This is a genomic window from Pseudomonas sp. G5001, from assembly GCF_013385475.1.
Lineage (GTDB): Bacteria > Pseudomonadota > Gammaproteobacteria > Pseudomonadales > Pseudomonadaceae > Aquipseudomonas.
In genome coordinates, this window is the sequence record NZ_JACAPZ010000028.1 from 45,607 (window position 1) to 101,572 (window position 55,966).

The window sequence follows — 55,966 nt, forward strand, 5'->3', positions numbered from 1 at the left end:
GCCCGCTCCCACATTTTGATTGTGCTGTTTTCAGGTTTTTGGCTGCAACAACAGCGCCACCAACGCACTCCACCCTGTCTGATGCGAAGCCCCCAACCCCCGCCCGGTCTCGCCATGAAAATACTCATGGAACAACACCAGGTCGCGGCTCGCCGGGTCCGCCTCCAACTGTGCATACCCCACCATCGACGGCCTTGAACCGTTCTCATCCCTCAGAAACAGGCTCGTCAACCGCTGGCTCAGCCCCTGCGCAACCTCCTCCAGCGACGCCAGATACCCACTCCCCGCCGGATACTCCACCGAGAAATGATCCGCGTAGTAGCGGTGAAACTCCCGCAACGATTCGATCAGCATGTAGTTGACCGGCATCCACAACGGCCCGCGCCAGTTGGAGTTACCGCCGTACAGCCGCGAATCGGACTCCGCCGGTTCATAGCGGGCACACAGGGTATTGCCATTCATCTTCAGCGCCAGCGGTTCCTCGGCGAACGCTTTCGACAGCGACCGCACCCCAAAGGTGGAGAGAAACTCCGACTCATCCAGCATCCGCCGCAGCAAATCCTTGGTCCGCTCCCCCCGCAACAGCGCCAGCAGCAGGCGATTACCCTGCCCCGGCTCGTTCCAGCGCGACACCAGCTTGGCCAGGTCCGGCCGATGCTTCATAAACCCCAGCAACCGCTCGCGCAAACCCTCCAGCCCTTCATGCTCGCGCTGCTCCAGCACCAGCACCGCAAACAGCGGCATCAGGCCGACGATAGAACGCAGCCGCACCGGCTCACTTTCACCGCCCGGACGATGCAGCACGTCATAGAAAAACTGATCCTGCTCATCCCACAAGCCTTCGGCGCCATCGTCAACGCGGTTGATCGCCCCGGCGATATACAGGAAGTGCTCAAAGAACTTCACCGCGATATCCACATACACGACATTGCGCTTGGCCAACTCCAGACCGATACGCATCAGGTCCAGCGCGTACGCCGCTACCCACGCCGTGCCGTCCGCCTGGTCCAACTGATAACCCGGCGGCAAATCAGCCGAGCGATCAAACAGCGCAATGTTGTCCAGCCCAAGAAACCCACCCTGGAACAGGTTGCGGCCCTCGGCGTCCTTGCGGTTGACCCACCAGGAAAAATTCAGCAGCAGCTTGTGGAAGATCCGCTCGAGGAAATCCATGTCGCCCACGCCATTCAGCGCCTTGTCCTGCTGATACACCCGCCAACTGGCCCAGGCATGCACCGGCGGGTTGGCGTCGTCGAAACGCCACTCGTAGGCCGGCAACTGACCGTTGGGGTGCATGAAGCGGTCTTTCACCAACAGCAACAGTTGCTGCTTGGCATAACCGGGGTCGATCAGGGCAACGGCCACCGCCTGGAACCCCTGGTCCCAGGAGGCATACCACGGATATTCCCAAGTGTCGGGCATCGAGAGAATGTCGAAATTCGACAAGTGCCGCCAATGGGTATTGCGGATATGCAAACGCTCGGGCGGCGGCGCGGGCTGGGCCGGGTCGCCGTCGAGCCATTGATTCACGTCGAAGTAGTACAGCTGTTTGGACCACAGCAACCCGGCCAGGGCCTGGCGCTGCACATTGCGTGCGTCTTCATCGGCGATGCCCTGTTGCAGCGCCGCGTAAAAGTCATCGGTCTCCTGGCGGCGCTCTTCGAATAGCTTGCGCGCATTGATCCACGGCGCCTCCACCGGGGCGAAGCGCAGGTACAGGGTTTTGCTTTCCTGGCCCGCCAGTTCGAGGATGAAACGCGCGGCCACCTTGGTCCCCGAATCCCGGCGAATCGCCGATTCCAGGTCCGTAGTCACATAGTCGTTGATCCCGTCCTTGAACGGCCCCGGCGCCGGTTGCCCGTCCAGCCTGGGGTAGTTGGTTTCGTTCTCGCAGAACAGCCATTCCACTCCGTCCTGGCCCCAGGCACTGAGGTGGCGATCGAACAGCTCATGGTGCCGCGCCACCACCTGTTCGCCCTCCAGGCGCAACTCGGGCCTGGGGGCATCGTGGGTCCAACTCCAGTCGTTGCGCGCCCACAGGTGCGGCATCACCTGCAAGCGTGTGGGCTGGTCCGATCGGTTGTGCACGGTGATGCGCATGAACACGTCATCGGGCTGGTGCTTGGCGTATTCCACCGTGACGTCGCAGTAGCGGTTGTCTTCGAAAACCCCGGTATCGAGGATTTCGTATTCGGCATCCCCCAGGCCACGCCGGGCGTTTTCGGCGATCAGGTCGTCATAGGGAAAAGCCGCGTGGGGGTATTTGTAGAGCATGCGCATGTAGGCATGGCTCGGCAAGCCATCGACGAAAAAGTACAGTTCCTTGACGTCTTCGCCGTGGTTGCCCTCGGCGTTGTTCAGGCCGAACAGACGCTCCTTGATGATCGCGTCGTGCTCGTTCCACAGCGCCAGGCCCAGGCACCAGCGCTGGGCCTTGTCGCTGAAGCCCGCCAGGCCATCCTCGCCCCAGCGGTAGGCGCGGCTGCGGGCATGTTCGTGGGGGAAGTAGCGCCAGGCATCGCCGTCGGCGCTGTAGTCTTCGCGCACCGTGCCCCATTGCCGCTCGCTCAGATAGGGGCCCCAGTCACGCCAGCGCTCGCCGTCAGGCTTGGCCAGGCGCTGGCCTTCAATCGTTTCCAGAATGTTCGTCGCAGGCTGTGCCGTCATCGAGTCTTCCGTCGCGTTCAGAGGTGACGGCCAGTGTAGAGCCCTTCGACGGTGAGATGCACGTGAAGCTGACGTCATCCAGCTCATTCATTTGCAGAATGAAGTCCAGAGGAATCTTCGTTTGCAAGGCGCCGGCAGGCCCAACAAAATCAGGCATCCGTGCTTTTCCTCTCTATAGCCGCCAGGAATTTTTCTATGCCCACCGTCAGCCCTGACGAGATTCGCAAAGGCTTCTCCAAAGCCATGTCCGATATGTACCGCGATGAAGTGCCGCTGTACGGCGCACTGATGGAACTGGTGGCCGAGACCAATGCCCGGGTGCTGGAAACCGACACCGCGCTGGCGCAACAACTGAAGCGCACCGGGGAAATCCAGCGCCTGGACAGGGAGCGCCACGGCGCCATCCGACTGGGCACCGCTGAAGAACTGGCGACCATCAGCCGCCTGTTTGCGGTGATGGGCATGCAGCCGGTGGGCTATTACGACCTCACGCCTGCCGGGGTGCCGGTGCATTCCACCGCCTTTCGCGCCGTGCATGAAAGCGCCCTGCAAACCAGCCCCTTCCGGGTGTTCACTTCGCTGCTGCGTCTGGAACTGATCGAAAACCCGGAACTGCGGGCCTTCGCCCAGTCAGCCCTGGCCAAGCGTTCGATCTTCACCCCACGCGCCCTTGAGTTGATCCAGCAAGCTGAAGCCGACGGCGGCCTCGACGCCGCCCATGCCGAAGAGTTTATCCAGCAAGCCCTGGAAACCTTCCGCTGGCACCACACCGCCACCGTCACGGCCGCGCAATACCAGCAACTGAGCGACCAGCACCGGCTGATCGCCGACGTGGTCGCCTTCAAGGGCCCGCACATCAACCACCTGACACCGCGCACCCTGGACATCGACCAGGTGCAGGCCGCGATGCCCGGCAAAGGCATCACCCCCAAGGCCGTGATCGAAGGCCCGCCCCGCCGCCAGTGCCCGATCCTGCTGCGCCAGACCAGCTTCAAGGCCCTCGACGAGGCAATCGCCTTTACCGATGCCAAAGGCAGCCACAGCGCGCGCTTCGGCGAAATCGAACAACGTGGCGTGGCGCTGACGCCCAAGGGTCGCGCGCTGTACGACCAATTGCTGAATGCCGCACGGGATGAATTGGGCGCGTTTCCGAATGAAGCCAATGCCGGGCGCTACACCGAATTGATGGAGCAGCACTTCCAGGCGTTTCCCGATAATTACCAGCAGATGCGTGAGCAGGAGCTGGCGTACTTCCGCTATTTCGTAACCGAGAAAGGCTTGGCCGCCCAGGACAAGTTTAAAACCCTGGACGAACTGATCGCCGCCGGCCACGTGGACGTGGAGCCGTTGGTGTACGAAGATTTTCTGCCGGTGAGTGCGGCGGGGATTTTCCAGTCGAACCTGGGGGATGCGGCGCAGAGTCACTACGCGGCCAACTCCAACCAGGCCGAGTTTGAGAAGTCCCTGGGTCGCCAGACTATCGACGAGTTGAAGTTGTACGGTGAAACCCAGCAGCGCTCGATTGACGAATGCAAGCGCGCGCTGCTGGCTTGAAAGAGAGAGTTCGCCCGGCCACAGCGCATTCCATGCGCCGTCTAAGAGCCCCAGTGCCGGGCGAACGGTTGGCATGATAGGCAGCGGCGGTGCTGCTGTCTTTCGGGCAATTCTGAACAAATCTTCTACTTGGCCGTCGCTTTCTCCAGTTGCTCGACGATCTTGTCTTTGATCAACAGGCGTTTCTTCTTCAGCTTCTCCAGCTCCTCGTCACCGCCGCTTGAGGACTCAAGCTCCAGCACCTCCTTGTCGGCGCTGTCGTATTGGTGGAGCAGCGAATCCAATCGGTTATCGCTCGCCCTGCGTTCATGAATAGCTTCCTTGCTCAAACCCAGGTCCTGATACAGGTCGTGTTTCACTGGCATGGAGTACCTCCGCAAGTTGATCATTGACTGAATACCCCTTGAAGCTAGCCCATCCGGCGGGCTCTTGTCATGTTTGAGATCAACCTGTCGCGTTTGCGTCCCCGTTCGTCGCGGGGCAGACGATTTCATAAAACCTTTGGCGCACGCTGCCCTCCACTGTAGATCGTCACCCGATGGAGAACAGGTTCCATGAATCACGCTGCCAACGCTGTCGACACCCAGTGCATCAACACCATTCGTACCCTCGCCATGGACGCTGTGCAAAAGGCCAACTCCGGCCACCCCGGCACGCCCATGGGCCTGGCGCCCGTCGGTTACACCTTGTGGAGCCGCTTCCTGCGTTATCATCCCGAGCACCCCGACTGGCCTAACCGTGACCGTTTTGTATTGTCCGTGGGCCACGCCTCGATGCTGTTGTATTCGCTGCTGCACCTGGCCGGCGTGGTGGAGATTGATGCCCACGGCAAGCGCTCCGGCCAACCGGCCATCAGCCTGGACGACATCAAGCAGTTCCGGCAGATGAGCTCCAAAACTCCCGGCCACCCCGAATACCGCATGACCACCGGCGTAGAAACCACCACCGGCCCCCTCGGCCAGGGGTGCGCCAACAGCGTCGGCATGGCCATGGCCGAGCGTTGGCTGGCCAAGCGTTTCAACCGTGACGACCAGGTGCTGTTCGACTACAACGTCTACACCCTGTGCGGCGACGGCGACATGATGGAAGGCATCAGCAGCGAAGCCGCGTCCATCGCCGGGCACTTGAAGCTGGAGAACCTGTGCTGGATCTACGACAACAACACCATCAGCATCGAAGGCCACACTGAACTGGCCTTCAGCGAAGACGTGATCAAGCGTTTCCAGGCTTATGGCTGGCACACCTTGCACGTCACCGATGCGAACAACCTGCTGGCCCTGAGCGACGCGCTGAGCACGTTCCAGAAAAACACTGGGGCACCGACGCTGATCGTGGTCGACAGCGTGATCGGCTATGGCTCGCCCCACAAGCACAACACCGCGTCGGCCCATGGCGAGCCTTTGGGCGATGAAGAAATCCGCCTGACCAAAGCCGCGTACGGCTGGCCCGAAGACTCAAGCTTCCTGGTGCCGGATGAAGCGCGCACGGTGCTGCGGGATGCACTGCTCAAGCGCAGCAAGCCGCTGTATGAGCAATGGACTGAGACCCTGTCCCACCTCGAACAGTACGAACCGGAACTGGCCGATGAACTGCGCCGCATGCGTGCCGGCGAGATGCCCGAGCATTGGCAGGAGCAACTGCCGAGCTTCGCCGCGGATGCCAAGGGCGTCGCCAGCCGTGCCGCCGGGGGCGAGGTGTTGAATGCGTTTGCCAAGCAGATCCCGTGGCTGCTGGGGGGCTCGGCAGACTTGTCGCCGTCCACCAAGACCAACCTGACGTTCGACGACGCCGGGCGCTTCAGCGCCGAGAACTACGGCGGGCGCAACCTGCACTTCGGCATTCGTGAACATGCCATGGGCGCGATTGCCAACGGCATGGCGCTGTCATACCTGCGGCCCTACACCTCGACCTTCCTGGTGTTCAGCGACTACATGAAACCGCCGATTCGTCTCGCGGCGATCATGGAACTGCCGGTGGTGTTCGTGTTTACCCATGACTCGATTGGTGTCGGCGAAGACGGCCCCACTCACCAGCCCATCGAACACCTGACCCAACTGCGGGCGACGCCGGGCTTGCTGACCCTGCGCCCGGGCGACGCGAATGAAACCCTGGAAGCCTGGAAGATCGCCCTGGCCCAGACCCATCGGCCAACCTGCGTGGTGCTGTCGCGGCAGAACCTGCCGACCCTGGACCGCACGAAATACGCAGCGGCGACGGGTACATCCCGTGGTGCTTATGTGCTGGCCGGCGCCGATAAGCCCCAGGTGATCCTGATGGCCACCGGCAGTGAAGTCAGCCTGGCGGTGGAAGCCTATGAGCAACTGAAGACTGAAGGCGTGGCGGCGCAAGTGGTGTCGATGCCGAGCTGGGAACTGTTCGAAGAACAGGACCAGGCCTACCGCGACAGCGTGCTGCCACCCGCAGTGAAGGCACGACTGGTGGTGGAACAGGCCGGCCCATTGGGTTGGGATCGCTACGTGGGGCAAACCGGGGCCAAGGTGGTGATGAACAGCTTTGGCGCCTCGGCACCGCTGTCCAAGTTGCAGGCCAAGTTCGGCTTTACCCTGGACAATGTGGTGAAGCTGGCGAAGGAGCAAGTCAGGCTCAACAGCTGACCCAGTGCACGCATGCCGGGCGTGGCCTACCGAGGGAAACCTCGGTGCCACGCCCTGCTGCTCATTTCCCGCCGGTGACGTCCAGGAACGTACCGGTGATGAAGGACGCCTCGGCGCCTGCCAGCCACAGGATCGCCCGAGCCACTTCTTCAGGCTGACCGCCGCGGCCCATGGGGATCGAATCCTTCACGCGATCAACCCGCCCTGGCTCCCCGCCACTGGCGTGAATGTCGGTGTAGATATGCCCGGGGCGGATGCAGTTGACGCGTATTCCCTCCCTGGCCACTTCCTTGGCAAACCCGATGGTGAAGGTCTCGAGAGCACCCTTTGATGCGGCGTAGTCGACATATTCGTTGGGGCTGCCCAGCCGGGCGGATGCCGACGAGATATTGATCACGGCACCACCCCGCCCCTGGTGACGAAACGACATGCGCTTCACCGCTTGCTGGGCACACAGCATCGGCCCGATCGCGTTGACCGCGAAAATCCGCTGCATCCGCTCGAACGGCAAGTCTTCGACCCGGGACTGCAATGCGTTGATCCCGGCGTTGTTAACCAGCACATCGATGCGCCCGAACGTCCGATCTATCGCCGCAAATAACTGGACGACCTGCTCCGGGTCTGCGCTGTCCGCGCGTACAGCCAACGCCCGGCGCCCTGCCGCTTCTACATCCGCCACCACCGCGAGGGCGGCAGACTCATCGGAAACGAAGCTGATCGCCACGTCATAACCTTGTGCGGCGGCCAGCCGCGCGGTGGCGGCGCCAACGCCACGACTTCCACCTGTTATCAGAATCAGCGGTGCCTGCGGGACGGTATCCATTGCGCGAACCTTCATGTGGTGGTGGAAAATGCTTTGCCTGCTGTCAGCCGATCAGGATGGTGCCCGTGGCAATCACCACGCACGCCAGCACCTTGCGGACCGTCAGTGTCTCGCCCAGGAAGAAATAGCCGATCAGTGCCGCAAACAGCACGCTGGTCTCGCGCAAGGCCGAGACCGCGCCCATGGGCGCACCGGCCATGGCATAGATAATGATTCCGTAGGCCAGGAGCGACACCAGCCCACCGGCGAAGGCCGTGAAAAACCCGGGCCGCAGGCTGAACAGACTTTTCGGGCCCCGCAGGCCGATATACACCGCCGGCATCAACACGCCCCACAAGGCGCACATCCACACCGTATAGGCCATCGGCGCACCCGACAGGCGCGCGCCGATGCCGTCTGTCACGCTGTAGGCGGCAATGAAACAGCCGGTGCCCAGGGCGTATGGCAGGCTGGGAACGGCGAGCCGGCGCCCCCTGAACGCCAGGGAAATGATGCCGCCCGACACCAGGGCAATGCCCAGAAGCGAGCTGGCCGAGACACTCTCCCCGGCAAACACGGCGGCACCCAAAGTGATCAGCACCGGCGAGGAGCCCCGTGAAATCGGATAGGTCTGCCCCAGGTCTCCGACTTTGTAGCTGCGCACCAGGAACAGGTTGTAGCCCACGTGCAGCACCGCTGACAGCACCACATAAAACCAGCTGGCTGGCGCCGGAGGGTCCAGTAACACCGCAACGCCGCCACTGGCGATAGCGACCGCCAGGCACATCACCGTCATCGACCAGAGCCGGTCGGCGCCGCCACGCAGCAGCGCATTCCAACTGGCGTGCAGTAAGGCAGCGAAGAGGACCAGGAGAATAATGGGATAAGGCATGCGCCCATCCTAAGCAAACCGGCGCCTTAACTGAAGCGAAGTCTGCTCATTGAAGAATGAGCAAATCCTCATGCTTTATTCGTAAGCCAGTCCGGCGTTTACGGCGTCCTGCATCAGCCAATCACGAAAGCTGACGATATGCGGCTGGGACTCGATGCCTTTGGGGCAGACAAAGTAATAAGCGACCGGTGACGGGAACGGCACATCGAACAGCCTCACCAGGCTGCCATCGCTCAGCTCTGACTCCACATGCCCACTGCGCGCCAATGCAATGCCCTGGCCGAGCAAGGCCGCCTCTATCGTCATGTTGGTATCCGCAAACCTGACACTTTCCTTGAGCGGCGCAATCGCGAGCCCGACGTGCTGGAACCATACTTCCCACTTCGGCACCAGGTCGGCGCCGTCGCGCATCAGCAAGGGATAGCGCAGCAATTCGGCCGGGGTGTTTGGCCGGCCAAAGCGTTTCAACAGATCGGGACTGGCCACCGGAAAAATCTGCTCGCGGAACAGGAACTCCGAATACAGCGCCGGGTAATTCCCGTTGCCCAGGCGGATCGCAACATCAGCCTCCGCACTGGAGAAGTTGATGATCTTGTCGCTGGAGTCCAGGGTGACCAATATTTCAGGGTGCCGTTGGGCCAGGCTCGGCAATCGGGGCAGCAGCCATTTCAGCGCGAAGGAATAGGTGGTACTGACCTTGAGCCGGACCCTGCCCTTTTGCTCGCGCAGGTCCGCGAGTGTCGCCTCAAGGTTCATGAAAAACTCGCGCACGATCGGCGCAAGGGCTGCTCCGGCAGGCGTCAGGCTGAGTGACTTGCCCCGCTGGAACAACTGCAATCCCCAGAGCTCTTCAAGGTGCTTGAGCTGATGGCTGACGGCACTCTGGGTGACATGCAACTCTTCTGAAGCCGAAGTGAAGGTTGCGTGGCGTGTGGCAACCTCAAAGGCGCGCAATGTCGAGGTGGGTGGCAGGTCTCTCATGGCATTGCTTCACCGTTTATGAATAGATGCTCATGATAGAACATCTATCCATTGCGCTGTAGGCCGCCCTCAACCCAGCTGGAACCGCGCCGTGTTGTCGCTCAACGCCCGGCTGCCCTTGCTCAACCTATCCGCCGCCTGATTCACCGCCCGCGCGCCGTCGAGCAAGCGCCCGGCGGCCTGGTCAACCTGCTGGATATTGCCGCTCACTTCATCCGCCGTCGCTGCCTGTTCCTCAACCGCCGTGGCGATCTGCGCCAGGGTGTCAGTAACACTCTGCACCGCGCTGGCGATCTCCCCCAGGCGATGGCCCAGGCCCGTGACGGACTCGGCATCGGTCACCGCCTGCTCACAGGCCACGCCCATCAGGGTGACCGCCTGGCTCACCGTCGCGCGCAAACTGTCCACCGTGCCGGCGATCTGCGCCGTGGAAGCCTGGGTCCGTTGCGAGAGGCTGCGCACCTCATCGGCCACCACCGCAAAACCCCGGCCCTGTTCACCGGCCCGCGCAGCCTCGATGGCAGCGTTCAGCGCCAGCAGGTTGGTCTGCTCGGCGATACCCCGAATGGTGTCAACCACCGACTGGATCTGCTGGCCCTGCTGGCTGACGCGCTCCAATGCATCGGAGGTGTCGGTCAAGCGCTGGTTGAGTTGCTGGATACTCGCGGTGGTGCGCTGGCTGTCGCGGCTGCTGTCCTCGGCAATCTGCCGGGTTTTCTGCGCGCTGCCGGAGGCCTGCTCGCAGCTCTTGGCGACGCCCATGGAGGTCGCGGCCAACTGTGTGGCGGCCGCTGCAATCTGGCTGATCTGCTGTTGCTGGTCTTCCACTTCGGTCAGCGTGCTGCCCGATTGCGAATTGAGTGTCAGCACCGCAGAGCCCAACTGCTGCGTCTCGTGATTGACCCCCAGCAGGCTGGTGCGCAACTGCACCACCGCCACGTTGAGCGCCGTGCTGATGGCCGCCAGTTCATCGCGCCCTTCCACCGCCACTTCAACGCACAGATTACCGTCACGCAGGGATTCGGCCAGGGTGGTGATGCCGCTGGCACTGCGGCGAATCGATGCCTGCAAGCACACGAACAGGTACAGGGCTGCCAGCGCCAGCACGCTGAACGTCACCGCCACCGGGATGAATTGCTTGAGCGAGCTGTCGCGGTAGTAACCCAGGCGCGCGTCCAGCGAGGTCAGCGACTGTTTACGCAACGCGCCGAGGGTACCGAGCATGCCATCCACACTGCGTTCGAAGCCGGTGGTATCGAGCTTGATGGTGCCGCCGAACACGCCTTCGTCCAGGGTCTTCAGCTCGTTGTCCAGCAGTTGCAAGCTGTCGTCGTATTGCGCGATCCAGGTTTGCAGCCCCGGGTATTGCTTGGCCTTGAGGGATGCGGCGGCCTTGACCAACTGGTCCCTTGCATCGCCGATGCGACCGCGCAAATCACGCATCTGCAAACGGCTTTGCAGGGTGAACTGCCCCGATGCGATGGATGACTGCCCGACGCTCGCCATACGCCCGATACGCTCGATCAGGTCGGGGGTTTGCTGGGTGGAAATCTGCATCAGCAAATAGGTTTCAAGCCACGGATCGAGGATCAACCCGGTGTCCATGGTGATCTGTTCGCGCAGGGTTTGCATCGCGCTCAGCGCAGACGTGAAGCGGTCATAACCATCCGGCCACCAGCCCACGGTGCGCAGGGATTGGGAATCCATGCCCGTGACCGAGGCTTGCAATGCCTCAAAACGTGCAAGGGTATCCGGGCGGGCGTTCTGGGCTTTGAGGGCCTCGCCCAGGGCCAGCACGCTTTGCAGGATCAGCGGGAAATTGGTATCGACCGCAGTCATGGCCGCCTTGGCCGCGGGTGTCTGGTCGTGGAGGATGTCGGCGGCTTTCCAGCGCGCCGCCAGGTTGCGCTGGGCGGTCAGTTGGGCGTCCAGGGCATCCAGCGCCAGCAGTTCGCGCACCCCGGATTGCTCATTGGAAATCACCGTCAGCTTGGTGCGGTACTCCTGCGCGATCATCCACAGGCTGCCCGCCAGGGGCAGCATGAACAGGAAAAAAAGGATCTGGAACTTGCGCGCGAATCCAAAACGTCCGAGCAGGCGGATACCTGGCGACAACACACTTTGCATGTCCGACTACTCCTAGAACCACTCGCCTGTGCGGCGAATCAAGCTTTGAAATGATTGACGGCAAAATGCCATGTCATTGATTAAGCTGGCTCTAGCAAGAAACGGACCGCTGTTGTCGGGCCCGCTGGATAGGCGGGACGTCGTGCAAAACACGCTGTACCGTGCGCGAAAATGGGGCGAAAGCACTCAGCGCAGGTGGCAGAACGGTAACCGTCTGACCAATACCGCAAGCGTGAGGGCGGCCGACAACCTGTGGCGAGGGAGCTTGCTCCCGCTGGGCTGCGAAGCGGCCCCAAAACAGGCACTGGTAGTCCGTCAGGTCGATATCGATTGCAGGGTTTAGGGCTGCTTCGAAGCCCAACGGGAACAAGTTCCTTCGCCACAGGATGGGTGCTTGCTGAATCAGGATTGCCGACTGGCAAACACCAACACTTTCTCCAGCATCCGGTCACAGGCCTCAAGCTGCGCAACGCTGATGAACTCGTCAGGCTTGTGCCCCTGGTCCATGCTGCCCGGTCCACATACCACGGTGGGAATGCCCGCCTGATCAAACAGCCCGCCTTCGCTGCCGAACGCCACTGTGCCGTATGCCTGAGAGCCACAGAAGTCGGCAACCCATTCAGCCGCCTGGCTCTGCGCTGATGTCGACAACCCTGGGTAACTCGACAGCTCACTGAAGTGGATTGCACACTGCCCGCTCACCGCCTGCATCGCGGGCAATAAGGTGTGCTCGGCGTAACCCCGCAGTTGGTCCGCGACGTGCCAGAGATTCTGTGCGGGCAGTGAGCGCACTTCGAAGTCGAAGCTGCAGTTTTGCGGGACGATATTCAGGGCGTTGCCACCGGCAATCATGCCGGTTTGCACGGTGGAGAACGGCGGATCAAAACTCCCGTCGTGATGTTGCGGCGCCTTGAGTTCTTCACCGAGCCGGCCCAGTTCGATGATCAACAGCGCGGCATATTCGATGGCGTTCACACCCGACGGCGCATACGCCGAATGGCACGCCGCGCCATGTACCTCGCAACGCATCGCCAGCTTGCCCTTGTGGCCCAGCACCGGCTTGAGTTCGGTCGGTTCGCCGATCACGCACAGTAACGGCTTGACGGTTTTTGCATGGAACGCTTCGATCAGCGATCCCACGCCCAGGCAGCCCACCTCTTCATCGTAAGACAGCGCGATATGCACCGGCATGCGCAGCGGTGCCTGCACCAGCGCCGGTACGCTGGCCAGCACGCAGGCGAGGTAGCCCTTCATGTCGGCGGTGCCACGCCCGTACAGCTTGCCATCCTTCTCGGTCAGTTCAAACGGCGCAACGCTCCAGCACTGACCGTCTACAGGTACGACGTCGGTATGGCCCGAAAGCACGATACCGGGCACCTCCGCCGGACCTATGGTGGCCAACAGATTGGCTTTGCTCTTTTGCTCGTTGAACAACAATTCACAGCTCACGCCATGGTGCTGCAAGTAGTTGCGCACGAAGTCGATCAGGGCGAGGTTGGATTCGCGGCTGGTGGTGTCAAAGCTGACCAGGTGCGCCAGCAGGTCACGGCTGCGGCTCATCGGTCATCTCCCGGCACCGCGTAGCCAGGGGCGCTTTGCGGGTTGATGGCGCGGTCGATATAGTCCTGCATTTGCCCGCGATAGGCCTGCCAGAGTTGGTCCAGGGTGCCGATCGGATCCACGTCGGCCCAGTCCACCCGCAGGTTGACGATGGGCCACAGGTGGTCACCGACCACCACCAGCGCGGCAGAATGTACTGGCCCCGCCTCGCCGCCTCCCGCCGCCCCCGCCTGCATGGAGGCGAGCAACCGGTCGGCGAGATGCCCGGGCGTATCTTCGAAGGCGCGCACCATGGCTTCGATCACACCGGTATTCGCCAGCATGTTCCCTGCCGCCACGCATTGCTCGCCGCTGACCGCGTGGTGGATGCCCAGGGTCTGCGCGCCGCTGAAGTGTGCGGTTCGGCCAGTGCTATCGATCACTGTCACCTGGCGATATTCGCTACGGCTCTGCGGGGTGAGCGCGGTGGCCAGCGCCTCGCTCGGGGCCATGCCCTGGGCCAAAAGGTCCAGGGTTTGCGGGCCGAGGGCCGGCAACGTGATGTTCTGCGACGCCACCGCGCCCACGCCGGGGCGCAGCCACGGGCAACGGGCGCCCACGGCAATGCTCGACGAGCTGATAGCGATACCCAACTGGCCGGTTTCGGCACAGCGGGCGACAACCGAAAAGGTCATGGGGGTTCCTGCCTGTGAGGGGTGAAATCAGTCGAGCAACGAAGGGTCGGCGTCGATCATCAACTGCTTCATTTCTTCAAAATGCCGTTGCGAGAAATCCGTGATGCCTTCCCATCCCCGCGCGGTCTTTTCAGCCACTTCGTCAGACAGTATCCGCAGCGGCTGGCCGGTGGACCACGCCGTGACGAGGATCTGGCAGGCGCGCTCCAGGGTCCAGATATCATCGAATGCCTCGCCGATGGAGGTGGCTGTGACCATCACCCCATGGTTGCCCATCAACAAGCGGCTCTTGCCATCCAGCAAACCGGCGAGGCGCTCGCCCTCGGCCTCGGTGTCGGCCATGCCACCGTACAGCTCGTCCACCGCCACGCGATTGAAATAGCGCGCGGTGTTCTGGTCGATCGCAGGGATATGCGGCTTGGCCAGGCAGGCTACCGCCGTGGTGTACACCGGGTGCAGGTGCAGCACGGCGCGGGTTTGCGGCAACAGCCGGTGAATCTGCCCGTGGATCGACCAGGCGGTAGCGTCTACCTCCGGATGATCGGCACCGCCGGCGTCGTCGGCATTCAACAGCAGCATGTCACTGGCGCGGATACGCGAGAAGTGCTTCCACTTCGGGTTGAGCAGGAACTGTTTGCCGTCGGCCGACACCGCCGCGCTGAAATGGTTGGCCACTGCCTCATGCATGCCAAGGTGCGCAACGATGCGGAAAGTTGCCGCCAGGTCGATGCGGGTTTGCTCTTCAAGTGATAACGCCATGTAGCTTTCTCCGCAGGACAAGTACCCCATAATCTGTAGTGAGCAAGCTCGCTCGTCACAGGTATGGCGTGTTCCTTAAGTGAACAGTTTCCGGTCAGGACTTCGGCATCAGCTCGGCGATGTCGGCATCGGTAGGCGCCTGGAAGTTGTATTTCTTGAGCAAGGCGGCGTATTCAGGGGTGGCGCTGAACTTCTTGATGCCTTCGATCAAGGCGTTCTTGACCTCGTCATTGCCCTTCTTCACACCAAAGCCGTTCAACACCGGGTAGATCAAGGTATCGGAAGAAATCACCACGCGCCCGCCGAGTTTTTCCACTGCGCCACGGGCCACGGCCGCATCGGTGATCTGCGCTTCAACAGCATGAGCCAGCAAGGCCTGGGTGGTTTGCGGGTCGGTACTGTACTCGCCGATCGCGATCGGCTTCAGCCCTTTCTTCACACAGTACTCATCCGACAGCTTGTGCATCTGCGCCAGCCAGGAGGTGGCGCCCATCGAGCCGATCTTGTGGCCGCAGAACTCTTCAGGGGTCTTGGGCTGGAAGTCGCTGCCCTTGAGCGTCAGGATCGACTCACCGCTTTTCAGGTAGGGAATCATATCGATGACTTTCACCCGTTCGGCGGTGATGTACATCGAAGAGTTGGTCACGTCGAATCGCCCCGCCTGCAGGCCGGTGATCAGGTTGGGAAAGCGCGTGTCGAGGGTCTCGACGGTGCGCCCCATGGTCTTGGCCAGGCCATCCATGAATTCGATATCAAAGCCGGCGGGCTTGTTGTTATCCATGTATTCATAGGGAAAGAAGGTCACATCGGAACCTGCGACGATTTTCCCGTCTTTCTGGAAAGCCGAAGCCGCCAACGACGTCATTGCAACCGCAGCGCCCAGCAGGCACACGGCAATAGGGCGAGCAATCATCTGAAACGCTGTCATGGTAATACCCTGCAAGGTGAGAAGAAGGTTAGGCAGTGACTGAATCCTGGCCGGCCTGTTGCACAAAGAAAGAGGCGCCACGGGGCTTCTGCGGCAAGCGCAGGTGGTTTTCCGTGGAACGCACCAGCCCACTTTCTTCACCGGCCACTATCAGGCCGGCGTGCGCGCTGGGCAGCGGGTTTTCGCCGAATGGAAGCGCGTCTTCAGCGGCGTAGACGCTGATGAACAGGGTGCGCGGCAGTTCGGTCTCGTTAGGGCTTGAAGCGTGCAAAAGACGGGTGTGCATGAAGCACACGGAACCGGCCGGGCCATAACAGGCGACCGGGTCGTGGCACAGGTCGTCGACCACCGTGTCGTCCACCGAACCGGTGAAACGCTGGTCGTGCCAGTGGGACCACAACGGGCCTTTGTGGCTGCCGGGAATCACATTCAACGGGCCATTCTGCGGTGTGACTTCACTGACCATCAGCAAGGCCGTGACGATGTCGTCATTGCTGTGGGGCGTGAACAGGAAGTCCTGGTGCCACTTCACCTGCGTGGCGGTGTGGGGCAGTTTCGAGTTGATCTTGCTGTGATGAAAACGCGTGCCGCCGCCCCCGATCAGTTGCGCGGAGATCGCTGCCATCCGCGAATGCAACGCCACACGCTGGTATGCCGGCGAAATTTCGGTGGGCGAACTCACTCGGCGCAGCGAGGGATGATCCGGGCGATGGTCGCCTTCCAGGTCGAAACGCGCACGGCCATCTGCCGTTTCACCCCAGCCCTGTTCGTGGCTGCGGCTGTCTTCTACCCACTGGTCGAAGTCGTGCTGCAACGCGGCGACTTCTTCAGCCGACAGCACGTCTTGCACCACCAGAAAACCGTCCCGGTGAAACTGTTCAATTTGCGCTTGCTCGATCATGTTGTGGCTCTCTTGTCGCTCGAACGTTAAAGGGGTTACGCCAGCGAGACGTCCTTGAGGAACGCCTCCACACGTGGGTTTTCGCCGCTGCGCAGCGCCTGCGGCGTGTCGTCGCACACCACACGGCCTCTCTCCATGAACACGATCCGGTCGGAGACCTTGAACGCGAAATTCATCTCATGGGTGACGATCACCATGGTGATGCCTTCCTGGGCCAGGGCCTCGATGACCTGCAGGACTTCGTTGACTTTTTCCGGGTCCAGGGCCGAGGTGGGCTCGTCAAACAGCATGATTTGCGGGCGCATCATCAGGGCGCGGGCGATGGCCACGCGCTGCTGTTGGCCACCGGAAAGCTGATGCGGGTACTTCCAGGCGTGATCGAGCATGCCGACCTTGTGCAGCAGCGCGTAGGCTTGTTGCTTCAGCTCATCCAGCTTGCCGAGGTGGTGGTACTTCGGCGCCATCAGCAAGTTGTCGAGCACGCTCAGATGCGGGAATAGATTGAAGCTCTGGAACACCATGCCGATGTTCAGGCGATGCTCGGCGTGCTCGACATACTGCGGCTTCTGCGCGCCGACTTTGTTCAGGTGAATAAAGGGTTGGCCGTTGATCTGGATCTCGCCGTTGTCCAGTTGCTCAAGACCGTTGAGCAGGCGAATCAGGGTGGTTTTTCCGGAGCCCGAAGGCCCGATCACCGACACTACTTCGCCGGGCTGGATCTGCAGGTTGACCGAGCCCAGTACCTCTACATCGTTGTAGGCCTTGTGCAGCAGGCTGGCCTGCAGCGCCGGGCCTTCGGTACTGACAGGGCGTTGCAGGGCGACGTGCTGTCGGGTCGCCAGCGCCAGCACCTCGGCATCAGGTACCCGGGACACGTTGCGTTGATTGACGTCGAGAAAACGCTCGAGCCGTTTGAGCAGGAAGTCGAACACCGTGACGATGAACACGTAGAAAAAAGCCACCGCCGCCATCGTCTCGATCACCAGGAAATTCTGCGAATACAGGCGCTGGCCGACCATCAGGATCTCGGTCAGCGAAATCACCGACACCAACGAGGTCAGCTTGACGATGGAGATGTATTCGTTGGCCAGCGACGGCAGCGCCACCCGCAATGCCTGCGGGATCACCACCCGCCACTGGATCCCGAAAAACTTCAGCCCCAGTGCCCGGGCGGCCTCGCTCTGACCTTTGGGAATCGACAGCAGGCCGCCCCGGTGAATCTCAGCGACATAGGCGGTTTCGCAGATCACCAGCGCCAGCAGGCCGGCCCAGAACGGGTCCGCCAGAATCACCGACGTGGCGGGAATCGCCTGTGGCAGGTTGTAGATGAAGATCAGCAGCACCAGCAGCGGCAGGCTGCGGAACAACCAGATATAGCCACGCGCCGGCAGGCTAATCAGCGCGTGCTTTGACTGCTTGGCCAGGGCCAGCAGGAAGCCCAGCGCGATACTCAGGACCCATGTCAACGAACTGAGCTGGATGACCGTCCATGTCGCCCGCCAGAACTCGGCATCGGCCAGCAAACCAAACATGTAATTCCAGTTGAAAGTCATCGTCACTGTGCTCGACAAAAAAAATGAAAATGCCCACCGAATGCTCAACGTGAAGGTCGAACCCTGATCTGCACCGATGGATTGAGATTCGTGGGGAGAGGCCCTTGGGGTCAATTCGTAAAAGCCGGCCTATTGGGTAGGGAGAACCTACGCAGCGTCACCGTTCCCTGGGTGACGACTGGACTGGTAAAACAGCCTGTCTCTTAATGGGGCGACACCTCGCCCATCAGGCAATCAGCGCCACATCTTGGTGCGAAGCAAACGCGATCCCCTGTGGGAGCTGGCTTGCCTGCGATAGCATCGCCCCGGTGTACCTGGAAGACCGAGGTGCCTGCATCGCAGGCAAGCCAGCTCCCACAGAAAAGCAGGAAAGCACGCGGCTCAGCCCGCGCCGTTCAGGGTGCGCACCGCATGGGCATCAAAAAAGCTCGGGGCCGCCATGCCCGGGATGTACTGGTCTGAAACGAACATGCGGCAACGCTCGGCAAACGCCGACACCACGCGGGACAATTGGGTATTGCTCGCCGTGGCATAGCCCAGCTGCATGGGCCGGTGCGGGCCGGACAAGCGCAGGCGGATCAAGCGCTTGCCGTCCTGGGAAAGATTGGCTTTGGGCCGGGCATTCGCGAAGGAATAGCCGATGCCATTGGCAACCATCGAGCGCACGGTTTCAAGGTTGCTGGAGCGCATGATGATGTTCGGTGTGGTACCGGCCTGCATAAAGAAGCTGAGGAAATATTCCCGACTCCAGGGCGTGTCCAGCAGCACCACCGGGTAATCCTCAAGGTCGAGCATGCTCACCGCCGACAGGCTTGCGAGCGGGTGGTACTCACCCACCATCACATACGGCGGTAATTGCGCCAGCGGCTGGAAGTCGATGTCGTCACTGGTCACCAGGTCGTAGGTCAGGGCGATATCGATCTCGGCGCTGCGCAGTTTTTCCAGCATTTCCTCGTGGTTGCCCTCCACTTGCGTGAGGCGTACACCTGGAAACGCGCGGCCAAAACCAAACACCAGCTCAGGGGTGATCATCGGCGCCAGCCACTCCAGGCAACCCACCCGCAGCGGTCCGCGCACGGTGTTCAGCGACTCGGAAGCGATGGTGTAGAGGTTGGTCATCTGCTCCAGGATCAGCTTGGCCTCCTGCATCACCTGGCGCCCCACTGCCGTGAGGGAAATGCCCTGGGCGTGATGCCGCACAAACAGCTGGATGCCCAACTCGGCCTCCATGTGGGTGATCGCAGCCGAGATAGACGGCGACGACACATGAATGCGCTCAGACGCCGCACTGATGCTGCCTGCCTCACCGGAAGCCACGAAATATTCCAGTTGGCGCTGGGTAATACGACTGAGCATCACGCCTCCACATCATCAATAAGCTGACGCCAAGCCGGCGCCGCCTGCCTCAAACACAGCGTTGCATGGTTCATGCCGATTGCTGTTTTAGCCCGACGCTGACGCCGGCGGATGGCGCTTCGGTTTTGCCTAAGCATTACCTCGCGCAAATGCTGGTTTCGCGCGGGCGAGGCCAATGTGAAGCTGGATTTATTCCGCGCCTCATGAGTTGCCAGCAATGCCCACCCATACCCGTATCCGCATGTTCAACACCAAGCAGACCTACCCCAACCAGGCGCTGGACAACGACCTGTGCCAGGCCGTGCGCGCCGGCAATACCATTTATGTACGTGGCCAGATCGGCACGGACTTCGACGGCAACCTGATCGGCCTCGGCGACCCGCGCGCGCAAGCCGAACAGGCAATGAAAAACGTCAAGCAACTGCTGGAGGAAGCCGGTTCCGATTTGTCGCACATCGTGAAGACCACCACCTACCTGATCGACCCGCGCTACCGCGAACCGGTGTACCAGGAGGTCGGCAAATGGCTCAAGGGCGTGTTCCCGATCTCCACCGGCCTGGTGATTTCGGGTCTGGGCCAGCCGGAGTGGTTGATGGAGATCGATGTGATTGCGGTGGTGCCGGATGACTGGAACCCCAACCAGCAACCATGAGCCACCTGGAGCTTGCCATGCCCCGCACTGTGTATTTCCTCAACGGCCCCAACGCCAACCTGTACGGTCTGGACAAGAACGGCACCTACGGCAGCGAAAGCTTCGCCAGCATCGAAGCGTGCTGCCAGCGCCACGCTATCGAACTGGGCCTGACCCTGGATTTTCGCCAGAGCAACCATGAAGGGGTGCTGGTGGACTGGATTCAGGAGGCCCGGCTCAACGCCGACGCGGTGATCATCAACGCCGCCGGCCTGACCTACAGCTCGGTGCCGATTCTCGATGCGCTGCTGGCGTTCGACGGCCCGATCATCGAAGCGCACATGAGCAACATCTGGAAGCGCGAGGCTTTCCGTCATCACTCCTATGTGTCCAAAGCCGCCACCGGCGTGATCGCAGGCCTCGGCGCGCTGGGCTACCGCCTGGCCCTGACGGCGGTGGCCGAGCTGCTGGAGGCCGATTGAAGGGCTTTGGTTTTGCCTAACCTCTACGTTCAAAAAGCATAATTTCCGGCTGGCGGTTGCTTGATCACACTGATACCGGTCGATGGTCGCTTATCTTTAGGAAGCTCACATGTCAGTTGAAAAGATCAACACCCTGGTGGTGGGCGCAGGCCAGGCGGGGGTCGCCATGAGCGAGCATCTGTCACTCATGGGCGTGCCGCACATCGTGCTGGAGCGTAACCGCATCGCCGAGCGCTGGCGGTCCGAGCGCTGGGACTCGCTGGTCGCCAACGGCCCGGCCTGGCACGACCGTTTTCCCGGCATGAAATTCGAAGGCATTTCCCCCGAGAGCTTCCCGCCGAAAGAGCGCATGGCGGCCTACTTTGAAGAGTACGTGAACATGCTGAAGGCTCCGGTGCGCACCGGGGTTGAAGTGCAGCAAGTGGAACGCCACGTGGGTCGCCCCGGGTTCAAGGTGACCACCTCGGCGGGTGTGATCGAAGCCACCAACGTTGTTGCGGCGACAGGCCCGTTTCAACGTCCGTCCATTCCGAATCTGGTGCCCGCACACGCCACGGTTCAACAGCTGCACTCCTCGGCCTACAAGAATCCCGGCCAGTTGGCCGAGGGTGCTGTGTTGGTGGTGGGCGCTGGCGCATCGGGTTCACAAATTGCCGAGGAACTGCAAAAGGCCGGCAAGACCGTGTACCTCTCGGTGGGCGAACACTATCGCCCTCCTCGCTCGTATCGTGGCCGTGATTACTGCTGGTGGCTGGGCGCGCTGGGCTTGTGGGACGAGGTCAAAATCCAGCCGAAGAAGAAGCATGTGGCGTTTGCCGTCAGTGGCTATGAAGGCGGCAAGACCGTCGACTTCCGCCGCCTGGCGCACATGGGCATTACGCTGGTGGGTGTTACTCGGTCGTGGAATGAAGGCGTGATGGAGTTTGAGCCCGGCCTGGCGGCTAACGTGGCTGAAGGTGACCGTGCCTACTTTGATGTACTGCGGGATGCCGACGCCTATATCGAGCAGAACGGCCTGCCGTTTGCGCCGGAGCCTGAGGCGTGGGAATTGTTGGCTGACCCGGAGTGCCTGGTGAATCCGATCCTGAGCCTGGATTTGGCTGAGGCCGGTGTGACCACGATTCTGTGGGCCACGGGTTTCAGTTTTGATTTCAGTTGGTTGAAAGTGAATGCGTTCGACGAGAAAGGTGAGCCTTTCCATAAGCGCGGGATTTCGGCGGAAAGCGGGATTTACTTTTTGGGTTTGCCGAACCTGGTGAACCGCGCGTCTTCGTTTATCTACGGGGTTTGGCATGATGCGAAGTACGTGGCCGACCATATTGTCTTGCAGAATGAGTACATGGCCTATAGCAAGCCGTGAGGTGCCTTGCTCCATTGCCTACAGTTGCGTCAGAATCCGCCGGCTTGTGCGCTTGGGGATGGGGCTCTAAGGTTGCTCGGTCGCTGAAACCTCAGTGATCGGGTTTAGTAGCCCGAAGTATTCTAGGCAATGTGCATAAGCATCATCTGTCAGACGTCTTTGTCTGTGTTTAATGGTGGCTGTGTGCAGGGCGCCCTCGGGCGCGCCGGTTTTGTCTGGAATATCCGCTCTACTAACCTGCACACAGCTGCCACCTTTCGTTTAGTAGCGATAAGGCGGGGACCAAAATGGAGCATCCAGACAATGTTCAAGGTTACCCCTAATCCTACGGGAACTTCCGATCCAAAACTCCACCAGGCCGCCCAGCGCGCCATGGATCACTACCTCAATCCCAGTTCCAAACCCGCCCCAACGCCCTCAGCCCTGTTCAGCGTTCCCAGCCTCAGCTTTTACTCGTTCAACTCACCCTCACCGAGGGTAATTTGCTTGTGGATCATGGCAGCACACGCACAGCTTGTTGCCATCAGTATCTCGAAAATACGCGCCGTAATAATCGGGGTGGTAGTGAGGCCTTAATCCAGGCTCTCCTTCACATATCCCGCCGAGCGCCAACGCCGCTGTATAACTTCTTCTAACCGCTTCCCGACTGGGTGCAAGTAGCCCCACCATCTGCCCATTCCCAGGTGCACTCGGTTTGCCATCAAATGGCGCCCCAATGACGAAGATCGGGCGAGGTTCGGTTTCAGCCACCCAACCGGCCCACGGTTTATCCGCATCGCAAAATTTCAATCTGAGGCCCAACTCAGCCATCACCTTCGAATAGAAAGCAAAAGCCCGATCAAAATCACCTGTACCTAAAAACACATGGGAAATCATGGTGGCTACCTTGGGGCGATGAATGCCCATGAGTCTTGCGCGAAATGATTGCTGGCGAAAGCCTGATGACTCCGTCCGGCATATGTACGGCTCCCCTCCCCTCATACGCTCATAAAAACCGCAAATCCCAACAATCCGTAGGGTGCCGCCCGGCATTTCGTCAACCCATAATGGGCTTACAACAATAAAGGGGCTCACCCCGGGGCGTGTAAGCCATGTACAGAGACCATATCGTCAAGACCCGCATGACGGACAGCGCGGTATTCATGGGCGCGGTGGCCGTGGTGATTTTCATCATCACGCTCGCCTGCGGCGTCGGTGAAGGCCGCCTCTCCCACTTGATGGGCCCCATCGTTCTCGACCTGAAGGCACCACTGGCACGAGATATTGCAGTGGGCGGCACGTTCACCCTGACGGTGGTGCTGAACCTGTTCATCCTTGGCCGCTTTCCCTTGCGCGCGCAGATCATCACGGTCTGGTGCGAGTTGCTGGTGCTGTTCCTGTTGTTCTTCGACACCTTCAACCTTTCCTACAGTTTCATCGCGACCAAAATCGGCTTCATGATCACCCAGGGGGTGTTCACGACCGTCTACGTGTCGGCGATTTCGATTGCGATTGCGTTCGTCCTGGCGCTGCTGGGCGCCACCGCGCGCTTGTCTTCCAACGGCTTCGCGATTGCGATTGCGAGCTTCTACACCTCGTTTTTCCGCGGCGTTCCGCTGCTGATCCAGATCTATCTGATTTACCTGGGCATTCCCCAGCTCGGCTATGTCGTCGGGGCGGTTCCAGCCGGGATCCTGGCGCTCTCGCTGTGTTATGGCGCCTACATGACGGAGATCTTCCGCGCCGGTATCAGCAGCATCTCGCGGGGCCAGTGGGAAGCCTCGCGGGCGATTGGCCTGAACCCGTTCCAGACGATGACCCGGGTGATTCTCCCGCAGTCCATGCGCTTGATCATTCCGCCAACGGGCAACCAGTTCATCTCGATGCTCAAGGACAGTTCGCTGGTGTCGGTGATCGGCGTCTGGGAGCTGATGTTCCTGGCACGAACCCAGGGACGTGCCGAGTTCCGGCACCTGGAAATGCTGATCACCGCCGCCGTGCTGTATTGGCTGCTGTCGATCGTGCTGGAAACCGTCCAGGCCCGCCTGGAAAAGCACTTCAACCGCGCCCATCGCTGAACCAGGAGCATGACGATGAATCAGCCCTCAATAGTCCCTGCTCCATACCCTGCAATATCGATCCAGGACATGCATAAATGGTATGGCGATTTTTATGTGCTCAAGGGCATCGACCTGCACATTGCCAGCGGTGAAATCGTGGTGGTCTGCGGGCCGTCGGGCTCCGGCAAGTCCACGTTGATTCGCTGCCTGAACCTGCTGGAAGACTTCCAGAAAGGCCACGTGTTCATCGAGGGCACCGAGTTGACCCGTGATGCCGCCTGCGTGGCGGGCATACGGCGCCAGGTCGGCATGGTGTTCCAGCAGTTCAACCTGTTCCCGCACATGACGGTGCTGGAGAACCTCATGGTGGGACCGCGTCTGGTGAGCAAGCTCAGCGAGCCCCAGGCCCGCGAACTGGCCTATGAATACCTGGATCGGGTGCGCATCGGGAACCAGGCCGACAAATACCCCAGCCAGCTCTCGGGCGGCCAGCAGCAGCGCGTCGCCATTGCCCGGGCCTTGTGCATGCGCCCGCGCATCATGCTGTTCGACGAGCCCACGTCGGCCCTTGACCCCGAGATGGTCAAGGAAGTGCTGGACGTGATGGGCGAACTGGCCCAGGACGGCATCACCATGGTCTGCGTCACCCACGAGATGGGATTCGCCCGGCGGGTGGCCGACCGAATCATCTTCATGGATCAGGGCTGCATCATCGAGCAAGCCAAACCCACCGAGTTTTTTGACAACCCGCAGCACGAGCGTGCCCGGGAATTCCTGTCGCAGATTCTCAGCCACTGAGCAGCACCGTCGAACCTTGCGAAGTCACCGATAAAAACAACAGGCACCGCACTCAAGATACTGGAGGCTTACCCATGATCTCGTTCACTCGCTTCTTCACCGCAGCCGCTGTCGCCACCGCCCTCACCAGCCTCACAGGCGCGGCCTGGGCGGGCTCGACCCTCGACCGCATCCATGAAACCAAGGTGATCAAGGTGGCCACGTCGGCCAACTGGCCACCGCAATCGTTCCTGGGCCCGGACAATAAGCTGCAAGGCTTCGATATCGACGTCGCCAGCGAAATCGGCAAACGCCTGGGCAGCAAAGTCGACTTCGTGACGCCCGAATACGGGATCATCACCGCCGGGCGCTGGTCGAGCCGCTGGGACCTGTCGGTCGGCTCCATGACGCCTACCACCGAGCGCACCCGGGTGCTCGACTTCCCCGCGATCTACTACTACACGCCGTATGTATTCGCGGTGCACAAGGACGCGGCCGAGACCAAAGTGGCGGACCTGAACGGCAAGATCATCGGCGTCGAAGCCGGTACGACTTCGGAGGACTATATCAACCGCCGCCTGAAGATCGACGCCGCCGATGTGCCGCCGTTCACTTACGAAGTCACCCCCGGCGAGGTTCGCACGTACGGCGACAGCATGGGCCCGCTGGATGACCTGCGCATGGGAGACGGGGTGCGGCTGAACGCAACCCTGTCCGCCCTGCCCACCATCGTCGCCGCCGCCGTCAAGAATGGCTACCCCATCGTCAGGGTGGAAGGCAAACCCGCCTACTACGAACCCCTGGCCATCGCCGTGGACAAGGGCGATGAGGCGTTCAACAGCGCGCTGACCAAGATCGTCGCCGACATGAAAGCCGATGGCACGCTCAAGCAATTGTCAGAGAAATGGTACGGCGCCGACCTCACCCAGGTGCAGTAACCCCCCCCACAGGCCGTACAGGCGCCCCGTCCCCGACGCGGCGCGCTGTATGCCTGCGCCGCGAAAAAAGGACGACCGACTTCATGTACACCTATAACAACAATTACTACACCGCCACGATGCGCGACACGACTGAACGCCAGGCGCTGTGTGGCAACGCCCGGGCCGATGTGTGCGTGATCGGCGCCGGGCTGGCGGGGCTGAGCACGGCGTGGGAACTGGTCTCCCGCGGGCAGTCGGTGGTGCTGCTGGATGCCGGTCGCGTGGCCTGGGGAGCGTCGGGGCGCAACGGTGGCTTCGTGCTCCAGGGCTGGTCCGAAGGGTTGGCCGCCATCGAGCGACGCTGCGGCAAACCGACGGCCGCCGCGCTGTTCAAACTGTCGCTTGAAGGCGTCGAGATTGTTCGGGGCATGATCGCCCATCATCAGTTGCCCGGCTGCACGCCAACCCCGGGAAAACTGAGTGTGGTGCGCTACGAAGATGGCGACAACCTGCAGCGCGTGCGGGACAAAATGGCCGCGGATTTCGACTTTCACCTCGACTATCTTGATCGCCAGGCGGTGCGCGAAAAGCTCAAGACCGAGCGGTATTTCCAGGCGCTGCGCGACAACCATGGCTTTCACTTCCACCCCTTGAACTATTGCCTCGGCCTGGCCCGACTGATCGAGCAAAGTGGTGGCAAAATCCATGAACGCTCGCCCATGACCGCCGTCGAAAGCCGCAACGGGCGACACCGGGTCATCACCGATCAGGGCACTGTCGATTGTGCCCATGTGGTGTACTGCTGCGGCGGCTATGGGGGGCCTGAGTTCGGCAAATTACGCCGCGCCTTCCTGCCGATCGCGACCTATGCGGTGCTGACCGAGCACCTGGGCGATCGCCTGGCCGAGGCGGTCTGTACCTCCGATGCCGTGGGCGATAACCGCCGGGCCTCGGACTATTACCGCATCGTCGAGGGCGACCGCCTGCTCTGGGGCGGCCGCATTACCACGCGCAACCTGCAGGATGAGAAACGCCTGGGGCAATTGCTGACGCAGGATATCCTCGACGTTTATCCGCAATTGCGCGGCATCAGGATCGACAAGGCCTGGTCCGGGTTGATGGGTTATGCGCGGCACAAGATGCCGCACATTGGCCCGCTGGGGCAGGGATTGTGGGCGTGTACATCATTTGGTGGCCATGGTATGAACACCGCGCCGATCGGCGCACGCGTCATCGCCGAGGCGATCTGCGGCGAAACCGATCGCTACCGCCTGTTCGATGCCTACGGTCTGGAATGGAATGGCGGCCCCCTGGGCCCGGCGGCCGCACAAACGGTTTACGCCGGCCTGAAAATGATGGATATGTTTCAGGAAAAGCGCTCGCAACACAGGGCGACTCATAAAAACTGAACCCCAGCGAGGGTCAAGGACGTGTCCATGGATACGCAGAATCCCGGTCCACTGTTTAACCTCACCGACAAGGACAGGCAATTGCTTGGCCTGCTGCAAGCCAACGCACGCGAACCCACCGCGTCATTGGCCCGCAAGCTCGGGGTCTCGCGCTCTGCGGTGCAGGAGCGGATTACCCGCCTGGAAAAGGCCGGCGTCATCACCGGCTACAGCGTGCGCATCGACCAGGACCGACTTCAGCAGACGGTGACCTGCTTTACCATGACCTCCTGCACCAACAAGAGCTACACCGATGTGATGACCTCGCTGCGCAGGATGGAAGCGGTGCAGGCCGTTTACGCGGTCTCGGGAGAGTCCGATTTCATCATTCACCTGGCCACCGCCACCCTGAGCGAACTCAATGCCGAGCTCATCAGGATCAACATGATCAAAGGGGTGGCGCACACCGCTTCGCATATCGTGATGGAAACCAAGTTCAGCCGGAAACTGATGGTGTGAAGTGCTGCCGGCCGTGGGAAACCGCGCGCCTCACGCTCCGCCTCGGCTGCCATAGAGACTCGGCCACCTGACAAGTCATTCCTTGCAAAATAATTCGCCTCAACGCAATATTAAAAGCAATTGCTTGGTTAATTACCTCAAGCCTGACGCTTAGCCCTTCGCCGGCTTCCATACCGCGAACGCATTACAAGGAATCGTTGATGCAAACCCAAGACAGCAGTTGGGGCGAGTTGCTTAGCGGCAAGAACGCCACGCGCTCCATTGCCCTTTCAGGCGGCATCGCGCTGTATGCCACCAACACCTACATCGCCACCACCATCCTGCCGTCGGTGGTGGCCGAAATCGGCGGCCTGGCGCTTTATGCGTGGAGCACCACACTGTACGTGGTGGCCTCGATCCTCGGTTCCGCCCTCACCTCCAAGCTGTTGCAACGCACCGGTCCACGGCTGGCGTATGCGCTGGCCACACTGGTGTTCATGGTAGGCGTGCTGATCTGTGCTCTGGCGCCGAACATGCCGGTGATGCTCGCGGGGCGCTCCATCCAGGGGTTGGGCGGCGGGGTCTTGCTGGCCCTGTGTTACTCGATGATCCAACTGGTGTTCGAAGAGCGCCTGTGGCCGCGCGCAATGGCACTGGTGTCGGGGATGTGGGGCGTGGCGACGCTCGTCGGGCCGGCGGTGGGTGGCGTGTTTGCCGAGATGGACGCGTGGCGCCTGGCCTTCGGCTCGATGGTGCCGGTGAGCCTGGCGTACATGGTACTCACCAGCCGCGCCCTGCCCCCGCGCGACACCACGGCGACCGCCACCGCCCGTTTGCCGGTGCCGCAACTGGTGCTGCTGGCGGGCGCGGTGCTGGCGGTGTGTGCCGGCAGCGTCTCGGCGCTGCCGAGCTGGAACCTGTTGGGTATCGCCACCTGCGTCGTGCTGGTGGTGCTGTTAATCCGCAAGGAGTCCAGCGCCACCGTGCGTCTTTTGCCCCGGGATGCATTGAAGTTCAGCACCCCGCTCTGCGCGCTTTATGCGACCACCTGTCTGTTGGTGATCGGCATGAGCAGCGAGATCTTCATGCCGTACTTTCTGCAGCACTTGCATGGCCAGTCGCCGCTGATCGCCGGTTACATGGCCGCGCTGATGGCGGCCGGCTGGACGGTCTCGGAAATCATCAGCTCCGGCTGGACCGGCCGCGGTCCACATCGCGCCATCATCGCGGGGCCGCTGTTTATCGTGGCGGGCTTGATGATGCTGGCGATCACTACGCCCATCGCCAGCCAGGGCGAATGGACATTGCTGGCCCCTATCTGCCTGGGGCTGTTCCTGGTGGGGTTCGGCATCGGCCTGGGTTGGCCGCACCTGCTGACGCGCATCCTGCAAGTGGCTTCGGAACAGGACAAGGACACAGCCGCTTCGTCGATCACCACCCTGCAACTGTTCGCCATGGCCATGGGCGCGGCGCTGGCGGGGGTGATCTCGAACATGGCGGGCATCAATGAAGTGGCGGGCAATGGCGGCATCACCCATGCCGCGCGCTGGCTGTTCGCGCTGTTTACCCTGGCACCCGTGTTGGCGCTGTTGATGGCGCTGCGGGCAACGCGGACAAAGCCGATCGAAGGCGCGCCCCTCGACCTTGGAATCGTCCAACCAGCCCCCATAACTAGCGAGGTATCCAACAAGGGGAAGCACAGACCATGACCAACCCGACCGAAACCGCCCTGCTCGCCGGCGGCTGCTTCTGGGGCATGCAAGACCTGCTGCGCCGCTACCCCGGCGTGCTGCACACGCGGGTCGGCTACACCGGCGGCGATGTGCCGAATGCCACGTATCGCAACCACGGCAACCATGCCGAAGCCATCGAGATCGTCTTCGACCCGACGGTGATCACTTACCGGCAGATCCTCGAGTTCTTTTTCCAGATCCACGACCCCAGCACGCCCAACCGCCAGGGCAACGACCTGGGCCCCAGCTACCGTTCGGCGATTTATTACCTGAGCGAACAGCAACGCGACATCGCTGAAGACACCGCAGCGGATGTGGATGCCTCGGGGTTGTGGCCAGGCCGTGTCGTGACGGAAATTGAACCGGCGGGGCCGTTCTGGGAAGCGGAGCCGGAGCATCAGGATTACCTGGAGCGGATTCCGAATGGCTACACCTGCCACTTCATCCGACCCAACTGGAAGCTGCCGAAACGCGCCTAAAAATGTGGGAGCGGGCTTGCTCGCGAAAGCGGTGTGTCAGTCAGCAAGTTCTTCACTGACCCACCGCCTTCGCGAGCAAGCCCGCTCCCACATAAAGCAGTTCCTACACAAAGCGCCTCCCTCACAAGGCGCATTTCCCTCAGCGCATTTGCAGAATGATCGGGCTGCTGCTCGCCGGGCCCGTGTGCTCACGCAACTTGCCCACCGCCTTGGCATCCACCGCCCCACCCTGATTGCCCCAGGTGCCGCGCACAAACGTCAGCACTTCAGCAATCTCCTGGTCCGACAACTGCTCACGGAACGCCGGCATGCGATAAGCGTCCGCCACATTGGCCGCCACTACGCGCTGCGAGCCATTGAGGGTGATGTTGATCGCCGAGGCGTCCTCCTTGGCCAGTGCGGAGGTGGCGCCCGCCAGCGGCGGCATCCAGTCCGGTTGCCCTTTGCCTTCCAGCCCGTGGCACGAGGCGCAGCGGGTCACATAGGTATGCGCACCCGGCGCATCCAGGCGTTGCGCAGCCGACACCGCCTGATACTGCCAGGCCGCACCGTCGCGCTGCTCGTCGCCCGGCAACGACCGCAGATAGCGTGCAATCGCCGCCAGGTCATCGTCGCTCATGAACTGCGTGGAGTTGTTGAACGCCTCGGTCATCGAGCCATAAACCACCGCATGTTTGTTGCGACCGGTCTTGAGAAACTGCACCACTTCCGGCTCGCTCCAGCGCCCCAGGCCGGTGTTGGGATCATCCCGCAGGCTCGGTGCGTACCAGCCGTCGAGCAAGCCACCGGCCAGGTACGGCTTGCCACTTTCATCCAGTGCCTTCTCGTTGAAGGCCAGGCCCCGTGGTGTGTGACAACTGCCGCAATGCCCCGGGCCCTGCACGATGTAGGCGCCCCGGTTCCACAGTTCATCCTTCCCGGCCTTCGCGACATACGGCTTGCTGTCGGTAAACACGCCGTTCCACAGCGCGATCGGCCACCGCATATTCAATGGCCACGGGATCGAACTCTTGATATTGGCCTGCTGCACCGGCGCCACGCCCTTCATGAAGAACGCGTACAGGGCGCGCACATCATCGTCGCTGAGCTTGGCGTAGGACGGATACGGCATCGCCGGATACAGGCGGCGCCCACCCGGCGCGACACCCTGGCGCACCGCGCGGTCGAAGTCGGCGAGGCTGTAGCTGCCAATGCCGGTTTCCGGGTCTGGCGTGACGTTGGTGGCGTGGATCGCCCCCAGCGGCGTGGCCATTTCCAGGCCACCGGCAAAGGGCTTGCCGTTGGGCACGCTGTGGCACGCCACACAGTCGCTGAGCCGGGCGACATACTCGCCTCGGGCGACCAGCGCCGGGTCCGTGGCGACGGGCTCGGCCCCCAGCGGCGAGACAGGCTCGCGGGTGACATACCAGGCCAGCAGGCCTGCGGCGACCAGGCACGGCAGCGCCAGCCAGCCAACGGTTCTTGCGAATCGACGGTTGTTCATAAGTGCTCAGGCCCCGGTCAGGTGAAGGAGTGGCGGCTTAACGGCATGCTGCGAACACGCTGCCCGGTCAACGCCGCGACGGCGTTGGCCACGGCAGGCGCCACGGCGGGCAGCGGCGGTTCGCCAATACCGCCCATTTTTTCCCCGCTCTCGATCACGCGCACGTGCACCCGGGCCATCCGCGAAGGCGGCAGCACCGGGTACAAATCGTAGTTACGCGCTCGAGGCAAGCCGTCCACATACACCGCTTCCTCCAACAGCACCTGGGACAAGCCCAGCGACACCGCCCCATTCACCTGCGCCTCGACAATCGCCGGGTTGACGATGCTGCCCGGGTCGACTGCCTGCCAGATGTCATGCACCTTGACCTGGCCGTTCTCGATCGACACCTCGGCAATCACCGCCGTCTGGGTGCCGAACGGTGACGCCATCGCCACCCCGCGTGCGCGCTTGCTGCCGTCCTCGGCAACAAACGGCCCACGTTTCCAGCCACCCGACAACTCGCCCACCGCCTTCAGCAGAGTGGTCAGCCGCTGGTTATCCCGCAACAGATGCAGGCGCAACTCGAACGGGTCCTTGCCACCCTTGTCGGCCAGTTCATCCAGGAAGGATTCGTAGAAAAAGTCATTCAGCGAATTGCCCACCGAACGCCAGTAGCCCAGCATCACCGGGCCCTTCACATAGATCTGCGCGATACGCTTGTTGGGAATCGCATAGGACTTGCCGGACAGTCCCTCAAGGGCCGTCGGGTCGAGCTTCTCGCCCTGCTTGCCCGCCAGGGCCTCGGTCGGTCCCTCCGTGGCGCTCACCGCTTCAATCGCCACCGGCCAGCCGTCGCTGTCCAGCGCCCCACGGAAATTCACCGCTGCGACCGGGCGCAGCACATCCCGCAGGAATTCTTCTTCGCGGCTCCAGATTAACTTCACCGGGCGCCCCACCGCCTTGGCCAACTCGATGGCCTGCGGGTAAGGACTGGCCGAGTCATACAGGAAGTGCCGCCCGAAAAAACCACCCAACAACGGCGAATGCAGGGTAATCCGCTCCGGGGCCAGGCCGGTGCGCTTGGCGATATCGGCCAGGAACATGTCCTGCGCCTGATTCGGCAGCCAGATCTCCAGCGAACCGTCAGGGTTGAAGCGCGCCAGCGCCGAAGGCGGCTCCAACTGGGCATGGTGCAGGTACTGGTTGTGGTAAGTGGCTTCGACCCTGGTCTTGGCATTGGCCAGCGTGCCGGCCACGTCGCCCTCGTTCTCATCATCACGGGCCGGGCCGGTTTCTGCGGCCAGGCGCTTGAAATGCTCGTCGCTGGAAAAGTCCTTCGGCATCCCGCGCACCTTGGAATCAGCCGTCGGCTCCAGCCAGTCGACCTGAATCGACTCCACCGCACGCTTGGCATGCCACCAACGCTCGGCCACCACCGCCACCGCACCGGGCAGGCGATGCACCGAATGCACGCCCGGCATGGCCTTGACCTGGTCTTCGTTGCGCAGGCTGCCCACGGTCATGCCGAGTCGGGGCGCATGCTGCACGGCGGCATGGAGCATGCCGTCGACCTTCATATCAATGCTGTACAGCGCCTTTCCGGTGGACTTGTCATACGCATCGAGACGCTTCACCGGCTTGCCGATCCAACGGAACTGGCTTGGGTCGCGCAGCTTCACACTGGACACATCCGGTACCGGCAGGTCCATCGCCCGCCCGGCCAACTCGCCATACGCAAGGGAACGCCCGGACGCCGCGTGTACCACCTTGCCCGGCTCGGTCGACAGCTCGCTCACCGGTACCTTCAGCGCCTGCGCCCCGGCCTCCAGCAACATGGCCCGGGCCAGCGCACCCAGCCGGCGCATCGTGGGGTAACTCATCCGCACCGACATACTGCCGCCGGTGATGCGCATGCCGTTCTCCATCACCACAAAGGCTTCACCGGGCGGGGCACACTCAACCAGGAACGTGGCCGGGTCGGCGTCCAACTCCTCGCCGACAATCTGCGCCATCGCGGTGAACGTGCCCTGGCCGCCTTCGATAAACGGGCTGAGCAAACGAATCGTGTTGTCCGGGCGAATCTCCAGGAAGGCCGGCACCTGCGTACCGCGTTCGGCCGTGGCCGCGGCGGTGGCCGCCTGCACTCGGCCAGACCCCAGCGGCAGGCCAAAACCGATCACCAGCGCGCCCACGGCCGTACTGGCCAGGAAGCGACGGCGGGACAGGTTCACCGGGTCAGTCAGCGCCGCGACCAAGGGCAGCGCAGTGGGATCAATGCGAATGTTCATCAGGCCTCTCCCTTCTGCGCAAGGTCATGCACGGCGGCATGAATGGCGTTATAGGTGCCACAGCGACAGAGGTTGACCATGGCGGCCTCGATCTGCGCATCACTGGGCTTGGGCGTGTGCTTGAGCAGCGCGGTGGCCGCCATTACCTGGCCGGATTGGCAGTAGCCGCATTGGGCGACCTGGTATTCGACCCAGGTGGCAACGACCCGCTTGCCGACGTCATCGGACTCGATGGCTTCGATGGTGGTGATTTCGCGGCCGACCACGCCGGAAACGGGCGTGACGCAGGAACGCACGACATTGCCGTCCACAAGCACCGAACACGCACCGCATTGCGCCAGGCCGCAGCCGTATTTGGTGCCGGTCATGCCCAGGTTGTCGCGGATGACCCAGAGCAGGGGCGTGTCGGGTTCGGCGTCGACTTGGTGGGTCTGCTGGTTAATTCGTAATTCCATGGCTCACCCGCTGATCATCGGTTGGTGTTGCATTTTTTAGTATTTTTAGACGGCAAGACGGGGCCTCGCCGCTGGGCATCGATGGCCCGTCTGGTTCGCGCGCGCGTGGTTTGACTAGTCTAGCGGGCGATGGGAATGACTTTAGACCCTGGTTCATCAAGGCGCTATGCAGGGGTGGGCAAGATCGCAGGATTAGGCAAGCATTCAAGAGGATTGCGTCAGGGGGAGCGGCCCGTGGTGTCAGTGGCGGTCACGCCGGGTGGTGTTCCACCAGAAAGTCGACAAATGCCCTGACCCGCGCAGGCATCGCCGCGCCGCCGACGAACACCGCGTGAATCGGCTCCTGGTCTCCGGGGTTGTACGCTTCAAGCAACGGCACCAGATCACCGCTGGCCAGGTCATCTGCCACGCTGAATGCGCCAATGCGTGCGATGCCGGCACCCAGCTTGGCCAGCTGGGACAATACCTCCCCGCTGTTACCCTCGATCGTACCCGACACCTGCAGCGAAAAATCGCGCCCGTCCACGCGAAACGGCCAGTCGGGCGCTGCCCGGCGGAAGTTGAAACGCAGGCAGTTGTGGTTGAGCAAATCCTGCGGCAGCCGCGGCGTGCCATGACGCGCCAGGTAGTCCGGGGAAGCCACGATCACCTCGCCGATGGAGCCGATAAGGCGAGCGGTCAAGGGGCTGTCGGCCAATTGACCGAAGCGGATTGCAACGTCCGCTTGCCCGCCCAGGATATCCACCACCTCATCCTCCAGCCGCAACTCAACCACGATGGCCGGGTAGCGCGCGCTGAACGCGGCAACCAACGGCACGATCGACAGCCGCCCGTGTGCGAGCGCCGCGCTGACCCTCAGCCGCCCCCGTGGCGCGCCCTGGTCGGTGATCGCATCCTCGACTTCGGCCATGTCCGCCAGGATCCGCCGGGCGCCGCGCAAATACGCTTCGCCTTCGGCGGTGAGCGTGATCGCCCGGGTGGTGCGCAGCAGCAGGCGGGTGCCTATGCGCCCCTCGATGCGGGTGATGATGCGGCTGATGGATGACGGCGTGAGGCCCAGCACCCGAGCCGCCCCCGAGAGACTGCCCTGCTCCGCGACCATGGCGAACACCGCCATCTCCCCCGACCGACCGCCTATGTCCACTTGTGATCTCCACGCAAAGCTGTAGTGCCCTGCCGAGGGCTACCGCCTGAAAAGTCGTGATTGTAGCATTTGATACAAAGATGAGGAGTCACCTTATGCGTATCAACCCACCCCTTGTAGCACTGTCCATCGGCGCCTTCGGCATCGGGGTCACCGAGTTTGCCCCCATGGGCATGTTGCCCGGGATCGCCGCCGACCTCGGTGTTTCCATTCCCGCCGCCGGGCTGCTGGTCAGCGCCTATGCCATGGGCGTGCTGATCGGCGCCCCGATCATGACCCTCGCGACAGCCAGGGTGGCGCGCCGGTATCTGCTGGTGGGCCTGATGGCCATTTTCACCCTGGGTAATCTGCTGTCCGCCCTGGCCACCGACTACCAGACCCTGATGGTCGCCCGGTTGGTGACATCGCTGAATCACGGGGCATTCTTCGGCATCGGCTCCATCGTGGCAGCGAGTGTGGTGGCGCCCGACAAACGCGCGGGGGCCGTCGCCGCGATGTTCCTCGGGCTGACCCTGGCGACCATCGGTGGCGTGCCCCTGGCAACCTGGTTCGGCGAGAACTTCGGCTGGCGTACGGCGTTCTGGGGCATCAGCGGGCTGGGGGCGTTCGTGATGGTGGCCCTGTGGTGGGCGCTACCGAATACGCCCGCTCCAAAAGGGGGAAGCCTGATGGCCGAAATCCGCGTACTGGGCCGCGGGCCGGTGCTGGCAGCGCTGGCGTTGACCGTGGTGGGGTCCAGCGCCATGTTCACGGTGTTTACCTATATCGCGCCGATTCTGCGGGATGTCACCCACGCCTCGACCAACTTCGTCACCGCAATGCTCGTGCTGTTCGGGATCGGCCTGACCCTCGGCAACGTCTGGGGCGGCAGGTCTGCGGACCGTTCGGTGGACCGCACCCTGATAACGTCGCTCGTGGTCCTGATTGCCGTGCTGCTGGCCTTCTCTGTGCTCATGCAATGGCCGCTGCCCGCCGCCTTGTCGATCCTGCTGTGGGGCGCCGCCAGCTTTGCGCTGGTACCTCCCCTGCAGATGCGCGTGATGGAAGCCGCCAAGGATGCGCCCAACCTGGCCTCGGCGATGAACATCGGTGCGTTCAACTTCGGTAACGCCATTGGCGCGGCGCTGGGGGGAGCAGTGATCAACGCAGGGCTGGGCTACCCGGCCATTTCGCTGGCTGGCGCGATCATGGCGGCCCTGGGTTTGCTGATGGTGCTAGGCCTTGGCTGGCGCTCGCGGCGCGCAGGTTCACGTATCTGCCAGGAACCGGCGCAGGCATAAAGACAGCCGCGCTTAAACGCCCCCCTATACCCTCCCCTCTGAAAAGCCCCGAATCCCGGGGCTTTTTTGCGTCTGCCTGGCCGCCATCCATCGCTGCAAAAAATTTCAACTAGTGACTTTCATTATGAAATCCACTGTGCAATATTACTTGCGTAATATTTAGCAACAGTTCCCGGAGCCCCTCATGAAGAAAGCCAGCTTCCAACCCATGTCCTGCCCGGTCGCCCGTGCCCTGGAGCACATCGGTGATGGTTGGAGCCTGTTGATCCTGCGTGATGCGTTCTACGGGCTGCGCCGTTTCGACGAGTTCCTGCAGAGCCTCGGGATCGCCTCGAACACCCTGACCCGCCGCCTGAATGCGTTGGTGGCCGGCGGCTTGCTGGAACGGCGCCCGTACCAGGACAACCCGCCGCGCCATGAGTACCACCTCACCGAAGCGGGCCGGGACTTGCGCCAGGTCATCCTCACGCTGATGGCCTGGGGCGCGCGGCATGCCGAGGGCTCGACCAAGGTGTTTCTCGCCGACGAGGCCACCGGGCGCCCGGTGGCGCTGGCGTTGATGGATGCCAACACCGGCAAACCCATCACCCGTGCGGGCCACCGCGTACATGTCAGCGCCGATGCCGAACCGCTGACCCTGTGGCGCGCACGAACCGGCCGGGCCTACGCCGAAAAAGACCAGTTGGTCAGCCCCTTCCCCCACTAATACTCAACGAGGTCATTTCGTCATGGACGCTCCAGTCAGCGCTGTGCCCGAACCCACCCAACCATCCCGGCGCAAACAGGTTTTGCGCCTGGGGCTGCTGACCCTGGCCGTGGCGGGCGGCGTGTGGTACGCCAGCCACTGGTGGCTGGTCAGCCGGTTTATCGAAGACACCGACGACGCCTATGTCGGGGCGGATGTGACGGTGATCAGCGCCAAAGTGCCGGGCTATATCAGCGAAGTGACGGTGCAGGACAACCAGTTCGTACGGGCCGGCGACGTGCTGGCGCGCATCGATGTGCGCGACTACCGCACGGCCCTGGCCAAGGCCGACGGCGCCGTGGCCGCGCAACAGGCCTCGCTCGCCAACCTCGACGCCACCGAACAACTGCAACTGGCGGTGATCAACCAGGCCAAGGCGCAGATCGACGCCACCGATGCCGAAGCACAACGGGCCGGCGACGATCAAACGCGTTACCAGAACCTGGTGCGCAGCCAGGCCGTATCGGTCGAAAGCGCACAACGGGTCAGCGCCGTATGGAAGACCGCCCGCGCCGACCACTCCCGGGCACAGGCCGGGTTGATGGCGGCGCGCCGGCAAATCGACGTGATTGAAACCCAGCGCGGCCAGGCGCGTGCCGCGTTGCAACAGGCGCAGGCCGAACGCGACCAGGCGCAATTGAACATCAGCTATACCGAGCTGCGGGCGCCGGTGGATGGTTACGTGGGCAATCGCCGCGCCCGGGTCGGTGCCTACGCCGCGGCCGGCAGCCAACTGATCTCGGTGGTGCCCGCGAAAGGATTGTGGGTGGATGCCAACTTCAAGGAAGACCAATTGGGGCGCCTGCAGGTCGGGCAAAGCGTGAGCATCCGCGCCGACATCCTCCCCGGCCGTGAATTCCACGGGCACATCGAGAGCCTGGCCCCTGCCACCGGGGCGCAATTCAGTGTGCTGCCGCCGGAAAACGCCACCGGCAACTTCACCAAGATCGTGCAGCGAGTGCCGGTGCGCGTGCGCCTCGACAGCAATGACGCCGACTTCGGCGCCCTGCGTCCGGGCCTGTCGGTGATGGCGAAGGTCAACACCGATGAGGCGTTCGAGGACCAGGCCAGCGCCCTCAAGGCCCAGCTATGAACAGCCCGTTGCCCGCCCTCAGCACCGCACAAAAGGTCGCGGCCTTCGCCACCATGTGCGTGGGCATGTTCATCGCCTTGATCGACATCCAGATCGTCTCCGCCTCCCTCAAGGACATCGGCGGCGGGTTGTCTGCCGGCGCGGACGATACGGCGTGGGTGCAGACCGCCTACCTGATCGCGGAAATCATCGTGATCCCCATGTCAGGCTGGCTCTCCCGGGTGATGAGCACGCGCTGGCTGTTCGCGGCGTCGGCGGCCGGGTTTACCTTGACCAGCCTGCTGTGCGCGATGGCCTGGAACATCCAGAGCATGATCGCGTTTCGCGCCTTGCAGGGGTTCCTGGGGGGCTCGATGATTCCGTTGGTGTTCACCACCGCGTTCATGTACTTCAACGGCAAGCAGCGGGTGATCGCCGCCTCCACCATCGGCGCCATCGCGTCCCTGGCGCCCACATTGGGCCCGGCCGTGGGCGGTTGGATCACCGACATCTCCTCCTGGCACTGGCTGTTCTACATCAACCTGCTGCCCGGCCTCTTCGTGACCTTTGCGGTGCCGATGCTGGTCAAGGTCGACCGCCCCAACCCGTCATTGCTCAAGGGCGCCGACTATATCGGCATGGCGTTGATGGCGGTGTTTCTCGGCTGCCTGGAATACACCCTTGAAGAGGGCCCGCGCTGGAACTGGTTCAGCGACAGCACCATCTCGACCACGGCCTGGATAGCCGCCATCAGCGGCGGGCTGTTTATCTGGCGTTGCCTGGAGATCAAGGAGCCGATCGTCGACCTGCGCGCGCTTCGGGACAGGAACTTCGCCCTGGGCTGCCTGTTTTCATTTATCACCGGCATCGGCATTTTCGCCACCATCTACCTCACGCCGCTGTTTCTCGGGCGGGTGCGCGGGTACGGCTCGCTGGATATCGGCCTGGCGGTGTTTTCCACGGGGGTGTTCCAGTTGCTGGCGATCCCGGTGTACGCCTTGCTGGCCAATCGTTTCGACCTGCGCTGGATTTTGATGTTCGGGTTGTCGTTATTCGCCCTGTCGATGTGGGACTTCTCCCCCATCACCCACGACTGGGGCGCCAAGGAGCTGCTGCTGCCCCAAGCCATACGCGGGTTTGCTCAACAAATGGCAGTGCCGCCGGTGGTCACCCTGACCCTCGGCGCACTGGCCCCCGACCGCCTGAAGCTCGCCTCGGGCCTGTTCAACCTGATGCGCAACCTCGGCGGCGCCATCGGCATCGCCGCCTGCGCCACGGTGCTCAATGACCGCACCAACCTGCACTTCCTGCGCCTGGCTGAACACCTGAACATCCGGAACGAATCGATGAACGTCTGGCTTGACCAGCTTTCGGGGAATGCCCAGTTGCTCGGGCAAAACAGCCTGGATTCGAGCCAGTTCGCGCTGAGTCAGCTGTGGGCGCTGACCTGGCGCGAGGCGCAAACGCTGACCTATGCGGACGCATTCCTGATGATCATGGTGTGCTTCATCGTCGCGGTGCTGCTGGTGCCGTTGATGCGCAAGGTGCAGCCGCCGAAGCAGCCGACTGCGGATGCGCATTGAATCGTCCGATCATGTTGAAGGCCGCACCGGCGCCAGCCGGCTGAGCTTGGTCATCTGTTTGAATATCAGGCCAGGCGCAACCCGGCTGGCTACCTTCAGCACCTTGCTCAACCCCGGGCATATTTCCAGTTGGCCGGCTTCGATTTGCCGGATGCAGTGCTGCACCATCAGCACCGGGTCCATGCCTTTTTCGTTCTTCATTTCTTCCGCGAACTCGGCCCTGAGCAGCGGTGTTTCGGTGCCGGGTGGGGCAAGCTCCACCACGGTGACGGCGCTGTGCTGAAGCTGTGCCCGCAGGCACTGGGTGTAAGCGTGCAATGCGGACTTGGACGCACTGTAGACGGGCGCCGCCGGAAACGGCACAAACGCCAGCCCGGACGAGACGTTAACAATCAAACCGTGCGGGTGCTTGAGCAGCCAGGGAAGAAACTGCTGGATCATCCGGATCGGGCCGTTCAGGTTGATCTCGATCTCTTCAGTCACGTCCGCCAGCGCCCGCCCTCCGGCCAGCTTGATATTGCGCATCACGCCCGCGTTATTCACCAGCGTATCGAGCCCAGGGAACTGACCGGTGACTGCCGCAAACAGCGTTTGGATGCTGGCGGGGTCACGCACGTCGCTTTGAAACGTGTGCAGGCTCGGCAGCAGTTGCCGCGCCTCGTCCAGCCTGTGCTGATCGCGGCCCGTCACGATCACGGTATTGCCTCGTGCCACAAGCTGGCGGGCAAGCTCAAGCCCGATACCACTCGAACCTCCCGTCACTAGCACTGTTCGTCCGGTCATCTTCATCGAAACTCTCCAATGGTGGGTCACACGCAAGGAGCTTGAGGGATACACTGGCCTTAAGTAAGTAGGCACCCAAAAGATCTATACGCACCTGAAAGAGAGTGTCCAACGAATGAACAAACACCCTGGCTTTACCGACGAGCAGATTGCCGCCGCCCAGTTTTATGCCCGGCAAACACCCCCGAAGGATCTGGACCCACGGATCGCGCCCCTGGTGACCGACCTGATAGGTCGCGTTGCAGACAAATGGACCATGCTGATTCTTGAAGCCTTGATCGAGACGACGCCGCTGCGCTTCACGCGCCTGAGTGAGCGAGTCGGCGGCATCAGCCAGAAGATGCTGACGCAGACTTTGCGGGGGATGGAGAGGGACGGCCTGGTGATGCGCAAGGTCTACCCCGTCGTACCGCCGAAGGTTGAATACAGCCTGACAACCCTCGGCTTTACGCTGGGTGCCGCCTTTTGTGGCGTGTGGGTCTGGGCGGCAAACAACCTGGAGGAGATTGAACAGGCACGGGCGGATTTCGATCTACGGTGCAACACCGAGTCATAAGGCCGCAAGGTACTGGAGCACCTCTCCAATCCCGTCAATATCGGGAGCCTCGCTCACGGCGGCTTGCGGGCTGCACCATGGGTAACTCAGGCCGGACACCCAGCTCATCACGCTCCCCAGGTCTGACGCCGGCAGTGTCTTCATATGCTCGATGGTAATCGTCAGCCTTTCGACCAGCCCCGCTTCGGCATTGAACTGCCACTCATACACCCCACACCCAACCCGGGCTTCGCCGGAGTTTTTGTCGGACATCCCCACCAGCCATTTGCACTGATAGGTTTTGGCCCCCGCTTCGGGTGGCTGCCCCAGGCAAAACGTATAGACGTTTTCAAAGGTCTGCCCGAACCGCCTCACCAGCACATCGCCGATGCCGCCCATCCCTTCGACGTGGGGCGGAAACGAGATGGACCCGGTGCGCACCACCATGTCCAGGATTGCCTCGGGAACAAACGCCCGGCTGAGCAAATGCGGGCGGTTGCCGTCCTTGGCGAGTATGTAGTGCTGAATCGCGAGTTGAGCAGTGTTCATGGTTTTTCCGTCGATTCCCTATCAGGTAATGCTTAGGCCTTCTGGATCAGCTCTCAGAGGTAACAACAGGCTCATCACCGGACTCGGCAGCCAGCTTCAATCGGTCTGCTTTGCTGATGTATTTATCCTTTTTGGCCGGTGCCAATTTGGCGCTGGCCTTTTTGGCCTTGGCCTTGAACAGCTGCTGTAGTTTTTTTTGACGATTCATGTTTTCTATCCGGTGTGTAATCAGTGCTTGCCGGCGTGATTATCCATCTTTCATGCCTTTATCGAAGCAGATTTAATTCACGGCACTCCACAGCGCCACCGCGGTCTGTCCCTATACGCCTCTATTCTCGCCCAGCGGAGCCACCATGATCATCGTCCACCACCTCAACAACTCCCGTTCGCAACGTATCCTGTGGCTGCTCGAAGAACTCGGCCTGCCCTACGAGCTCAAGCGCTACCAGCGCGACCCGAAAACCAACCTCGCGCCCCCTGAACTCAAGGCGATCAATGCCCTGGGCAAATCACCGGTGATTCAAGACGGTCCCCACGTGGTGATCGAGTCCGGCGCCATCATCGACTACTTGATTCGCCGCCATGGTAACGGCCGCCTGCAACCGGATCCGGCCACTGCAACCTATGACGAATACGTGCAATGGCTGCACTTCGCAGAAGGTTCGGCCATGCTGCCACTGATGCTCAACCTGTACGTCGGGCGCCTGGGTGACGCGGGTGCGCCATTGCACCCACGTATCGAATCCGAGGTGGCGAACTACCTGGGTTATCTGGACAACGCACTGGGGCTCACACCGTACCTGGTGGGTGACGAATTGACCGGCGCGGATATCCAGATGAGCTTCATCGGCGAAATCGCCCGGGCCCAGGGCAAGCTGCAGGCCTACCCGAATGTGGCGGCGTGGGTGCAACGCTTTCAGGAACGGCCGGCGTATCGCAAGGCGCTGGAACAGGGTGGCGCATACGCGTTCGCGAAGTAAAAGGCCAGGCGGTTCCGGCGGGTGTTCATCTGTATTGCGTTAATCCCCGGGATGAGGATTACTGTAGGACGCATCCGGCATTGAGATAACACAGCATGTTCGAACTCGCCCCCATCCTGACGTATGTCGCCGTGGTCATCGGCCTTTTCCTGATTCCCGGCCCAGCCGTGCTGCTGGTGATCACTCGCACCCTCCAGGGTGGGCGCAAGGTCGGGATTGCCACCGGGCTGGGGGTGGCCTCGGGCGACCTGATCCATACGCTGTGCGCGGCGCTCGGCCTGTCGGCCATCCTGATGACCTCGGCCGTGGCGTTTAACGTGGTCAAAATCGTCGGCGCCTGTTACCTGATCTACCTGGGCGTACGCGCCTTCATGGCCAAGCCTGGCGCAACCACGCGCAAAGACCTGCCCACCGTGACCTCGACCCAGGCGTATTTCCAGGCGGTGGGTGCCGAAGTGCTGAACCCGAAAACCGCGATTTTCTTCCTGGCCTTCCTGCCGCAATTCATTCACCCGGAATCCGGTTCTTCCCTGGCGCAGTTCGCGGTGTTGGGGTTGATCTTCTCGGGGCTCAGTGCGGTGTACACCACGCTGATTTCGCTGGCGATTCGTCCGTTGAGCCAATGGATGGTGGGCCTTTCAAGGCTGCGCCGTTGGGAGGGGAAGATCATTGGGACGTTGTTCATGGGATTGGGGCTGAAGATTGCTTTCCAGCAGCGTTAATCGGTTGCAAACCGCTGCCTTTTAACCCGGTACATCTCACCATCCGCGTGGCTGAGCAGGCTGTCGGCATCTGCTCCATCCGCCGGGTAAAACGCTACGCCGATACTGCAGGACGGCATCTTGACCGCGCCAAACTCAGCGCTCAGGGGCTGGGTCATCACCGCAACTATCTGCTGCACTTTGGCCGACACGGCTTCCGGTGACTGAATATCCGTCAGCAGCACGGTGAATTCATCCCCGCCCATCCGGGCCACCAGGTCGCTCTCACGCACACACCCTTCCAACCGTCGTGCAATCACGCAAAGCACGCGGTCGCCCACGGCATGCCCGTACACATCATTGATGGCCTTGAAGTCATTCACGTCCAGAAACAGCAAGGCCAGAGGACTTTTGTGGTGGTGAGCGGCTTGCAGGGCCTCGTCCAACCGGTCATTGAACAGCGAGCGATTGGTGAGGGCCGTCAACGGGTCGTGATGGGCGAGGAAACGCAGCTCCTCTTCCGCCTGCGTCAGGGCGGTTACGTCCCGCGCAACACCGATCCGCGCCCCCACTTCCTCGGACCAGAAGGCCGCCCACAGAATGTGCACCACACTGCCATCCTTGCGGATATAGCGGTTGCGGAAGTCGACGTGGGGCTTGCCATTCATGACCCGCACAATCGACGCCCGGGTGCGGGCCAGGTCTTCAGGGTGCATGTAGTGGGTGATCAGGGTGCCGGTCAGCTCCTCGGCGCGGTACCCCAGCAGCGCTTCGCAGGCATCACTCACAAACACGATCTGGTTTTCACTGTCGACCACGAACACCGTATCCAGCATCAAGTGGATCAGTTTGGGATAGAGGGCTTGCAGGTCAACGGGCATAGGTCTGGGGAGCGTCTGGTTCGGATTGGGCGATCATAGCCCGATCCCGAAGGATGGCGAAAAGGAATCATAGCGGCCCGCAGAATAGCCCCCGGCAATGTTGCTGCGCCAACTGCGTCGCCACCAGCAGGCTGCGCCACCCTTCAAGGTCGTAGGAGAGCGCCCGCCAGAGCAGCCACGGCCAATGGTCGCAGAGGTGGAACACGCACCAGATCATTCGACACTCGGTTTTTATAATGAACGAATGATTGCTATGCTGAACACCCGGCGACAAAGCGTCAACCCATTTATGGATGATTTGAAGAACAAATGACCGACATAACGAACAATCTCAATCCAAGCCGAATCGACCTGCTGGCCCTGTCGATCAAGCGTGAACGCCAGGCTGCGGGGCTTTCATTGACTGAACTGGCAAAACGCGCAGGCGTGGCGAAGTCGACCTTGTCCCAGCTGGAGTCCGGCATCGGCAACCCCAGCATCGAGACCCTGTGGTCGTTGGCCACGGCGATGGGCTTGCAGGTGACCCGGTTCTTCGAACAACCCCAGCAACACCTGCGGGTAATTCGCGCCAACGAGGGCCTGACCACCTATACCGAAACCGGCCACTACGCGGCCACACTGCTTGCGGATTGCCCGACGGGCGTGCGTCGCGATATCTACCGGCTAAAGGTACAGCCGGGCGACGCGCGCCTGTCGCAGCCCCACCCTGCCGGCACCGTCGAGCACGTGCTGCTGTGCAGCGGCAGCGCGAATATCGGCCCGGCCGGTGCGCCTGTGCTGCTGCACGCCGGCGACTACATCAGCTACCTGGCGAATGCGCCCCATGTGTTCGAAGCACTTGAGGCGGATACCACGGCGGTGATGGTGATCGAACATCCCTAAGCCGCGGGGATGTGCCCTCAGGCATGGATAGGCAGGGCCAACCCGAACAGCACAAAAAACCCGCCGCAGACTTTATTGAATCGGCGCCCGGTTCGCGCCAGCCAGGGCCGTACCCGGTGCGCGGCGCTGGCCACCAGGTACTCGACGATGAACTCCACCACGGCGTAGGTCAGGGCGATGGTGAGCGTCTGCGCAACGATGCTCCGGTGCGGGTCCAGGAACGGTGGAATAAACGCGGTGAACAGCAGCAAGGCCTTGGGGTTCGAGATCGCCGATACCAGCCCCTGGCGGAACAGCGGCCAGCTCCGCGAGCTGGTGGTGCCGGTCGCCTCAAGGCTGACCGGTGCCGCCCGCCACAGCCCGAAGCCCAGCCAGATCAGGTACAGCCCACCCGCCACCTTCAAGGCCGTGAACAAACTGGCCGATGCCTGGATCAGCGCACCCAACCCCAACGCACACAGCGCCAGCACAATCGCAAAACCGAGCACGCCGCCGCTGATGGTGAACAGCGTTTTGCGGCTGCCGTGAAGCGCACCGTGGGTCAGCGCCAATAACGCATTGGGCCCTGGCACCACCGAGATGCCGAAGCAGGTAACCAGGTAAAGCAACCAGGTATCAAAGGGCATGGATCCGATCCAGAAGATGTTGGTTCAAGGCAGAATGTTGCGGGTGAACAAGCGACCATGAAAAGCGCATAATTCAGGCCTTAGCCATTCGATTAACGAATAGAGGTAAGCGCGATGCCCGCCAGCGATTTGCAACTCGATTGGCTCAAATGCTTTGTGGCCGTGGTGGATGCCGGCTCGTTGTCTGGCGCCGCCCACGAGGTCAACCGCTCGCAGTCCGCCGTCAGCATGCAGATGAAGAAACTCGAAGCCGCCCTTGGACGACAGCTCTTGAGTCGCGGCCCGAGGCACCTGCAACTGACTGCCGATGGCCAGACGCTGCTGAGCTACGCCCGGCGCATGCTCGCCCTGCACGCTGAAACCCAGGCGGCGTTTCATGGTGAAGAGCTGACCGGGCGCATCCGCCTTGGCGTTGCCGAAGACTACGCGGCCCGGTACCTCACGCCGCTGCTCAAGCGCTATTCGCCGCGCTACGCCGGTGTGGAAATCGAACTGACCTGTGAACAGTCGACCACGCTGATCCCGCAGTTGCGCAGCGGCGATCTTGACCTGGCGCTGGTGTCTCGGGACTCGCCCCAAAGCGGCACCTTCCTGTTCAAGGAGCCCATGGTATGGGTAGGTTCACCGCAGTTCGAACTGTGGCGGCGCGACCCGATCCCCATCGCCGTCTACGAAAGCGCAAGCCTCGCCCGGCGGTATGCGGTGAACGCACTCACCCAGCAAGGCCGCGAGTTCAAGGTGGTGTACAACAGCTCCAGCCTTGCCGGCCAGGTGGCCGCCGTCGAGGGCGGGCTCGCGATTGCCGCGATTACCCAATGCACCGTGCAGGATTCGCTTCAGGTACTCGGTGACGAGCACGGTTTGGGCAGCATTGAGCCCATGGAGGTTTCGATTCTGCGTAGCCGGGCGTCCCGCGGGTCCAAGGCGGTCAATAGCCTGCATGCGTTCATCATCCGGACGCTGAGGGCTCAGCCTTAGTGGGCAGAGCGTTTCGGCACAATCATCGAGCGCTTCGGCGCAGTGCCGTGCCTACGCGCTGTTTAGGATCAAGGCTCAAACCACGCCTGGACATCACCGCAATGAAACTCAAAGGACTTGCCCCCGCGATCACCCTGATCATGGCCGCCAGCGGACACGCCGCCAGCTTCTCACTCAACAGCCCGGACATTGCCGACCAACGCCCGCTGACGCACCTGCAGGAATTCAACGGCTTCGGCTGCAGCGGCGGCAACACCTCCCCTGCCCTGTCCTGGGCCAACGCCCCGGCGGGTACCAAAAGCTTCGCCATCACCGTCTACGATCCCGACGCACCGACCGGCAGCGGCTGGTGGCACTGGACGGTGGTGAACCTGCCCCCCTCCGTCACCCAACTGCCGAGTAACGTGGGCACCCACCTGCCGGCCGGGGCAGTGCAAGGCCGCACGGACTACGGCCAACCCGGCTTCGGCGGCGCCTGCCCGCCCGTGGGTGATAAACCGCATCGCTATCAATTCACCGTGTGGGCGTTGAAAGTCGCCACCCTGCCGATCGACAATCAATCCAGCGGCGCCCTGGTCGGCTACATGCTCAATGCCAACAGCCTGGCCAAGGCCACAATCACGGCCCCTTACGGACGCTAGTCACGATGGATGTTCACGAAGGTCTGCGGCACCGGGAAAGCATCATCGAAAGCTGCGTGATCAGGGCCCGGCAACATCACACCCTGCAACGCGTGCCGGTCTTCATGAGCGCCCTGTGCCGCGTGCGCCAGGGGCAAAAACTGATGCAGTGGGATGAGCGCGAAATGCGCGCCGGCCCCCAGCACCTGATTTTACTGCCGGCGGGCCGCGAGCTTGGGGTGACCAATTTTCCCGGTGCCCAGGGTGACTACATCGCTGATGTGGTGTCGTTTCCGGTGACGGTGTTGCGTAACTTCGTTGCCCGGTATGGCGCGCAGGGCAGCATGCATGCCGACCTGTGCGTACGCCTGGACAAACAGACCCGACAAGCCTGGGACCAACTGCTGACCGCACTGAGCACCGGCGCCCCGTCGGCCCTGTGCACCCACTATGGCGAGGCCGTGTTGCTCTGCCTGTGCCTGGCCGGCCAGGCGGGACCGTTGCTGATGGATCGCAACGACCCCTTGAGTGAACGCGTGCAGCGGTTGATCGGCAGCAACCTGTCCAGGGACTGGACCGTTGCCACGGTTGCGCAGCAGCTGAATCTGGGGGAATCGACGTTGCGTCGGCAGCTGGCCAATGAGGATGCGAGCTTCAGGGCCATCCTGGAAAATGTTCGGCTGGGGGCGGCGTTGCAACAGCTGCAAACCTCCAGGGATTCCGTCGGGGAGATTTCCAGTGCGTGCGGGTATGCGTCGGCGTCGCGGTTTGCGGTGAGGTTCAAGTCACATTATGGGCTTTCACCGCGGTCGTTGCGGGCGGCTATGTGAGGTACACACTACCTGAGTAGCCCATAACCTGTGGCGAGGGAGCTTGCTCCCTCGCCACAGGTACTTCGCGGTTATTGAAGCGCTTTGGCAACCGCATCAAAGGCAAACATATCGTCGATCACCTTGCCACCCGTGGGTTTGGTCTGCGCCTGCCACACCACAATCACCACATTCCTGGTCGGATTGATGTAGAGGTACTGACCAAACGTACCGGCCGCCGTAAAGGCTTTATCCGCTTTGGAGGCGTCGGTCCAACCTGGCCACCACATGGACGCAAAGTCACCGTACGCCGCATCTGAACCCGTAGTCGCGCTGGCAAAACTCAACCAGTCTTTAGGCAACACTTGCTGCCCTCCCGCCTTGCCGCCGCTGAGCACGAACTGCCCAAAACGCCCGTAATCCTCAAGCGTCGCGCTGATACCGCTGCCGCCCACTTCATTGCCATTGAGGCCGTCGAGCCACCACTTGGCATCGGTTTGCATGCCGTAAGGCGCCCAGATCTTCTCGCTCAGGTATTGCGTCAGTGGCTTGCCCACCGCAGCGCTCACCAGTTGCCCCAACACTTGAGTTTCACCGGTGCTGTAGTTGGTGCGAGTGCCAGGCGGCGCGGCGGTGGGCAGGCTGGCCATGAACTTGAGGAGCGACCCGGGCACTTGTTCGCTGCGCAGTTTGATCAAGTGGCGCTCGTCCGAGGTAGGGTCCGTGTATTGCTCGTTCCACTTGATCCCGGAGCGCATGGAGAGGATCTGGCGCACGGTGACCTGGTCGTAACCGCTACCGGCCAACGCGGGTAAATAACGGGTGACCTTGTCATCCAGGCTCTTGATGGCGCCGTCCTGCAGCGCCGCGCCCACCAGCGTCGAGGTGATGGACTTGGCCACCGACATCGACATCCACCGGGTGTCGGCGGTGTTGCCTTTTTCATAACGCTCATCGACGATCTTGCCGTCCTTGAGCACCAACAGCCCGGTTACCCGGTTGATCGCCACGTAGTCATCGAGGCTGTAATGCTTGCCTTTGTAGTCAAAGGCAACCGGCCCAAGTGGCTGGCTGCTGCGGGGTAACGGGAACGGATGGCCGCCGGCCTTGATCGTGCGCGTCGGGAACAACCGGTCGGTATTACGGAAGGTAGTGACGGCCAAGTCCTCGCTGAGCCTGCCGTCATAGATGGCCTGCACGTCGCCGATCGGTTCCTGTGCATGGGGATAAGGCTTCGCGGGATCCGGGGTGGCCGCGCAGGCGGTTAACGACAGCGCAAGTGTCGACGCACACACCAACACATGAAGCGCGCTGCGTTCAACCGGGGATGAAGGGCGATGAAGCACGGGCATAAGCACCTCTTTATTATTGTTTGATCGGCCTTGAAACGCTTCGGCACGTCAGCAAAACCGACATGCCGAGGCTCAGGATGCAGCGGGGGATTTTTTCTGGCGCGCGGGATCGGGCCGGATTACGCGCGGAGTCGGGCCATGGGCAATCGAGAGGGTCTACACGGAAGAGAACGCTCTACGCAGGCAGTCTTATCAACGAGACTGATGATTACTATCGAACCGGTCGCCTATTGGCTTACCAAAACCCATTCCTATAATCGCCTCCACTTTCTCCCTCCCGTCTGCCCGCAGGCGAAATCTCCTCCCGGAACCCGACACCATGCCAAGCGCAAGCCGGGCCCCTAGCGGCCTCCCCGAACATAATCAACAAACCGTCCTGCAGCAGTGGCTGGCGATTCTCTCGGTGGCCGTGGGCGCCTTCGCCCTGGTCACCAGCGAGTTCCTGCCGGTAGGCGTACTCAACGACGTCGCCGCCGACCTCGGCATCAGCGCCGGCCACGCCGGGCTAATGGTCACCCTGCCCGGCATCATGGCCGCCCTCGCCGCCCCGTTGCTGTCGGTGGGCATTGGCGCCATGGACCGTCGCTACCTGCTGATCGGCCTGACCCTGATCATGATCATCGCCAACATGGTGGTGGCCTACGCCAGCGACTTCAGCCTGCTGCTGTTCGGCCGCGTCCTGCTGGGCATCAGCATCGGCGGCTTCTGGGCCACCGCCATCGCCCTCAGCGGCCGCCTGGCGCCCAAAGGCGTGGGCGTCGCGAAAGCCACCTCGATCATCATGATGGGCGTGACCCTGGCCACCGTGCTCGGCGTACCCGTCGGCACCTGGCTGAGCGGCCTGATGGGCTGGCGCATGACCTTCCTCGTCACCGCACTGGTGGGCATCCCGGTACTGCTGGCACAGATGTTCCTGCTGCCCCGCCTCGAACCGGAAAAAGCCATTCGCATCGCCGACCTGCCGGCCCTGTTCATCAACCCACAAGCACGGGTTGGCTTGATCGCCGTGCTGCTGATCGGCCTCGCGCACTTTGCCGCGTACACCTACGTCGCCCCGTTCTTCAAAAACAGCTCCGGCTTCGACGGCCCGACCATTGGCTCGCTGCTGCTGCTCTACGGCGTGGCCGGCGTGATGGGCAACGTCTTCGCCGGCTTCGCCGCCAACCGCAGCGTGCGCCACACCCTGCTGCTGGTCGCGCTGATGATCGGCACCAGCACCGCCCTGTTCCCCTACTTCGCCACCGGCATGAGCGGCGCAGTAATGCTGATCGCACTGTGGGGCTTTGCTTTCGGTGCCTTCCCGGCCTGCGCAAGCATCTGGATGTTCGTGGTGGCGCCCAAGGATGTGGAACGTGGCATGCCGCTGTTCGTCGCGTTGTTTCAGGTGATCATTGCCGTGGGCTCGTTCTTTGGCGGGCAGATCGTCGACAAGATGGGGACGTCGGTGCTGTTGAGTTTGGCGACCGCGTTGGTGGGTGCCGGGTTTGTGACGGTGCTGGTGTTGGGGCGCAAGGTGAGTAATAGCCTGGCGGCCCAGCCTGCTTAATCGAGGAAAGCGGGACTGATTGAATTCAGTCCCGTGGCTTGAGGCAGTGAGCACGGCACCTTGCTCCATTGCCTACAGTTGCGTCAGAATCCGCCGGCTTGTGCACCTGGGTTGGCGTCTCTAAGGTTGCTCGGTCGCTGAAACCTCAGTGATCGGGTTTAGTAGCCCGAGGTTAACTGCAAGTGCATAAGCAGCATCTATCAGACCTTCTTGTCTGTGCTTGATGGTGGCTGTGCGCAGGGCGTCTTCGGACGCGCCGGCTTTTGTAGTTTCCCCGGTCTACTAACCTGCGTACAGCCGCCACCCCATTTCGTTTAGTAGCGACGTGGTGAGGGCCCTGCTCAGGAAAACTACTGATATGTTCAAGGTAACGCCGAATCCTCCGGGATCTCCCGATTTGAAACTCAACCAAGCCGCACAACGTGCCTTGGATCACTATCTCAATCCCTCCTCCGCCAAAACCGCCCCGCCGTCGGGTGCGCTGTTCAGTGTGGCTGCTGATGCCAGCAGTGAAAGTCTGATTACCAATAGCTATGAAACCTTTGCCTCGGTCAGCGCGTTGCTGCTTGATCTGTCGGACGAGCTGAGCGGGAAAGACCGTGATGTGGCGTTGGCTATTCATCAACTCAGTGAGTTGGGGGTGCTGTTGATGGGTAAGTTGATGGATCGGGAGGTGCCGTCTAGCTGAAACCGGACGCTGTCCAGGCTACTCAACTAGCTCAATCGACTGATCGCCGAGGCGCTGTAGGCATCTACGGCGGCTCAGCGACGACGATGCCGCTTTAGTTGAGTAAGTCGCCGCTCATGCTGCGCTCAATAGCGGTTTCAGGCCATTTGCCGCCATTACGAAACGCCGTTTTCGACTCCAAACGGACACTCCACTGATGTCAGGCAGGTGTGGGATTTCAGCTTCTGGTGGTCGCGACAAGAATGGGCTTTGTACCGTTGCGCCCTTTAAAGACCATTGTCACATCGACCACCGTATCCATTCCCTCAAAAAACACATCCGCGTTGACCCCATCGAGCCGTTTCTTCAGAGGGGTAGTACTGGTGATGTGGCGGCTCAGTAGGCTTTCAAAGTCAGCCCTATTGCTATCAATCCACCTCTTCAGATCGGTTCTGAGCTGCTCGATTGGCTTGAGCTTTTTACCCGACGGCTTTCGCTTGGGTCCTAGCGTGTCGAGAACGCTGATCTCGTCGATTGAGTAGAGAACCGGGACCATGCACAGTTCGGTCCCGTTCTCGTTCTTCAAGATGGCAACAAGAGTCGTGTCGGAAGGCGCCCGAGCAAGATCTTTTGGGGTGACGGAGAGTGTCACATCCACCCGATCGAACGGTTTAGGCAGAATCCCACCAATGGTCATGCTTTGAGCGAATTTCGTGATTTGTTGGCTCGCAAGCCTTGCCCAGCCGACCTTCTGTTGATTGAGCACGCATAGGCAACGGCTCGACTTAATCATCCGGGGGAGCACGATGCCGTTCTTCCTGGTCCACTGGAGCAGGTCAACCTTCGCATCAAATTTCAGTCGTGCAGAGCCCTCAGATGGCTTTACTGTTCCGGTGTATTTCGTGCCGGAAGGTGCGCCAGACCGAACGGCAGCACCAATTGCAGCTAGGTTCTTAGCCTTTCGTGCAGCTCTCTCTTGTTCCTGCTGATCCCGAGCAACCTGGACTCGCTTGGCTTGGCAGGTATCGGCTTTACCCTGAATCTTGGACATTGCTTCGTTGAATTCTTCGAAAGCCTTTTTGGCTAAGCGAACATCCTTCTCCATCCGCAACACCCTGGCCCAGTCGATCAATTCCAGATCCGGGTCGTCAATCCAATCATTGACCACGCTCCGAACTCGCTCACAAGAATTGGCTTTACTGTTATCGAAACAAACACTCAACTCCTTATTTTTCGAGGCCCCCCTGAAGGTAAGGTTCTGGCTGCCAAGTGTGACGAAGTCAGCCTCGTCCATGATGACTTTCGCATGAAGGTCCTTCACCTCGTAAATCGTGCACTTGTTGATGAGCAACAGCTTGAAGGCAGCGATTGTTGACGCCATACAGACGAAGTCCCTTACCTCGAACCGTGTGTAAAACGTTGCTTGCTTGTTGGCCAAGAGCTTAAGCGTGCTGTTTTCTGTGATGTAGGGGGACAGCACTGTCAGAGGCGTGGTGGCTTCTCGGATCTGCCGATTCCATCGAGGAGCCAAATTGGTTCTGATGCGGATCATTCAACCGTCCCTGGTCTGCCTGGGCGCGAGGCGCGGGGTATATTGCAATCCCTCCAGTATACCGCCGGCGCAGCTGACCATCACAGGCTGTAACCTTGATCGGCAGAGAACAGCCAAAAGCGAACGATCAAGAGAGTGTCAGATTTTTTGTGTACGAGCGGTGATGGCCTACCGTGAGGCAAGCCTTCATTCGACAGTCGCCACCGCCCCTCTTCCGGGACTGATGAGCAAACCTCATGAAGCCTTGCCGATTTACCCGTCTAGTCCTCAGTCGTTAGCGCGCTTACTGTCTCCCCACGCCCAACGGGAGATCAACATGCACAAACGCACACTCGGCAACAGTTCACTCGAAGTATCCGCCCTCGGCCTCGGCTGCATGGGTCTGAGCCATGGCTATGGCCCGGCCACGGATACCGAGCAAGCCATCGCACTGATCCGCTCAGCCGTTGAACGAGGCGTCACGTTCTTCGATACCGCCGAATTCTACGGCCCCTATATCAATGAGCAAGTAGTCGGCGAGGCGCTGGCGCCAGTTCGCGACCAGGTTGTGATCGCTACAAAATTCGGCTTCGCCGTCGGCACCGACAATACAAAACAGGCTCTGGACAGCCGGCCCGAACGTATTCGAATAGCCGTCGAGGGTTCGTTGCGTCGACTGAAGACCGATTACATCGATTTGCTCTACCAACACCGCGTCGATCCGGACGTGCCGATTGAGGACGTTGCCGGGGCGGTGAAAGACCTGATTAGCGAAGGAAAGGTCAAGCACTTCGGCCTGTCGGAGGCAGGCGCGCAAACCATTCGTCGCGCCCATGCGGTACAGCCGGTCACGGCGCTGCAAAGCGAATACTCGCTGTGGTGGCGCGAGCCTGAGCTGGAAATCCTGCCGACCCTTTGGGAGCTGGGCATCGGCTTCGTACCGTTCAGTCCATTGGGTAAAGGCTTTCTCACCGGCACGGTGTCGGCCGATTCCACTTATGGCAGTGACGACTTCCGCAGCATCGTCCCGCGTTTCAGCCAGTCGGCGCTGCAGGCAAATCAGGGTCTGGTGGTGTTGATCCGTCAGATTGCTGCGCAGAAACAAGCGACACCGGCCCAGATCGCGCTGGCCTGGCTGCTCGCGCAGGCACCGTGGATTGTGCCGATTCCGGGCACGACCAAACTGCATCGCCTGGAAGAAAACCTCGGCGGCGCGAACATCACCCTCGACGCTGCCGAACTCAAGGCCATTGATACCGCGCTGGCGCAGATCCGCATCGAAGGCGAGCGCTATCCCGAGGCTCTCAAGGCGCGCGTCGGTCGATGAGTACCGATCACGATCCGCTGCGGCGCACGGTCATCGCCGCACTGGCCAGCGCCCCGCTGCTGTCGCTCGCCGACGCGCAAGGCGCCAGTGAAACACCGCGTTCGGGCTCGCGGATTCTGGTCGCGTATTTCTCGCGCTCGGGCAATACCCGCGTGGTCGCCGGGCTGATCCAGCGTGGACTGGGTGCCGATCTGTTCGAGATTCGCCCCGCCCACGCCTACCCCGAGGACTATCTGCAAACCGTGGAACAGGCGCGCCAGGAACGTGACAGTGGCTTCGAACCCGAGCTGCAAAACACGGTTCACGCCCTCAGCGACTACGACACGATCTATCTCGGCTTTCCGATCTGGGGTGAAACCGCCCCGCCGATCGTGCGCGCATTCCTCAGCGCCCACGATCTGACCGGCAAGACCCTCATCCCCTTCAACACCCATGGTGGATATGGCCTGGGCAACAGCCGCCGTGTGCTGGTCAAGCATGCGCCGAAGGCCAAAGTGCTGGAAGGTTTTGTGATGGAGGGTGAGCAGGAGCGCAAGACCATGGAACGCGTGAACGGCTGGTTGAAAGATCACCCTCTCACGCACTAATCGAATTCTGTACGGAGTAACTCCATGAAAATCCGCACGTTGGGTAATGGCCTGGAAGTGTCCGCCTTGGGTCTTGGCTGCATGAGCATGACGTCGGCCTACGGGCCGGCAGCCGACCAAGCCAGCATGATCAAGCTGATTCGTTCGGCCCACGAGCAAGGCGTCACCTTGTTCGACACCGCCGAAGCGTATGGCCCGTTCGCCAATGAAGAGCTGCTGGGGGAGGCCTTGCAGCCGATCCGCGAGCAGGTCGTCATCGCCACCAAGTTCGGTTTCGATATCGACCTGATCACCGGCGCACGTGGCGGCGGCACCAACAGCCGCCCGGAGCATATACGCGCCGTGGCCGAAGCGGCGTTGAAGCGTCTGCGCACCGATTGCATCGACCTGTTTTATCAGCACCGCGTTGATCCCCAGGTGCCCATCGAAGACGTGGCCGGCACCGTCAAGGATCTGATCGCCGAGGGCAAGGTCAAGCATTTCGGCCTTTCTGAAGCGGGTGTGGAAACCATTCGCCGGGCCCACGCGGTGCAACCGGTCACGGCGGTGCAAAGCGAATATTCGCTGTTCTGGCGTGGCCCGGAGCTGGAACTGCTAGCCGTGCTGGAAGAACTGCGGATCGGCTTCGTACCGTTCAGCCCGCTGGGCGCCGGTTTCCTCACCGGTCAGATCGACGAGAACACGCAGTTCGACGCGAGCGATTTCCGCAATTTCGTCCCGCGCTTTTCCCCTGAAGCGCGCAGGGCCAATCTGGCGTTGGTCGATGTGGTGAAAGCCGTCGCGCAACGCAAACACGCCACGCCGGCGCAAGTGGCACTGGCCTGGTTGCTCGCACAGAAACCGTGGATTGTGCCGATACCGGGCACGACCAAACAGCATCGCCTGGAAGAAAACCTGGGCGCGG

54 protein-coding genes (1 of these 54 cut by a window edge) are annotated in these 55,966 nt (G+C 61.7%); 28 read left to right on the forward strand and 26 right to left on the reverse strand.

Going from position 1 to position 55,966, the window contains the following annotated elements:
- Positions 1-30: 30 nt before the first annotated feature.
- Together HX805_RS22060 and HX805_RS22065 are read right to left on the reverse strand one after the other, a co-directional pair.
- Entirely contained in the window at positions 31-2,667 is a 2,637-nt protein-coding gene (locus HX805_RS22060; protein ID WP_177080254.1) for a glucosidase, read from the reverse strand.
- The gene (locus HX805_RS22065; protein ID WP_177022110.1) at positions 2,627-2,824 is read right to left on the reverse strand and encodes a hypothetical protein; all 198 of its coding nucleotides are present in this window, start codon (positions 2,822-2,824) and stop codon (positions 2,627-2,629) included. Before HX805_RS22065 ends, HX805_RS22060 begins: the two co-directional genes overlap by 41 nt.
- A gap of 38 nt (positions 2,825-2,862) precedes the next feature.
- On the opposite strand from HX805_RS22065, the gene HX805_RS22070 reads away from it, so the two are divergent.
- A complete protein-coding gene (locus HX805_RS22070; protein WP_177080255.1) occupies positions 2,863-4,221 on the forward strand; it encodes a VOC family protein in 1,359 nt (452 codons plus the stop codon).
- Positions 4,222-4,346: 125 nt separating this feature from the next.
- Here HX805_RS22070 and HX805_RS22075 read toward each other — a convergent pair whose 3' ends face one another.
- The gene (locus tag HX805_RS22075) at positions 4,347-4,586 is read right to left on the reverse strand and encodes a DUF465 domain-containing protein (RefSeq protein WP_003215657.1); all 240 of its coding nucleotides are present in this window, start codon (positions 4,584-4,586) and stop codon (positions 4,347-4,349) included.
- Between the two features lie 189 nt (positions 4,587-4,775).
- Between HX805_RS22075 and tkt the strand changes: the two genes are divergently transcribed.
- A complete protein-coding gene (gene tkt / locus HX805_RS22080; protein ID WP_177080256.1) occupies positions 4,776-6,836 on the forward strand; it encodes a transketolase in 2,061 nt (686 codons plus the stop codon).
- Between the two features lie 61 nt (positions 6,837-6,897).
- On the opposite strand, the gene HX805_RS22085 is transcribed toward tkt, so the two are convergent.
- The 11 genes from HX805_RS22085 to HX805_RS22135 all read right to left on the reverse strand — a co-directional run bounded on the left by HX805_RS22085 (position 6,898) and on the right by HX805_RS22135 (position 19,369).
- The gene (locus tag HX805_RS22085) at positions 6,898-7,659 is read right to left on the reverse strand and encodes an SDR family oxidoreductase (protein WP_003215653.1); all 762 of its coding nucleotides are present in this window, start codon (positions 7,657-7,659) and stop codon (positions 6,898-6,900) included.
- 43 nt (positions 7,660-7,702) lie between these two features.
- Positions 7,703-8,530, reverse strand: a complete 828-nt coding sequence (locus tag HX805_RS22090; RefSeq protein WP_177080257.1) for a DMT family transporter — start codon at positions 8,528-8,530, stop codon at positions 7,703-7,705.
- A gap of 75 nt (positions 8,531-8,605) precedes the next feature.
- Complete coding sequence (gene gcvA / locus HX805_RS22095) at positions 8,606-9,511, reverse strand: transcriptional regulator GcvA (protein WP_003215650.1); 906 nt, start codon at positions 9,509-9,511, stop codon at positions 8,606-8,608.
- Positions 9,512-9,580: 69 nt separating this feature from the next.
- Positions 9,581-11,638: a methyl-accepting chemotaxis protein gene (locus HX805_RS22100; protein WP_177039840.1), complete on the reverse strand. Its 2,058-nt coding sequence runs from the start codon at positions 11,636-11,638 to the stop codon at positions 9,581-9,583.
- Between the two features lie 402 nt (positions 11,639-12,040).
- A complete protein-coding gene (gene argE / locus HX805_RS22105; RefSeq protein ID WP_003215645.1) occupies positions 12,041-13,198 on the reverse strand; it encodes an acetylornithine deacetylase in 1,158 nt (385 codons plus the stop codon).
- Positions 13,195-13,872, reverse strand: coding sequence for a DUF1028 domain-containing protein (locus HX805_RS22110; protein WP_008434686.1), 678 nt, complete (start codon positions 13,870-13,872; stop codon positions 13,195-13,197). Before HX805_RS22110 ends, argE begins: the two co-directional genes overlap by 4 nt.
- A gap of 27 nt (positions 13,873-13,899) precedes the next feature.
- On the reverse strand, positions 13,900-14,631 hold the full coding sequence (locus tag HX805_RS22115; RefSeq protein ID WP_008434687.1) for a class II aldolase and adducin N-terminal domain-containing protein: 732 nt from the start codon (positions 14,629-14,631) through the stop codon (positions 13,900-13,902).
- Between the two features lie 94 nt (positions 14,632-14,725).
- Positions 14,726-15,559, reverse strand: a complete 834-nt coding sequence (locus HX805_RS22120; RefSeq protein WP_177028418.1) for an ABC transporter substrate-binding protein — start codon at positions 15,557-15,559, stop codon at positions 14,726-14,728.
- Positions 15,560-15,587: 28 nt separating this feature from the next.
- Positions 15,588-16,460 carry a phytanoyl-CoA dioxygenase family protein gene (locus tag HX805_RS22125; protein WP_003215632.1) on the reverse strand — a complete coding sequence of 291 codons (873 nt, stop codon included), beginning with the start codon at positions 16,458-16,460 and terminating at the stop codon, positions 15,588-15,590.
- A gap of 35 nt (positions 16,461-16,495) precedes the next feature.
- Positions 16,496-18,013, reverse strand: a complete 1,518-nt coding sequence (locus HX805_RS22130) for an amino acid ABC transporter permease/ATP-binding protein (RefSeq protein ID WP_177028419.1) — start codon at positions 18,011-18,013, stop codon at positions 16,496-16,498.
- Between the two features lie 381 nt (positions 18,014-18,394).
- Positions 18,395-19,369: a LysR family transcriptional regulator gene (locus tag HX805_RS22135; protein ID WP_008434694.1), complete on the reverse strand. Its 975-nt coding sequence runs from the start codon at positions 19,367-19,369 to the stop codon at positions 18,395-18,397.
- A 217-nt stretch (positions 19,370-19,586) separates the two neighbouring features.
- On the opposite strand from HX805_RS22135, the gene HX805_RS22140 reads away from it, so the two are divergent.
- The 3 genes from HX805_RS22140 to HX805_RS22150 all read left to right on the forward strand — a co-directional run bounded on the left by HX805_RS22140 (position 19,587) and on the right by HX805_RS22150 (position 21,842).
- The gene (locus HX805_RS22140; protein ID WP_003215629.1) at positions 19,587-20,021 is read left to right on the forward strand and encodes a RidA family protein; all 435 of its coding nucleotides are present in this window, start codon (positions 19,587-19,589) and stop codon (positions 20,019-20,021) included.
- A gap of 17 nt (positions 20,022-20,038) precedes the next feature.
- The gene (locus HX805_RS22145; protein WP_023658744.1) at positions 20,039-20,482 is read left to right on the forward strand and encodes a type II 3-dehydroquinate dehydratase; all 444 of its coding nucleotides are present in this window, start codon (positions 20,039-20,041) and stop codon (positions 20,480-20,482) included.
- Positions 20,483-20,591: 109 nt separating this feature from the next.
- On the forward strand, positions 20,592-21,842 hold the full coding sequence (locus HX805_RS22150) for an NAD(P)/FAD-dependent oxidoreductase (RefSeq protein ID WP_177022103.1): 1,251 nt from the start codon (positions 20,592-20,594) through the stop codon (positions 21,840-21,842).
- A 468-nt stretch (positions 21,843-22,310) separates the two neighbouring features.
- On the opposite strand, the gene HX805_RS22155 is transcribed toward HX805_RS22150, so the two are convergent.
- A complete protein-coding gene (locus HX805_RS22155) occupies positions 22,311-22,718 on the reverse strand; it encodes a VOC family protein (protein ID WP_102368782.1) in 408 nt (135 codons plus the stop codon).
- A gap of 215 nt (positions 22,719-22,933) precedes the next feature.
- On the opposite strand from HX805_RS22155, the gene HX805_RS22160 reads away from it, so the two are divergent.
- The 7 genes from HX805_RS22160 to msrA all read left to right on the forward strand — a co-directional run bounded on the left by HX805_RS22160 (position 22,934) and on the right by msrA (position 29,676).
- The gene (locus tag HX805_RS22160; protein WP_008434702.1) at positions 22,934-23,899 is read left to right on the forward strand and encodes an amino acid ABC transporter permease; all 966 of its coding nucleotides are present in this window, start codon (positions 22,934-22,936) and stop codon (positions 23,897-23,899) included.
- 15 nt (positions 23,900-23,914) lie between these two features.
- Positions 23,915-24,679: an amino acid ABC transporter ATP-binding protein gene (locus HX805_RS22165; RefSeq protein ID WP_023658742.1), complete on the forward strand. Its 765-nt coding sequence runs from the start codon at positions 23,915-23,917 to the stop codon at positions 24,677-24,679.
- Between the two features lie 74 nt (positions 24,680-24,753).
- Complete coding sequence (locus HX805_RS22170; RefSeq protein ID WP_177080258.1) at positions 24,754-25,596, forward strand: transporter substrate-binding domain-containing protein; 843 nt, start codon at positions 24,754-24,756, stop codon at positions 25,594-25,596.
- Positions 25,597-25,679: 83 nt separating this feature from the next.
- Positions 25,680-26,987 (forward strand): FAD-binding oxidoreductase, encoded by a 1,308-nt coding sequence (locus tag HX805_RS22175; protein WP_008434708.1) that lies wholly within the window; start codon positions 25,680-25,682, stop codon positions 26,985-26,987.
- A gap of 27 nt (positions 26,988-27,014) precedes the next feature.
- A complete protein-coding gene (locus HX805_RS22180; protein WP_003215617.1) occupies positions 27,015-27,485 on the forward strand; it encodes an Lrp/AsnC family transcriptional regulator in 471 nt (156 codons plus the stop codon).
- A 200-nt stretch (positions 27,486-27,685) separates the two neighbouring features.
- Complete coding sequence (locus HX805_RS22185) at positions 27,686-29,173, forward strand: MFS transporter (protein WP_177117312.1); 1,488 nt, start codon at positions 27,686-27,688, stop codon at positions 29,171-29,173.
- Positions 29,170-29,676, forward strand: coding sequence for a peptide-methionine (S)-S-oxide reductase MsrA (gene msrA / locus HX805_RS22190; RefSeq protein WP_087693735.1), 507 nt, complete (start codon positions 29,170-29,172; stop codon positions 29,674-29,676). Before HX805_RS22185 ends, msrA begins: the two co-directional genes overlap by 4 nt.
- Positions 29,677-29,815: 139 nt before the next feature.
- Here the strand turns inward: msrA and HX805_RS22195 are convergent, their stop codons facing one another.
- The 4 genes from HX805_RS22195 to HX805_RS22210 all read right to left on the reverse strand — a co-directional run bounded on the left by HX805_RS22195 (position 29,816) and on the right by HX805_RS22210 (position 35,028).
- Positions 29,816-31,159, reverse strand: coding sequence for a cytochrome c (locus HX805_RS22195; protein WP_003215611.1), 1,344 nt, complete (start codon positions 31,157-31,159; stop codon positions 29,816-29,818).
- A gap of 17 nt (positions 31,160-31,176) precedes the next feature.
- Entirely contained in the window at positions 31,177-33,429 is a 2,253-nt protein-coding gene (locus tag HX805_RS22200; RefSeq protein ID WP_177028422.1) for a xanthine dehydrogenase family protein molybdopterin-binding subunit, read from the reverse strand.
- Positions 33,429-33,884, reverse strand: a complete 456-nt coding sequence (locus HX805_RS22205) for a (2Fe-2S)-binding protein (RefSeq protein WP_003215609.1) — start codon at positions 33,882-33,884, stop codon at positions 33,429-33,431. Before HX805_RS22205 ends, HX805_RS22200 begins: the two co-directional genes overlap by 1 nt.
- Before the next feature lie 250 nt (positions 33,885-34,134).
- A complete protein-coding gene (locus tag HX805_RS22210; protein ID WP_177036115.1) occupies positions 34,135-35,028 on the reverse strand; it encodes a LysR family transcriptional regulator in 894 nt (297 codons plus the stop codon).
- 95 nt (positions 35,029-35,123) lie between these two features.
- Here HX805_RS22210 and HX805_RS22215 point away from each other — a divergent pair, with 95 nt between their 5' ends.
- The 4 genes from HX805_RS22215 (at position 35,124) to HX805_RS22230 (ending at position 39,708) form a co-directional block, all read left to right on the forward strand.
- Positions 35,124-36,308: an MFS transporter gene (locus HX805_RS22215; RefSeq protein ID WP_177080259.1), complete on the forward strand. Its 1,185-nt coding sequence runs from the start codon at positions 35,124-35,126 to the stop codon at positions 36,306-36,308.
- Between the two features lie 184 nt (positions 36,309-36,492).
- A complete protein-coding gene (locus HX805_RS22220; RefSeq protein WP_177039835.1) occupies positions 36,493-37,014 on the forward strand; it encodes a helix-turn-helix domain-containing protein in 522 nt (173 codons plus the stop codon).
- A 22-nt stretch (positions 37,015-37,036) separates the two neighbouring features.
- A complete protein-coding gene (locus HX805_RS22225) occupies positions 37,037-38,146 on the forward strand; it encodes an HlyD family secretion protein (protein ID WP_008434719.1) in 1,110 nt (369 codons plus the stop codon).
- Positions 38,143-39,708 (forward strand): DHA2 family efflux MFS transporter permease subunit, encoded by a 1,566-nt coding sequence (locus tag HX805_RS22230; RefSeq protein WP_008434720.1) that lies wholly within the window; start codon positions 38,143-38,145, stop codon positions 39,706-39,708. The genes HX805_RS22225 and HX805_RS22230 overlap by 4 nt, the downstream gene beginning before the upstream one ends.
- Before the next feature lie 9 nt (positions 39,709-39,717).
- On the opposite strand, the gene HX805_RS22235 is transcribed toward HX805_RS22230, so the two are convergent.
- Positions 39,718-40,497 carry an SDR family oxidoreductase gene (locus tag HX805_RS22235; RefSeq protein WP_177080260.1) on the reverse strand — a complete coding sequence of 260 codons (780 nt, stop codon included), beginning with the start codon at positions 40,495-40,497 and terminating at the stop codon, positions 39,718-39,720.
- 109 nt (positions 40,498-40,606) lie between these two features.
- Between HX805_RS22235 and HX805_RS22240 the strand changes: the two genes are divergently transcribed.
- Positions 40,607-41,047: a helix-turn-helix domain-containing protein gene (locus HX805_RS22240; protein WP_177080261.1), complete on the forward strand. Its 441-nt coding sequence runs from the start codon at positions 40,607-40,609 to the stop codon at positions 41,045-41,047.
- Here the strand turns inward: HX805_RS22240 and HX805_RS22245 are convergent.
- Both HX805_RS22245 and HX805_RS22250 read right to left on the reverse strand, forming a co-directional pair.
- Complete coding sequence (locus tag HX805_RS22245) at positions 41,042-41,575, reverse strand: hypothetical protein (protein WP_177080262.1); 534 nt, start codon at positions 41,573-41,575, stop codon at positions 41,042-41,044. The genes HX805_RS22240 and HX805_RS22245 overlap by 6 nt on opposite strands.
- Before the next feature lie 46 nt (positions 41,576-41,621).
- Positions 41,622-41,783, reverse strand: coding sequence for a DUF2986 domain-containing protein (locus HX805_RS22250; protein WP_008434728.1), 162 nt, complete (start codon positions 41,781-41,783; stop codon positions 41,622-41,624).
- A gap of 145 nt (positions 41,784-41,928) precedes the next feature.
- Between HX805_RS22250 and HX805_RS22255 the strand changes: the two genes are divergently transcribed.
- Both HX805_RS22255 and HX805_RS22260 read left to right on the forward strand, forming a co-directional pair.
- Positions 41,929-42,555: a glutathione S-transferase family protein gene (locus HX805_RS22255; protein WP_102368774.1), complete on the forward strand. Its 627-nt coding sequence runs from the start codon at positions 41,929-41,931 to the stop codon at positions 42,553-42,555.
- 95 nt (positions 42,556-42,650) lie between these two features.
- On the forward strand, positions 42,651-43,277 hold the full coding sequence (locus HX805_RS22260) for a LysE family translocator (RefSeq protein WP_177080263.1): 627 nt from the start codon (positions 42,651-42,653) through the stop codon (positions 43,275-43,277).
- Here the strand turns inward: HX805_RS22260 and HX805_RS22265 are convergent.
- A complete protein-coding gene (locus HX805_RS22265; RefSeq protein WP_087694680.1) occupies positions 43,274-44,137 on the reverse strand; it encodes a sensor domain-containing diguanylate cyclase in 864 nt (287 codons plus the stop codon). The two genes, HX805_RS22260 and HX805_RS22265, sit on opposite strands and share 4 nt — an antisense overlap.
- Positions 44,138-44,446: 309 nt before the next feature.
- On the opposite strand from HX805_RS22265, the gene HX805_RS22270 reads away from it, so the two are divergent.
- A complete protein-coding gene (locus HX805_RS22270) occupies positions 44,447-45,019 on the forward strand; it encodes a helix-turn-helix domain-containing protein (protein WP_177008665.1) in 573 nt (190 codons plus the stop codon).
- A gap of 17 nt (positions 45,020-45,036) precedes the next feature.
- Here the strand turns inward: HX805_RS22270 and HX805_RS22275 are convergent, their stop codons facing one another.
- Positions 45,037-45,645, reverse strand: coding sequence for a LysE family translocator (locus tag HX805_RS22275; protein ID WP_003215589.1), 609 nt, complete (start codon positions 45,643-45,645; stop codon positions 45,037-45,039).
- A 114-nt stretch (positions 45,646-45,759) separates the two neighbouring features.
- Between HX805_RS22275 and HX805_RS22280 the strand changes: the two genes are divergently transcribed.
- The 3 genes from HX805_RS22280 (at position 45,760) to HX805_RS22290 (ending at position 48,073) form a co-directional block, all read left to right on the forward strand.
- Positions 45,760-46,623: a LysR family transcriptional regulator gene (locus tag HX805_RS22280; RefSeq protein WP_177019879.1), complete on the forward strand. Its 864-nt coding sequence runs from the start codon at positions 45,760-45,762 to the stop codon at positions 46,621-46,623.
- 101 nt (positions 46,624-46,724) lie between these two features.
- Positions 46,725-47,264 carry a YbhB/YbcL family Raf kinase inhibitor-like protein gene (locus HX805_RS22285; RefSeq protein WP_177080264.1) on the forward strand — a complete coding sequence of 180 codons (540 nt, stop codon included), beginning with the start codon at positions 46,725-46,727 and terminating at the stop codon, positions 47,262-47,264.
- 5 nt (positions 47,265-47,269) lie between these two features.
- Entirely contained in the window at positions 47,270-48,073 is an 804-nt protein-coding gene (locus tag HX805_RS22290; RefSeq protein ID WP_177080265.1) for an AraC family transcriptional regulator, read from the forward strand.
- A gap of 71 nt (positions 48,074-48,144) precedes the next feature.
- On the opposite strand, the gene HX805_RS22295 is transcribed toward HX805_RS22290, so the two are convergent.
- Positions 48,145-49,404: a serine hydrolase gene (locus tag HX805_RS22295; protein ID WP_177067590.1), complete on the reverse strand. Its 1,260-nt coding sequence runs from the start codon at positions 49,402-49,404 to the stop codon at positions 48,145-48,147.
- A gap of 319 nt (positions 49,405-49,723) precedes the next feature.
- Here HX805_RS22295 and HX805_RS22300 point away from each other — a divergent pair, with 319 nt between their 5' ends.
- Both HX805_RS22300 and HX805_RS22305 read left to right on the forward strand, forming a co-directional pair.
- Positions 49,724-50,950, forward strand: coding sequence for an MFS transporter (locus tag HX805_RS22300; protein WP_003209751.1), 1,227 nt, complete (start codon positions 49,724-49,726; stop codon positions 50,948-50,950).
- A 358-nt stretch (positions 50,951-51,308) separates the two neighbouring features.
- Positions 51,309-51,638, forward strand: a complete 330-nt coding sequence (locus tag HX805_RS22305) for a DUF6124 family protein (RefSeq protein ID WP_032899015.1) — start codon at positions 51,309-51,311, stop codon at positions 51,636-51,638.
- Positions 51,639-51,855: 217 nt separating this feature from the next.
- Here HX805_RS22305 and HX805_RS22310 read toward each other — a convergent pair whose 3' ends face one another.
- Positions 51,856-53,169, reverse strand: a complete 1,314-nt coding sequence (locus HX805_RS22310) for a phospholipase D family protein (protein WP_177080266.1) — start codon at positions 53,167-53,169, stop codon at positions 51,856-51,858.
- A gap of 316 nt (positions 53,170-53,485) precedes the next feature.
- On the opposite strand from HX805_RS22310, the gene HX805_RS22315 reads away from it, so the two are divergent.
- The 3 genes in view from HX805_RS22315 to HX805_RS22325 are tightly spaced (at most 24 nt apart) and all read left to right on the forward strand, a layout consistent with a single transcriptional unit that may run on beyond the window.
- On the forward strand, positions 53,486-54,475 hold the full coding sequence (locus HX805_RS22315) for an aldo/keto reductase (RefSeq protein WP_003209745.1): 990 nt from the start codon (positions 53,486-53,488) through the stop codon (positions 54,473-54,475).
- Positions 54,472-55,062: a flavodoxin gene (locus HX805_RS22320; protein ID WP_102605912.1), complete on the forward strand. Its 591-nt coding sequence runs from the start codon at positions 54,472-54,474 to the stop codon at positions 55,060-55,062. Before HX805_RS22315 ends, HX805_RS22320 begins: the two co-directional genes overlap by 4 nt.
- Before the next feature lie 24 nt (positions 55,063-55,086).
- Positions 55,087-55,966, forward strand: partial view of an aldo/keto reductase gene (locus tag HX805_RS22325; RefSeq protein ID WP_177080267.1) — the 5' portion only. 113 nt of this gene lie beyond the right edge of the window; 880 of the gene's 993 nt are visible here — the first part of the coding sequence; its start codon is at positions 55,087-55,089; the stop codon falls past the right edge of the window.

What these genes read in the sequence shown, in the direction of transcription:
- HX805_RS22270 (WP_177008665.1), top strand. Translation starts at nt 44,447, where the DNA reads ATGACCGACATAACGAACAATCTCAATCCAAGCCGAATCGACCTGCTG.
- HX805_RS22205 (WP_003215609.1), bottom strand. Translation starts at nt 33,884, where the DNA reads ATGGAATTACGAATTAACCAGCAGACCCACCAAGTCGACGCCGAACCC.
- HX805_RS22145 (WP_023658744.1), top strand. Translation starts at nt 20,039, where the DNA reads ATGCCCCGCACTGTGTATTTCCTCAACGGCCCCAACGCCAACCTGTAC.
- HX805_RS22185 (WP_177117312.1), top strand. Translation starts at nt 27,686, where the DNA reads ATGCAAACCCAAGACAGCAGTTGGGGCGAGTTGCTTAGCGGCAAGAAC.
- HX805_RS22290 (WP_177080265.1), top strand. Translation starts at nt 47,270, where the DNA reads ATGGATGTTCACGAAGGTCTGCGGCACCGGGAAAGCATCATCGAAAGC.
- HX805_RS22155 (WP_102368782.1), bottom strand. Translation starts at nt 22,718, where the DNA reads ATGATTTCCCATGTGTTTTTAGGTACAGGTGATTTTGATCGGGCTTTT.
- HX805_RS22275 (WP_003215589.1), bottom strand. Translation starts at nt 45,645, where the DNA reads ATGCCCTTTGATACCTGGTTGCTTTACCTGGTTACCTGCTTCGGCATC.
- HX805_RS22215 (WP_177080259.1), top strand. Translation starts at nt 35,124, where the DNA reads ATGCGTATCAACCCACCCCTTGTAGCACTGTCCATCGGCGCCTTCGGC.
- HX805_RS22260 (WP_177080263.1), top strand. Translation starts at nt 42,651, where the DNA reads ATGTTCGAACTCGCCCCCATCCTGACGTATGTCGCCGTGGTCATCGGC.
- HX805_RS22115 (WP_008434687.1), bottom strand. Translation starts at nt 14,631, where the DNA reads ATGGCGTTATCACTTGAAGAGCAAACCCGCATCGACCTGGCGGCAACT.
- HX805_RS22170 (WP_177080258.1), top strand. Translation starts at nt 24,754, where the DNA reads ATGATCTCGTTCACTCGCTTCTTCACCGCAGCCGCTGTCGCCACCGCC.
- HX805_RS22315 (WP_003209745.1), top strand. Translation starts at nt 53,486, where the DNA reads ATGCACAAACGCACACTCGGCAACAGTTCACTCGAAGTATCCGCCCTC.
- HX805_RS22100 (WP_177039840.1), bottom strand. Translation starts at nt 11,638, where the DNA reads ATGCAAAGTGTGTTGTCGCCAGGTATCCGCCTGCTCGGACGTTTTGGA.
- HX805_RS22250 (WP_008434728.1), bottom strand. Translation starts at nt 41,783, where the DNA reads ATGAATCGTCAAAAAAAACTACAGCAGCTGTTCAAGGCCAAGGCCAAA.
- HX805_RS22130 (WP_177028419.1), bottom strand. Translation starts at nt 18,013, where the DNA reads ATGACTTTCAACTGGAATTACATGTTTGGTTTGCTGGCCGATGCCGAG.
- HX805_RS22245 (WP_177080262.1), bottom strand. Translation starts at nt 41,575, where the DNA reads ATGAACACTGCTCAACTCGCGATTCAGCACTACATACTCGCCAAGGAC.
- HX805_RS22125 (WP_003215632.1), bottom strand. Translation starts at nt 16,460, where the DNA reads ATGATCGAGCAAGCGCAAATTGAACAGTTTCACCGGGACGGTTTTCTG.
- HX805_RS22240 (WP_177080261.1), top strand. Translation starts at nt 40,607, where the DNA reads ATGAACAAACACCCTGGCTTTACCGACGAGCAGATTGCCGCCGCCCAG.
- HX805_RS22230 (WP_008434720.1), top strand. Translation starts at nt 38,143, where the DNA reads ATGAACAGCCCGTTGCCCGCCCTCAGCACCGCACAAAAGGTCGCGGCC.
- HX805_RS22310 (WP_177080266.1), bottom strand. Translation starts at nt 53,169, where the DNA reads ATGATCCGCATCAGAACCAATTTGGCTCCTCGATGGAATCGGCAGATC.
- HX805_RS22090 (WP_177080257.1), bottom strand. Translation starts at nt 8,530, where the DNA reads ATGCCTTATCCCATTATTCTCCTGGTCCTCTTCGCTGCCTTACTGCAC.
- HX805_RS22320 (WP_102605912.1), top strand. Translation starts at nt 54,472, where the DNA reads ATGAGTACCGATCACGATCCGCTGCGGCGCACGGTCATCGCCGCACTG.
- HX805_RS22265 (WP_087694680.1), bottom strand. Translation starts at nt 44,137, where the DNA reads ATGCCCGTTGACCTGCAAGCCCTCTATCCCAAACTGATCCACTTGATG.
- HX805_RS22060 (WP_177080254.1), bottom strand. Translation starts at nt 2,667, where the DNA reads ATGACGGCACAGCCTGCGACGAACATTCTGGAAACGATTGAAGGCCAG.
- HX805_RS22195 (WP_003215611.1), bottom strand. Translation starts at nt 31,159, where the DNA reads ATGAACAACCGTCGATTCGCAAGAACCGTTGGCTGGCTGGCGCTGCCG.
- HX805_RS22280 (WP_177019879.1), top strand. Translation starts at nt 45,760, where the DNA reads ATGCCCGCCAGCGATTTGCAACTCGATTGGCTCAAATGCTTTGTGGCC.
- HX805_RS22075 (WP_003215657.1), bottom strand. Translation starts at nt 4,586, where the DNA reads ATGCCAGTGAAACACGACCTGTATCAGGACCTGGGTTTGAGCAAGGAA.
- HX805_RS22150 (WP_177022103.1), top strand. Translation starts at nt 20,592, where the DNA reads ATGTCAGTTGAAAAGATCAACACCCTGGTGGTGGGCGCAGGCCAGGCG.
- argE (WP_003215645.1), bottom strand. Translation starts at nt 13,198, where the DNA reads ATGAGCCGCAGCCGTGACCTGCTGGCGCACCTGGTCAGCTTTGACACC.
- HX805_RS22165 (WP_023658742.1), top strand. Translation starts at nt 23,915, where the DNA reads ATGAATCAGCCCTCAATAGTCCCTGCTCCATACCCTGCAATATCGATC.
- HX805_RS22235 (WP_177080260.1), bottom strand. Translation starts at nt 40,497, where the DNA reads ATGAAGATGACCGGACGAACAGTGCTAGTGACGGGAGGTTCGAGTGGT.
- HX805_RS22140 (WP_003215629.1), top strand. Translation starts at nt 19,587, where the DNA reads ATGCCCACCCATACCCGTATCCGCATGTTCAACACCAAGCAGACCTAC.
- HX805_RS22110 (WP_008434686.1), bottom strand. Translation starts at nt 13,872, where the DNA reads ATGACCTTTTCGGTTGTCGCCCGCTGTGCCGAAACCGGCCAGTTGGGT.
- msrA (WP_087693735.1), top strand. Translation starts at nt 29,170, where the DNA reads ATGACCAACCCGACCGAAACCGCCCTGCTCGCCGGCGGCTGCTTCTGG.
- HX805_RS22180 (WP_003215617.1), top strand. Translation starts at nt 27,015, where the DNA reads ATGGATACGCAGAATCCCGGTCCACTGTTTAACCTCACCGACAAGGAC.
- HX805_RS22305 (WP_032899015.1), top strand. Translation starts at nt 51,309, where the DNA reads ATGTTCAAGGTAACGCCGAATCCTCCGGGATCTCCCGATTTGAAACTC.
- HX805_RS22225 (WP_008434719.1), top strand. Translation starts at nt 37,037, where the DNA reads ATGGACGCTCCAGTCAGCGCTGTGCCCGAACCCACCCAACCATCCCGG.
- HX805_RS22220 (WP_177039835.1), top strand. Translation starts at nt 36,493, where the DNA reads ATGAAGAAAGCCAGCTTCCAACCCATGTCCTGCCCGGTCGCCCGTGCC.
- HX805_RS22295 (WP_177067590.1), bottom strand. Translation starts at nt 49,404, where the DNA reads ATGCCCGTGCTTCATCGCCCTTCATCCCCGGTTGAACGCAGCGCGCTT.
- HX805_RS22200 (WP_177028422.1), bottom strand. Translation starts at nt 33,429, where the DNA reads ATGAACATTCGCATTGATCCCACTGCGCTGCCCTTGGTCGCGGCGCTG.
- HX805_RS22070 (WP_177080255.1), top strand. Translation starts at nt 2,863, where the DNA reads ATGCCCACCGTCAGCCCTGACGAGATTCGCAAAGGCTTCTCCAAAGCC.
- HX805_RS22160 (WP_008434702.1), top strand. Translation starts at nt 22,934, where the DNA reads ATGTACAGAGACCATATCGTCAAGACCCGCATGACGGACAGCGCGGTA.
- HX805_RS22120 (WP_177028418.1), bottom strand. Translation starts at nt 15,559, where the DNA reads ATGACAGCGTTTCAGATGATTGCTCGCCCTATTGCCGTGTGCCTGCTG.
- HX805_RS22175 (WP_008434708.1), top strand. Translation starts at nt 25,680, where the DNA reads ATGTACACCTATAACAACAATTACTACACCGCCACGATGCGCGACACG.
- HX805_RS22255 (WP_102368774.1), top strand. Translation starts at nt 41,929, where the DNA reads ATGATCATCGTCCACCACCTCAACAACTCCCGTTCGCAACGTATCCTG.
- HX805_RS22285 (WP_177080264.1), top strand. Translation starts at nt 46,725, where the DNA reads ATGAAACTCAAAGGACTTGCCCCCGCGATCACCCTGATCATGGCCGCC.
- HX805_RS22085 (WP_003215653.1), bottom strand. Translation starts at nt 7,659, where the DNA reads ATGGATACCGTCCCGCAGGCACCGCTGATTCTGATAACAGGTGGAAGT.
- HX805_RS22300 (WP_003209751.1), top strand. Translation starts at nt 49,724, where the DNA reads ATGCCAAGCGCAAGCCGGGCCCCTAGCGGCCTCCCCGAACATAATCAA.
- gcvA (WP_003215650.1), bottom strand. Translation starts at nt 9,511, where the DNA reads ATGAGAGACCTGCCACCCACCTCGACATTGCGCGCCTTTGAGGTTGCC.
- HX805_RS22065 (WP_177022110.1), bottom strand. Translation starts at nt 2,824, where the DNA reads ATGCCTGATTTTGTTGGGCCTGCCGGCGCCTTGCAAACGAAGATTCCT.
- HX805_RS22135 (WP_008434694.1), bottom strand. Translation starts at nt 19,369, where the DNA reads ATGCTCAGTCGTATTACCCAGCGCCAACTGGAATATTTCGTGGCTTCC.
- tkt (WP_177080256.1), top strand. Translation starts at nt 4,776, where the DNA reads ATGAATCACGCTGCCAACGCTGTCGACACCCAGTGCATCAACACCATT.